This is a genomic window from Lysinibacillus sp. NPDC097231 (assembly GCF_044761885.1).
Classification (GTDB): Bacteria; Bacillota; Bacilli; order Bacillales_A; family Planococcaceae; genus Lysinibacillus.
The window spans coordinates 1-57,671 of sequence record NZ_JBIWDH010000003.1 but is presented as its reverse complement, the minus strand read 5'-3'; the positions used below and the strand labels follow the sequence as shown (position 1 = coordinate 57,671).

The 57,671-nt window shown below is 38.0% G+C and carries 53 protein-coding genes; 40 read left to right on the top strand and 13 right to left on the bottom strand.

The genetic code is table 11. The annotated features are described in order from the left end of the window. The first annotated feature begins 110 nt into the window (after positions 1-110). The 23 genes from citZ to ACIQXF_RS03475 all read left to right on the top strand — a co-directional run bounded on the left by citZ (position 111) and on the right by ACIQXF_RS03475 (position 24,290). The gene (citZ, locus tag ACIQXF_RS03585) at positions 111-1,226 is read left to right on the top strand and encodes a citrate synthase (protein WP_402779244.1); all 1,116 of its coding nucleotides are present in this window, start codon (positions 111-113) and stop codon (positions 1,224-1,226) included. Between the two features lie 80 nt (positions 1,227-1,306). Beyond that, positions 1,307-2,569: an NADP-dependent isocitrate dehydrogenase gene (gene icd, locus ACIQXF_RS03580; protein ID WP_402779241.1), complete on the top strand. Its 1,263-nt coding sequence runs from the start codon at positions 1,307-1,309 to the stop codon at positions 2,567-2,569. 190 nt (positions 2,570-2,759) lie between these two features. After that, entirely contained in the window at positions 2,760-3,698 is a 939-nt protein-coding gene (gene mdh / locus ACIQXF_RS03575) for a malate dehydrogenase (protein WP_402779238.1), read from the top strand. 239 nt (positions 3,699-3,937) lie between these two features. After that, positions 3,938-4,378 carry a MaoC/PaaZ C-terminal domain-containing protein gene (locus tag ACIQXF_RS03570; protein ID WP_402779235.1) on the top strand — a complete coding sequence of 147 codons (441 nt, stop codon included), beginning with the start codon at positions 3,938-3,940 and terminating at the stop codon, positions 4,376-4,378. A 52-nt stretch (positions 4,379-4,430) separates the two neighbouring features. Next, entirely contained in the window at positions 4,431-5,147 is a 717-nt protein-coding gene (locus ACIQXF_RS03565; protein WP_402779232.1) for a response regulator transcription factor, read from the top strand. Then, positions 5,144-6,679 (top strand): two-component system histidine kinase PnpS, encoded by a 1,536-nt coding sequence (gene pnpS / locus ACIQXF_RS03560; RefSeq protein ID WP_402779229.1) that lies wholly within the window; start codon positions 5,144-5,146, stop codon positions 6,677-6,679. The genes ACIQXF_RS03565 and pnpS overlap by 4 nt, the downstream gene beginning before the upstream one ends. Before the next feature lie 372 nt (positions 6,680-7,051). Further along, complete coding sequence (locus ACIQXF_RS03555; RefSeq protein ID WP_402779226.1) at positions 7,052-7,420, top strand: CidA/LrgA family holin-like protein; 369 nt, start codon at positions 7,052-7,054, stop codon at positions 7,418-7,420. Next, the gene (locus ACIQXF_RS03550) at positions 7,417-8,130 is read left to right on the top strand and encodes an LrgB family protein (RefSeq protein ID WP_402779224.1); all 714 of its coding nucleotides are present in this window, start codon (positions 7,417-7,419) and stop codon (positions 8,128-8,130) included. The genes ACIQXF_RS03555 and ACIQXF_RS03550 overlap by 4 nt, the downstream gene beginning before the upstream one ends. Before the next feature lie 129 nt (positions 8,131-8,259). Further along, entirely contained in the window at positions 8,260-9,237 is a 978-nt protein-coding gene (hflK, locus tag ACIQXF_RS03545; RefSeq protein WP_402779221.1) for an FtsH protease activity modulator HflK, read from the top strand. Further along, a complete protein-coding gene (gene hflC, locus ACIQXF_RS03540; RefSeq protein ID WP_402779218.1) occupies positions 9,237-10,247 on the top strand; it encodes a protease modulator HflC in 1,011 nt (336 codons plus the stop codon). The genes hflK and hflC overlap by 1 nt, the downstream gene beginning before the upstream one ends. Before the next feature lie 299 nt (positions 10,248-10,546). Then, complete coding sequence (locus ACIQXF_RS03535; protein WP_402779215.1) at positions 10,547-10,978, top strand: DNA polymerase I; 432 nt, start codon at positions 10,547-10,549, stop codon at positions 10,976-10,978. Positions 10,979-11,181: 203 nt separating this feature from the next. Further along, positions 11,182-13,809: a DNA polymerase I gene (gene polA / locus ACIQXF_RS03530; RefSeq protein WP_402779213.1), complete on the top strand. Its 2,628-nt coding sequence runs from the start codon at positions 11,182-11,184 to the stop codon at positions 13,807-13,809. A gap of 12 nt (positions 13,810-13,821) precedes the next feature. Further along, the gene (mutM, locus tag ACIQXF_RS03525; RefSeq protein WP_402779210.1) at positions 13,822-14,694 is read left to right on the top strand and encodes a bifunctional DNA-formamidopyrimidine glycosylase/DNA-(apurinic or apyrimidinic site) lyase; all 873 of its coding nucleotides are present in this window, start codon (positions 13,822-13,824) and stop codon (positions 14,692-14,694) included. 13 nt (positions 14,695-14,707) lie between these two features. Beyond that, positions 14,708-15,301 carry a dephospho-CoA kinase gene (gene coaE / locus ACIQXF_RS03520; RefSeq protein ID WP_402779207.1) on the top strand — a complete coding sequence of 198 codons (594 nt, stop codon included), beginning with the start codon at positions 14,708-14,710 and terminating at the stop codon, positions 15,299-15,301. 223 nt (positions 15,302-15,524) lie between these two features. Next, entirely contained in the window at positions 15,525-16,547 is a 1,023-nt protein-coding gene (locus tag ACIQXF_RS03515; RefSeq protein WP_402779204.1) for a glyceraldehyde-3-phosphate dehydrogenase, read from the top strand. 363 nt (positions 16,548-16,910) lie between these two features. After that, entirely contained in the window at positions 16,911-17,381 is a 471-nt protein-coding gene (gene nrdR / locus ACIQXF_RS03510) for a transcriptional regulator NrdR (RefSeq protein WP_402779201.1), read from the top strand. 32 nt (positions 17,382-17,413) lie between these two features. Beyond that, the gene (locus ACIQXF_RS03505) at positions 17,414-18,766 is read left to right on the top strand and encodes a replication initiation and membrane attachment family protein (RefSeq protein WP_402779198.1); all 1,353 of its coding nucleotides are present in this window, start codon (positions 17,414-17,416) and stop codon (positions 18,764-18,766) included. Positions 18,767-18,790: 24 nt separating this feature from the next. Then, the gene (gene dnaI / locus ACIQXF_RS03500; RefSeq protein WP_402779487.1) at positions 18,791-19,720 is read left to right on the top strand and encodes a primosomal protein DnaI; all 930 of its coding nucleotides are present in this window, start codon (positions 18,791-18,793) and stop codon (positions 19,718-19,720) included. A 447-nt stretch (positions 19,721-20,167) separates the two neighbouring features. Continuing rightward, positions 20,168-22,099 carry a threonine--tRNA ligase gene (gene thrS, locus ACIQXF_RS03495; protein WP_402779195.1) on the top strand — a complete coding sequence of 644 codons (1,932 nt, stop codon included), beginning with the start codon at positions 20,168-20,170 and terminating at the stop codon, positions 22,097-22,099. 641 nt (positions 22,100-22,740) lie between these two features. Further along, entirely contained in the window at positions 22,741-23,244 is a 504-nt protein-coding gene (gene infC / locus ACIQXF_RS03490; RefSeq protein WP_012295602.1) for a translation initiation factor IF-3, read from the top strand. A gap of 31 nt (positions 23,245-23,275) precedes the next feature. After that, positions 23,276-23,476: a 50S ribosomal protein L35 gene (gene rpmI, locus ACIQXF_RS03485; protein WP_004226312.1), complete on the top strand. Its 201-nt coding sequence runs from the start codon at positions 23,276-23,278 to the stop codon at positions 23,474-23,476. A gap of 54 nt (positions 23,477-23,530) precedes the next feature. After that, a complete protein-coding gene (gene rplT, locus ACIQXF_RS03480; RefSeq protein ID WP_004226314.1) occupies positions 23,531-23,890 on the top strand; it encodes a 50S ribosomal protein L20 in 360 nt (119 codons plus the stop codon). Between the two features lie 139 nt (positions 23,891-24,029). Then, a complete protein-coding gene (locus tag ACIQXF_RS03475; RefSeq protein WP_402779191.1) occupies positions 24,030-24,290 on the top strand; it encodes a DUF1294 domain-containing protein in 261 nt (86 codons plus the stop codon). Positions 24,291-24,334: 44 nt separating this feature from the next. Here the strand turns inward: ACIQXF_RS03475 and ACIQXF_RS03470 are convergent, their stop codons facing one another. Next, the gene (locus tag ACIQXF_RS03470) at positions 24,335-24,727 is read right to left on the bottom strand and encodes a sigma-w pathway protein ysdB (protein ID WP_402779188.1); all 393 of its coding nucleotides are present in this window, start codon (positions 24,725-24,727) and stop codon (positions 24,335-24,337) included. Positions 24,728-24,829: 102 nt separating this feature from the next. Here ACIQXF_RS03470 and ACIQXF_RS03465 point away from each other — a divergent pair, with 102 nt between their 5' ends. Then, positions 24,830-25,315 (top strand): dUTP diphosphatase, encoded by a 486-nt coding sequence (locus ACIQXF_RS03465; RefSeq protein ID WP_402779186.1) that lies wholly within the window; start codon positions 24,830-24,832, stop codon positions 25,313-25,315. 94 nt (positions 25,316-25,409) lie between these two features. Continuing rightward, positions 25,410-26,498, top strand: coding sequence for a M42 family metallopeptidase (locus ACIQXF_RS03460; protein ID WP_402779184.1), 1,089 nt, complete (start codon positions 25,410-25,412; stop codon positions 26,496-26,498). 272 nt (positions 26,499-26,770) lie between these two features. Here ACIQXF_RS03460 and ACIQXF_RS03455 read toward each other — a convergent pair whose 3' ends face one another. Both ACIQXF_RS03455 and ACIQXF_RS03450 read right to left on the bottom strand, forming a co-directional pair. Next, complete coding sequence (locus ACIQXF_RS03455; RefSeq protein WP_402779181.1) at positions 26,771-27,148, bottom strand: DUF3221 domain-containing protein; 378 nt, start codon at positions 27,146-27,148, stop codon at positions 26,771-26,773. 417 nt (positions 27,149-27,565) lie between these two features. Beyond that, entirely contained in the window at positions 27,566-28,561 is a 996-nt protein-coding gene (locus tag ACIQXF_RS03450; RefSeq protein WP_402779178.1) for a serine hydrolase domain-containing protein, read from the bottom strand. Positions 28,562-29,096: 535 nt separating this feature from the next. On the opposite strand from ACIQXF_RS03450, the gene argF reads away from it, so the two are divergent. Continuing rightward, complete coding sequence (gene argF / locus ACIQXF_RS03445; protein WP_402779175.1) at positions 29,097-30,062, top strand: ornithine carbamoyltransferase; 966 nt, start codon at positions 29,097-29,099, stop codon at positions 30,060-30,062. 454 nt (positions 30,063-30,516) lie between these two features. Here argF and ACIQXF_RS03440 read toward each other — a convergent pair whose 3' ends face one another. From ACIQXF_RS03440 to sspI, 4 genes are all read right to left on the bottom strand, one after another. Continuing rightward, entirely contained in the window at positions 30,517-30,963 is a 447-nt protein-coding gene (locus tag ACIQXF_RS03440; RefSeq protein ID WP_402779485.1) for a hypothetical protein, read from the bottom strand. Positions 30,964-31,208: 245 nt separating this feature from the next. Next, positions 31,209-31,343 (bottom strand): hypothetical protein, encoded by a 135-nt coding sequence (locus ACIQXF_RS03435; RefSeq protein ID WP_402779172.1) that lies wholly within the window; start codon positions 31,341-31,343, stop codon positions 31,209-31,211. A 257-nt stretch (positions 31,344-31,600) separates the two neighbouring features. Next, positions 31,601-32,992, bottom strand: a complete 1,392-nt coding sequence (locus ACIQXF_RS03430) for an FAD-binding oxidoreductase (protein ID WP_402779169.1) — start codon at positions 32,990-32,992, stop codon at positions 31,601-31,603. Positions 32,993-33,069: 77 nt separating this feature from the next. Then, positions 33,070-33,279 (bottom strand): small acid-soluble spore protein SspI, encoded by a 210-nt coding sequence (gene sspI, locus ACIQXF_RS03425; RefSeq protein WP_402779167.1) that lies wholly within the window; start codon positions 33,277-33,279, stop codon positions 33,070-33,072. A 236-nt stretch (positions 33,280-33,515) separates the two neighbouring features. Between sspI and ACIQXF_RS03420 the strand changes: the two genes are divergently transcribed. Both ACIQXF_RS03420 and ACIQXF_RS03415 read left to right on the top strand, forming a co-directional pair. Continuing rightward, entirely contained in the window at positions 33,516-34,031 is a 516-nt protein-coding gene (locus ACIQXF_RS03420) for a sigma-70 family RNA polymerase sigma factor (protein WP_402779164.1), read from the top strand. A gap of 305 nt (positions 34,032-34,336) precedes the next feature. Beyond that, positions 34,337-36,397 (top strand): bifunctional diguanylate cyclase/phosphodiesterase, encoded by a 2,061-nt coding sequence (locus ACIQXF_RS03415; protein WP_402779483.1) that lies wholly within the window; start codon positions 34,337-34,339, stop codon positions 36,395-36,397. A 104-nt stretch (positions 36,398-36,501) separates the two neighbouring features. On the opposite strand, the gene ACIQXF_RS03410 is transcribed toward ACIQXF_RS03415, so the two are convergent. The 3 genes from ACIQXF_RS03410 to ACIQXF_RS03400 all read right to left on the bottom strand — a co-directional run bounded on the left by ACIQXF_RS03410 (position 36,502) and on the right by ACIQXF_RS03400 (position 38,530). Continuing rightward, positions 36,502-36,693, bottom strand: coding sequence for an H-type small acid-soluble spore protein (locus tag ACIQXF_RS03410; RefSeq protein WP_402779161.1), 192 nt, complete (start codon positions 36,691-36,693; stop codon positions 36,502-36,504). Between the two features lie 12 nt (positions 36,694-36,705). Then, the gene (locus ACIQXF_RS03405; protein WP_402779158.1) at positions 36,706-36,867 is read right to left on the bottom strand and encodes a YfhD family protein; all 162 of its coding nucleotides are present in this window, start codon (positions 36,865-36,867) and stop codon (positions 36,706-36,708) included. A 247-nt stretch (positions 36,868-37,114) separates the two neighbouring features. Beyond that, positions 37,115-38,530 (bottom strand): glycoside hydrolase family 18 protein, encoded by a 1,416-nt coding sequence (locus tag ACIQXF_RS03400; protein WP_402779156.1) that lies wholly within the window; start codon positions 38,528-38,530, stop codon positions 37,115-37,117. A gap of 175 nt (positions 38,531-38,705) precedes the next feature. Here ACIQXF_RS03400 and ACIQXF_RS03395 point away from each other — a divergent pair, with 175 nt between their 5' ends. After that, positions 38,706-40,055: an FAD-binding oxidoreductase gene (locus tag ACIQXF_RS03395; RefSeq protein ID WP_402779153.1), complete on the top strand. Its 1,350-nt coding sequence runs from the start codon at positions 38,706-38,708 to the stop codon at positions 40,053-40,055. Positions 40,056-40,249: 194 nt separating this feature from the next. On the opposite strand, the gene ACIQXF_RS03390 is transcribed toward ACIQXF_RS03395, so the two are convergent. Further along, positions 40,250-40,645 carry a (deoxy)nucleoside triphosphate pyrophosphohydrolase gene (locus ACIQXF_RS03390; RefSeq protein ID WP_402779150.1) on the bottom strand — a complete coding sequence of 132 codons (396 nt, stop codon included), beginning with the start codon at positions 40,643-40,645 and terminating at the stop codon, positions 40,250-40,252. Positions 40,646-40,909: 264 nt separating this feature from the next. On the opposite strand from ACIQXF_RS03390, the gene ACIQXF_RS03385 reads away from it, so the two are divergent. The 6 genes from ACIQXF_RS03385 to ACIQXF_RS03360 all read left to right on the top strand — a co-directional run bounded on the left by ACIQXF_RS03385 (position 40,910) and on the right by ACIQXF_RS03360 (position 50,065). Beyond that, positions 40,910-41,392: a PTS sugar transporter subunit IIA gene (locus ACIQXF_RS03385; RefSeq protein WP_402779148.1), complete on the top strand. Its 483-nt coding sequence runs from the start codon at positions 40,910-40,912 to the stop codon at positions 41,390-41,392. 101 nt (positions 41,393-41,493) lie between these two features. After that, on the top strand, positions 41,494-42,927 hold the full coding sequence (gene nagE, locus ACIQXF_RS03380; protein ID WP_402779145.1) for an N-acetylglucosamine-specific PTS transporter subunit IIBC: 1,434 nt from the start codon (positions 41,494-41,496) through the stop codon (positions 42,925-42,927). Positions 42,928-43,058: 131 nt separating this feature from the next. Beyond that, on the top strand, positions 43,059-43,823 hold the full coding sequence (locus tag ACIQXF_RS03375; RefSeq protein ID WP_402779142.1) for a TrmH family RNA methyltransferase: 765 nt from the start codon (positions 43,059-43,061) through the stop codon (positions 43,821-43,823). A 599-nt stretch (positions 43,824-44,422) separates the two neighbouring features. Further along, positions 44,423-45,460 carry a phenylalanine--tRNA ligase subunit alpha gene (pheS, locus tag ACIQXF_RS03370; protein WP_402779139.1) on the top strand — a complete coding sequence of 346 codons (1,038 nt, stop codon included), beginning with the start codon at positions 44,423-44,425 and terminating at the stop codon, positions 45,458-45,460. Between the two features lie 12 nt (positions 45,461-45,472). Then, positions 45,473-47,890: a phenylalanine--tRNA ligase subunit beta gene (pheT, locus tag ACIQXF_RS03365; RefSeq protein ID WP_402779136.1), complete on the top strand. Its 2,418-nt coding sequence runs from the start codon at positions 45,473-45,475 to the stop codon at positions 47,888-47,890. A gap of 207 nt (positions 47,891-48,097) precedes the next feature. After that, positions 48,098-50,065, top strand: coding sequence for a methyl-accepting chemotaxis protein (locus tag ACIQXF_RS03360; protein ID WP_402779133.1), 1,968 nt, complete (start codon positions 48,098-48,100; stop codon positions 50,063-50,065). A 94-nt stretch (positions 50,066-50,159) separates the two neighbouring features. Here ACIQXF_RS03360 and rnhC read toward each other — a convergent pair whose 3' ends face one another. Continuing rightward, positions 50,160-51,086, bottom strand: a complete 927-nt coding sequence (gene rnhC, locus ACIQXF_RS03355) for a ribonuclease HIII (protein WP_402779130.1) — start codon at positions 51,084-51,086, stop codon at positions 50,160-50,162. Positions 51,087-51,276: 190 nt separating this feature from the next. Between rnhC and zapA the strand changes: the two genes are divergently transcribed. The 5 genes from zapA to ACIQXF_RS03330 are packed head-to-tail and all read left to right on the top strand — an operon-like array spanning position 51,277 to position 56,669. Further along, positions 51,277-51,537 (top strand): cell division protein ZapA, encoded by a 261-nt coding sequence (zapA, locus tag ACIQXF_RS03350; RefSeq protein WP_402779127.1) that lies wholly within the window; start codon positions 51,277-51,279, stop codon positions 51,535-51,537. A 5-nt stretch (positions 51,538-51,542) separates the two neighbouring features. Then, on the top strand, positions 51,543-52,082 hold the full coding sequence (locus tag ACIQXF_RS03345) for a CvpA family protein (protein ID WP_402779124.1): 540 nt from the start codon (positions 51,543-51,545) through the stop codon (positions 52,080-52,082). A gap of 57 nt (positions 52,083-52,139) precedes the next feature. Continuing rightward, positions 52,140-53,849, top strand: a complete 1,710-nt coding sequence (polX, locus tag ACIQXF_RS03340; protein ID WP_402779122.1) for a DNA polymerase/3'-5' exonuclease PolX — start codon at positions 52,140-52,142, stop codon at positions 53,847-53,849. Between the two features lie 18 nt (positions 53,850-53,867). Continuing rightward, the gene (locus tag ACIQXF_RS03335; protein WP_402779119.1) at positions 53,868-56,234 is read left to right on the top strand and encodes an endonuclease MutS2; all 2,367 of its coding nucleotides are present in this window, start codon (positions 53,868-53,870) and stop codon (positions 56,232-56,234) included. A 21-nt stretch (positions 56,235-56,255) separates the two neighbouring features. After that, complete coding sequence (locus tag ACIQXF_RS03330) at positions 56,256-56,669, top strand: DUF350 domain-containing protein (protein ID WP_370041571.1); 414 nt, start codon at positions 56,256-56,258, stop codon at positions 56,667-56,669. 114 nt (positions 56,670-56,783) lie between these two features. Here the strand turns inward: ACIQXF_RS03330 and ACIQXF_RS03325 are convergent. Then, the coding region (locus tag ACIQXF_RS03325) for a transposase (RefSeq protein ID WP_402779117.1) at positions 56,784-57,671 on the bottom strand (888 nt) is incomplete at its 5' end.

Sequence of the window (57,671 nt, the reverse complement as noted above, 5' to 3'; positions counted from 1 at the left end):
ATAGCAATGTAAGCGATTTAATTAATGGTTCATATGAGCAAAAAACGTAAATGCGACCTATAAAATGCATTTACACATCAAAAAATATAAATATGAGGGAGCGATAATTTATGTCAGCAACTAAAGGTTTAGAAGGTATCGTAGCAGCGGAATCTAAAATCAGTTCAATTATCGATGACACACTTACATATGTTGGTTACAACATTGATGATTTAGCAGAGAACGCGTCATTTGAAGAGGTAATTTATTTACTATGGCATACTCGTTTACCAAAAGAGGACGAGCTAGCTGAATTAAAACAACAATTAGCAGACAACATGTCTATTCCACAAGCAATTGTAGACCAATTCAAAACATACCCACTTTCAACTGTACATCCAATGGCTGCACTACGTACTGCAGTATCTTTACTAGGTGTATTCGATGAAGAAGCGGATGTTATGGATACAGAAGCTAACTATCGTAAAGCTATCCGTTTACAAGCTAAAATTGCTACAGTAGTTACTGCATTTGCACGTGTTCGTAAAGGTTTAGAGCCAGTTGCACCAAAACCAGAATTAGGATATGCAGCAAACTTCTTATACATGCTTAAAGGTGAAGAACCAGCAGCAATCGAAGTTGAAGCATTCGACAAAGCATTAGTATTACATGCTGACCACGAATTAAATGCATCTACATTCACAGCTCGTGTATGTGTAGCTACATTATCAGATGTTTATTCTGGTGTTACTGCAGCTATTGGTGCATTAAAAGGACCACTTCATGGTGGTGCGAATGAGCAAGTTATGAAAATGTTAACTGAAATTGGCTCACTTGATAATGTTGAATCTTACATTCAAAATAAATTAGACAACAAAGAAAAAATCATGGGCTTTGGTCACCGCGTATACCGCAAAGGCGACCCACGTGCACCACACTTACGTGTAATGTCACAAAAATTAACTGAGCTAACTGGTAAACCAGAGTTATATGAAATGTCAGTTAAAATCCATGACATGATCGTAGAGCAAAAGAAATTACCTGCAAACGTAGACTTCTTCTCTGCGTCAGTGTATGATTCTTTAGGTATTGATCATGACCTATTCACACCAATTTTCGCAGTATCACGTACTTCTGGTTGGGTAGCTCATATTCTAGAGCAATATGCTAATAACCGCCTAATCCGTCCACGTGCAGAGTATGTTGGACCAGGCATGCAAAAATATGTTCCAATCAGCGAGCGCTAATTCGGAAAATATGCTAGAATATTTGGGACTGTGTTACTGATAACACAGTCCTATGATTATGAATTTAGGAGGCAACAGCAATGTCAAACAAAATTGTAGTTGAAAATGGCGTACTTAATGTACCAAACAATCCAGTGATTCCATTCATCGAAGGTGATGGAATTGGTCCAGATATTTGGGATGCAGCATCACGTGTAATCGATGCAGCAGTAGAAAAAGCTTACAACGGTGAAAAGAAAATCGAATGGTTAGAAGTTTTAGCTGGTGAAAAAGCATTCAACCAAACTGGTGAATGGTTACCACAAGAAACTTTAGACAAAATTAACGAATACCTAATCGCAATTAAAGGTCCTCTTACTACTCCAATCGGTGGTGGTATCCGCTCTCTAAACGTAGCATTACGTCAACAGCTTGACCTATATGTGTGCTTACGTCCAGTACGTCACTTTGATGGAGTACCTTCTCCAGTTAAACGCCCAGAAGACGTTGATATGGTTATCTTCCGCGAAAACACAGAAGATATCTACGCTGGTATCGAATTCGAATCTGGTTCTGAACAAGCTCAAAAAATCATCAACTTCTTACAAACTGAATTTGGTGTTAACCAAATCCGCTTCCCAGAAACTTCTGGTATCGGTGTAAAACCTGTATCTAAAGAAGGTACTGAGCGTTTAGTACGTTCTGCTATCGAATACGCGATTAAACATAATCGTCCATCTGTTACTTTAGTACACAAAGGTAACATCATGAAATTCACTGAAGGTGGATTCAAAAAATGGGGTTATGAATTAGCTGAAAAAGAATTTGCTGATAAAACTTTCACTTGGAACCAATATGATGCTATCAAAGCTGAACAAGGTGAAGAAGCAGCAAACAAAGCACAAGCTGACGCTTTAGCAGCTGGTAAAATCTTAGTTAAAGATTCTATCGCTGATATCTTCTTACAACAAATCTTAACTCGTCCAACTGAGTTCGATGTAGTAGCTACAATGAACTTAAACGGTGACTATATTTCTGACGCATTAGCTGCACAAGTTGGTGGTATCGGTATCGCTCCAGGCGCAAACATTAACTATGTAACTGGACATGCGATCTTCGAAGCTACTCACGGTACAGCTCCAAAATATGCTGGTTTAGATAAAGTAAACCCATCTTCAGTATTACTTTCAGGTGTATTAATGCTTGAACACTTAGGATGGCAAGAAGCAGCTGACATGATTACTAAATCTGTAGAGAACACAATTTCTTCTAAAGTTGTAACTTACGACTTCGCTCGTTTAATGGACGGCGCTACAGAAGTGAAATGTTCAGAGTTCGCGAATGAACTAATCAAAAACCTATAATTTTCTATTCTAAAATAGAAATTAATCTTAAGCGGATGCATATTCTGCCGATATAGTTAGGGTACATGTAAATTTATATTGACTTTAGTTTAATAAAGTATTTACGATGAACTTGTTTAATCGAGGGAGTGAGATTTATTCTCCTCCCTCTTTTAAAATATATAACCCAATTTTAAAGGAGCGTATTCAAATGTCTCTGAAACGTAAAAAAATCTCAGTAATCGGTGGCGGTTTTACTGGCGCTACTGCAGCATTTTTAGCAGCTCAAAAAGAACTTGGTGATGTAGTGTTAGTGGACATCCCACAAGCTGAAAACCCAACAAAAGGTAAAGCTTTAGATATGTGGGAAGCTGCGCCAGTACAAGGTTTTGATTCCTATGTTAAAGGTACTTCTAACTACGCAGATACGGCAGATTCTGACGTTGTAATCATTACTGCTGGTGTTGCTCGTAAACCTGGTATGAGCCGTGACGATCTTGTTCAGATTAACCAAGGTGTTATGAAAGGTGTTTCTAAAGAAATTGCTAAGTATTCGCCAAACGCAACAATTCTCGTCCTTACAAACCCAGTGGATGCGATGACTTATACTGTATACAAAGAAACAGGTTTTCCTAAAAATCGCGTAATAGGTCAATCAGGTGTACTTGATACTGCTCGTTTCTGTGCGTTTGTTGCTGAAGAGCTTAATATCTCAGTAAAAGACATCACAGGTTTTGTTTTAGGTGGTCATGGTGATACAATGGTGCCGCTTACTCGTTATTCATTTGCTGGTGGTATTCCATTAGAATCATTAATCCCTGCTGAACGTCTTGAAGAGATAGTTGACCGTACACGTAACGGTGGTGCTGAAATCGTTAACCTCCTTGGTAATGGTTCTGCATACTATGCTCCATCTGCGGCACTTATTGAAATGGCGGAAGCTATCATTAAAGACCAAAAACGCATTCTTCCGTCAATTGCATACTTAGAAGGCGAATATGGCTACAATGATTTATATCTAGGTGTTCCAACGTTACTTGGTGCAAATGGTATCGAAAAAATCTTCGAGCTTGAATTAACAGACAATGAAAAAGCGGCTTTAGATAAATCGGCAGAAGCAGTCCGCAATGTGATGAAAGTTTTAGCTTAATAAAAGTTTATGAAAACGAGTAGGATTCATTCCTACTCGTTTTTTCGTTGTTAAAAATCAATTGCTTCAATTAAAATAAGGTGTCATAAAGTATGGATAAAGCGAGCTGTCGCTTGGCTATTGGTTACAAATAGAAAAATGCTAAATGAAGATAAAATGGTTATTCTGCTTTTCGTTGTACTTTTAGAGTAAAATTGATACTATGAAGGTAGTATGATAGAAAAGGGGTTGGCGTATCTTTGCTTCAAAAAAACAGTAAGCTTGGTCTCACTATTGATGAAATTACAGTTGGCGAGAAGATTCATATTACTGAAAAGATAGAGGATAAGGATTTACTGCTTTATTTAGGGCTTACGAATGATAGTAATCCGCTTTATATTCAACATGATTATGCTGTGAAAACGCCTTTCCAAAAGCCAATCGTACCAACGATTATGTTAAACGGCATTATAACATCAGCTGTCTCAAAATATATCCCTGGACCAGGAGCTCGAATTATTGAGCAACATTTAAAATATTTAGGACCTCTCTATCATTATGAATTATTTGATACGCTATTAGAAGTAACAGAAATAAATAAATTACAAAATACAATTACTGTATCTGTGCTTTCATATAATGAGCAAAAAGAGCTAGTGATTGAAGGTACCTTGCTGGTGACACCACCACTTGCATTATAGACGTCTTGAGATTTGAAATGGGGGTTTCAAATCACTAACGGAGGCATTATATATGACAAAAACAATTTTAGTAGTAGAAGATGAATTTTCTATTGCGACATTATTGAAATATAATTTAGAACAGGCTGGTTATATTGTAGAAACAGCTGCAGATGGTCAAGAGGGGCTAGATAAGGCCATTGACTTACAGCCAGATTTAATTTTATTGGATTTGATGCTTCCAAGGCTTGATGGTATGGAGGTATGTAAACAAATCCGCCAACAACGTATGAATACACCTGTTATTATGTTAACAGCAAAGGATGACGAGTTTGATAAGGTACTGGGTCTGGAGCTAGGGGCAGACGATTATATGACGAAGCCTTTTAGTCCCCGTGAAGTGTTGGCACGTGTGAAGGCAGTTTTAAGACGTTTTACACAAAATGTTGTAGCAGAAGATAAGGATCAATCTCGAGAGAAAATGTATGAATTTGGTCAATTGCGTGTATTTCCTGAGCGTTTTGAAGTATTTTTACAAGATGAGGTATTGGAATTTACACCGAAGGAATTTGAATTACTCATTTACTTACTTGAAAATAAAAACCGTGTTTTAACACGTGACCAGTTATTAAGTGCTGTATGGAAATATGATTTTGCTGGCGATACTCGAATTGTAGACGTACACATTAGCCACCTCCGCGATAAAATCGAGGAAAATAGTCGTAAGCCGACGTTTATCAAAACCATTCGTGGCCTTGGCTATAAATTTGAGGAGCCGAAGACAACATGAAATCAATGAGTAACCGCTTATTCTTGACATTCATGCTATTACTCGGAACAATATTAGCTGTCCTAATGATTGTTATAGGTCAGCTTTTTCCTGTTTATATAGATCAGTACAATGAACAGGCGAGTTCGCAGATGCAAGAATCGATCAATCAAGTACTAGACGAACGAAAGATTGAGCTATCAAAAGACGATAGGGAGGCTTTATACGCAGCTCAAAATTTAGAGGCACAGGACTCTCTGTTGTCGTATGTTCGTGCACGACTTTATGTAGTACTTGCAATTCTTTTTACAATAACGATTATTTTAATTGCTGTTGTAAGTCGCTCTATGATCCGAAATTTTACCGCTCCAATTGACAATGTTACGGAAACGGCGCTTGAGCTAGCAAAAGGGAATTATCGCGCTCGTGCCCATGAAAATGAACAACAACGCATGATGCCTCTTAGTCATTCTATCAATATTTTAGCGCGGAATTTACAGGATATTACAACGGTTCGTGAGGTAGAGGAGGAGAGATTGAAAACCTTAATAGAAAACATGGGAAGTTCGCTTATGATGATTGGACGCGAAGGGAATATATCCATTGTGAATCGAGTATTTCTAGAGCGTTTTGGAATGCAAATTGACGGTGTACAAGGAAAGGTCTTTCGTACAATAGGATTACCTAAATCACTTGAGCAATTTATCGACCATGTGTTTCTAACAGAAATGCCTTATCGACAACAAATTAAAATGGAAGTACAGCAGGAGCTATATAATAAGGAAGTATATGGAGCGCCTGTTATAGGAGATCATGGTCGCTGGCTTGGCGTTGTTATTGTTATGCACGATATTACGGAACTTGTACGTTTAGAGCAGATTCGTAAGGACTTTGTTGCAAATGTATCACATGAACTGCGCACGCCCATTACATCTATTAAAGGCTTTTCGGAAACGTTATTGGATGGTGCCTATAAAGACGAGAAAATGCTACTATCTTTTTTAGAGATCATTCATAAAGAAAGTAATCGTCTTCAAATGCTTATTCAGGATTTACTGGAGTTATCGAAAATTGAACAGCATGGATTTACTGTGAATATTATGCCGATGGGCTTGCAGGATGTACTTATACGCGGAGCAGAGCTAACAGGACCTCGTCTAGATGAGAAAAATATGAGCTTCCATGTTGATATTGAACGTGATGTTCAGGTAATGGGCGATGCGAATCGTATTATTCAGATTGTTACTAATTTAATTACCAATGCGATTACGTATTCTCCAGAAAATACAACCGTTGCGATTCGGTTAAAAGAAAATGAAAAATACGGCATTATCGAAATAGAGGATCAAGGTATTGGAATCGAAAAACATGAGATTGCTCGTGTCTTTGAACGATTTTATCGTGTGGATCGTGCACGGAGTAGGAATTCTGGAGGTACAGGCTTAGGGCTTGCTATTGTAAAGCATTTAGTAGAGGCGCATCATGGACGCATTCAGGTAGAAAGTGAAGTTGGCGTCGGTACTAAAATGATTGTCATGATTCCAAAAAATTAACGATTTCTTTACAATAGCAAAATTTAAGATTCACAATTGGGGTTTATACTTGTTACTAGAAACCCCCTATATAATTGATAAGACGATAATTGCCTTTTGAAATCTTTACATATGAAGATTCGATTGTGTGGCTTAGTTATCGCCAAAGTAGAATCTATTGCCAAAGTTTTTTGGCGGTAGATTCTTTTTCTGTTTTACACTTAGCGTAAATAGGTGTAAAGTATAGGAGCATAAAGTTCAATTAACCATCTTAATGTTTAGTTGAACCAATAAAATCGGGCTTTTACGGTCAGTTAATCGCCTAACTCTTCATTATTAGATAGGCGTTTTATTGATTCTAACCCAGGTTAATAAATTGAGAGAAGGATGACCATGAAAATCGTCAAAAGTATCGTGCAAATCGGCTATCTTTATGTACTATTATTTGTTGGGAATAGTATTGCACGGCTACTTCACTTGCCGATTCCAGGGAGCATAATTGGACTAGTCTTATTGTTTTTACTTTTGCAGTTTCATATTATTAAGCTTGAATGGATTGAGTTAGGCGCAGGATTATTATTAAGTGAATTATTACTATTTTTCATTCCGTCTGCTATCGGAATTATGGATTATGATGCACTATTTGGTATGCAGGGTGTGAAGGTTGTGCTTGTTATTGTAGTAAGTGCGATTGTTGTCATGTTTACAACAGGTTTCACAGCACAATGGTTAGAGCAGCGAAAGAAGGGTGATGCTGCATGAACTTTTTAACAGCTGTAGCAAGTTTATTTGGTACTATTGCCATTTTCTATTTGTGTAAAATGTTATATAAAAAGTATCAGAAGGAATGGCTAACGCCTATGCTGATTACACCTATAGTGATTATTTTAATTTTGCTTCTAACAGGAACAACCTACAAATCCTACAATGCAGGCGCAAATATATTAACAAATTTACTAGGTCCAGCAACAGTTGCATTTGCGGTACCTATTTATAAAAATTTTAACCTATTAAAAAAGCATGCTTTTGAAATCTTTCTAAGTATAGCAGTTGGATCAGTCGTTGCCATTACATCGTCATTTATGATTGCCTTAGTAGTTGGCTTAAATGATGAGCTAGTTCATAGCTTAGTACCACGTTCAGTTACTACACCAATCGCGATGGATATTTCTAATATGATAGGAGGCTCTCCTACCCTAACTGCTGTGTTTGTAATGACAACGGGTATTTTAGGGAGTTTGCTTGCACCGTTCGTTATTAAAGTATGTCGTTTTCATAGACCTTCCTCTAGAGGTTTAATGCTAGGAATGGGAGCACACGGAGCAGGTACCTCTAAAGCATTTGAGTTTGGTGAGCTAGAAGGTACTTTTTCAAGTCTTGCTATGATAGTAGCTGCATTAATTAGTATTGTTTTATCAACAACATTTTTTCCAGCATTTGAACATTTAGTTGTCAATATCCTGTTGCCTTAAAGGTAGCAGGATTTTTTATTTTCATTCAGGTAAGTCAAACTTCCTAAAACATTTGTTCATTAAAATATTTTGAAACTTTTTATCAAATATCTCGTAAACAATAGTACTAAGCATAAGGGAGGAACAAACATGAGTGTGAAAAGGACGCTAATGATGGTGGGACTTGGAATATTCGGCATTATTGCACTTATCGCTGTATTTACATCGTGGTACACAGTAGATGAATCGGAACAAGCGGTAGTGATAACATTCGGGCATGCCGATGATACAATAACTGAACCAGGTTTACACTTTAAATTGCCGTGGCCAGTTCAATCGGTAGAGGTTTTATCAAAGGAAACGTTTAGTTTACAGTTTGGTTATAAGCAAGATAAATCAGGAGAACTGCAAGCTTATGATGCTGAAACTAAAATGATAACAGGGGACGAACACATTGTATTAACAGACCTTGTTGTTCAATGGAAGATCACAGAACCAAATAAATTCTTATTCAATGCACAAAATCCAGAAGAAATTCTACATAGCGCTACATCGAGTGCCATTCGATCAATAATCGGAAGCTCTAAAATTGATGCAGCGTTAACAGATGGAAAAGCAGACATAGAAGCAAATACACGAACATTACTTGTTTCTCTTATTGAAAAATATGATATTGGAATAAGTATTTTGGGTGTGAAATTACAGGATGTTGAATTACCAAATGCTGAAGTACGTGCAGCATTTACAGCAGTTACAGATGCGCGTGAAATGAAAAATACGAAAATCAATCAAGCGGAAAAATACGAGAATCAGCGTACAAATGAGGCTGAAGGTGAAAAAGATGCTATTATCTCTAAGGCTCAAGGTGAAAAAACAGCCCGTATAGAGCAAGCTCAAGGGGATGTGGCTGTCTTTAATAAAATGTATGAGCAATATAAAGGTAATCAGCAAATTACACGAGAGCGTTTAATCTTAGAAACACTTGAAAATGTTTTACCTAAAGCACAAATTTATATTATGAACGATGATGGTAGTACAATGAAATACTTACCGCTCCAGGCTCTACAACCTGTAGAACAAAAGCAAGAGCAGAAACAAGATCAGAAAAAAGAAGGAGGCGGTAACTAATGGATCAAAAAAATAAGGATCTTGAAAAATTCCTAAATTTTTTATGGGGTAAATCCAAAAAGTCGACGCCAAAAGAGGGAAACGACGAGGACAATGTTATCAAAATGTCGAAAAAAGGTCCTATGAATCCTAAGAAATATATCTCTCTTGCGATAACCTTAACAGCTGTTTTTGCCATTGTTATTATATTATTTGCAAATATCTATATTGTAAAAGAATCTGAGTATGCTGTTGTTCGGCAGTTTGGGGAAGTAGTGAAATTCGAGCGTGAGCCTGGCTTGAAAATAAAAGTTCCGTTTATTCAAAATGTAACAAGATTACCAAAAAATCAAATGACTTATGAAATCTCAGAAGAAGAAATTAATACTAAGGATAAAAAGCGAATTATCATTGATAATTATGCAGTATGGCGCATTACAGATCCAAAGTTATTAATTTCAAATGCAGGTACTATTGAAAAAGTGGAGTCACGTATGGAAGAGTTTATCTATTCGGTTATTCGTTCGGAGCTTGGCCGAATTGAATATACTCAGATTATTAATGATGAAAATTCTTCTCGTGGGAGTATAAATGACCAAGTTACCGAACGTGTGAATGAATTGCTCGCAAAGGATAATTATGGAATAGAAGTTGTGGATGTTCGTATTCGTCGTATCGATTTGCCGACAGAGAATGAGCAATCTGTGTTTACGAATATGATTTCAGATCGTGAATCAATCGCTCAAAAATATCTATCGGAAGGTGATGCAGAGAAGCGTCGTATTGAAGCGCAAACGGATAAAAAGGTTCAAGAGATGCTGGCAACAGCTAAAAAGGATGCTGCATTAATACAAGCAGAGGGAGAAGCTGAGGCTGCGAAGATTTATAATAAGTCATTCTCACAAGATCCTGAATTCTATTCATTATATCGTACGTTAGAATCCTATAAGAAAACTGTTGGTGAAGATACGGTCATTATTTTGCCTGCCACTTCACCATATGCTAAAATATTATCCGGTTATATAAAGTAAAAGTAATACAGTTATCCTTGATGGGAATTAGTATATCAAGTCGTCTCGAACTCATTTGAGACGACTTTTTTGCATTTTCTATGAAACATTATGTTAATCAATTATGTTTAGTTTTAGGAATTTGTTTTCTTACAACCCATAGTGTTATTAATCCTATATTAATTTATATTGTTATAAAAATTTGTTAATTTATAATATTGTTCTATGAAAATAATAGAAATTTATAATTTTGTATTTCGAAGATTACTATTATCTGATAGAATAATAATGTTTAGAATTAATAAATGGGGGTAATCGTTGTGAAATTGCAAATTAGCAAGTGGCTCCAAGATTTAGGAATAGCCTGTAGTATTGCGTCGTTGTTTACACTTTTCTTCCGTCTATCTGATTTTGCATGGATAACTAAAAGTGTTTATCATATACCAGTTTTTTTTGTGATAGTGTTTTTATTAGGTTTAGTTATTGCTGAGGATGTACGAAAAATATTTAAAAAAGTATTTTTGTATGAAAAACGTAAGGTCAAGCGCCCGATATGGCAAGTTGGAGTTGGCTTCATTTTCTTCTTAGCACAAATTAGTGCTGTAATGGTATTTAATACAGAGCTTACACAACCACAGCTTGGTGGTATGCCGTTATTTTTAGTGTTTGCCTTTATGAATGCTTTTATGTTGACAGTTATATACGAAGAGATTTTCTACTGTAAAGAAAAAGCAAAGGAAGTCAATGAATAAGATGAGGGAAGTCAATTGTGATGAGCAATTGGCTTTTTTTGTGCAGCGCCGTGAAGCTAATATATAAATGTAGAAATTTTTCCGATTTTCATCGTTATGATTGGTAAAATAACCGTTTTCCCGATAAAGTAAAAGAAAGAGGCATTTTCAAACATACGTTTTCGTTTTACAATTAAAAAGACGACAACGCAGGAGGTTAAATCATGACAAAGGAAAAATTACTATTATTGGACGGTAATAGTTTAGCATATCGCGCGTTTTTTGCGTTGCCATTGTTAACGAATGATAGTGGAATTCATACAAATGCAGTGTACGGCTTTACAACAATGCTACAAAGAATATTAGAGGAAGAACAGCCAACTAAAATATTGGTTGCTTTTGATGCTGGGAAAACAACATTCCGTCATGAAACCTTTACGGAATATAAAGGTGGGCGACAAAAGACACCACCAGAATTATCGGAGCAGTTCCCTTATTTACGAAAGCTCATTGATGCTTATGGTATTAAGCAGTATGAGCAAGAACTGTACGAAGCGGACGATATAATAGGGACACTTGCCAAAGAAGCTTCATCACAGGATATGGATGTCATTATCGTTTCGGGAGATCGTGATTTAACACAGCTCGCTACTGAGCAGGTAACCGTCTACATTACAAAAAAAGGTATAACTGAAATTGAAAAAAATACACCAGCTTATATCGAAGAAAAATACGGCTTAACCCCTCTACAAATTATTGATATGAAAGGCTTAATGGGGGATGCTTCAGATAATATTCCAGGTGTACCTGGTGTCGGTGAGAAAACGGCTGTTAAATTGTTGAAAGAGCATGGTTCAGTGGAGTCGCTTTATGAGGCAATGGATACGTTGAAGGCTTCTAAAATGAAAGAAAAATTAGTAGCCAATGAACAGCAGGCGCTCATGAGTAAAAAGCTTGCGACTATTTTTACAGATGCACCAATAGGAGTAACACTTACTGATCTTGCTTATAAGGGTCCGAATGAGGAAGAATTAATGAATGTCTGGCGGGAGCTTGGCTTTAAATCATTGCTTGAAAAGAGTGATTTTACTGTCCAAGAAGAAGAACAGGCACCATTTGACTTTGATATTATGCATGAAGTAAATCAAGAACAGTTAAAAGATGTTATGGCGATGCATTTGGAGCTAGAGGACGAGCATTATCACACATGTCAGCAACTAGGTGTGGCACTAACAGATGGAGCGAAAACAATTTACGTACCGTTTGATATGGTGGCTAAATCAGATGTTCTTCGCCTCTGGTTAGAAGATGCTACAAAAATAAAGTATATGTCAGATTCAAAGGCAGCCCAGGCGGCGTTTAAACGTGCGGGGATTCGTTTAGCAGGTGTCGAGTTTGACTTATTGCTTGCTTCTTATATTAATAATCCTGGGCTAAGTGGGGATGATGTGGCAACACTTGCGAAGGATCTTGGCTACCGAGATGTGAAGGCAAATGAGACTGTTTATGGTAAGGGGGCAAAACGAGCTATACCAGCCATTGATGTACTTGCTGAGCATGCTAGTCGCAAAGCCTTTGCCGTGTGGTCATTACAGCCAAAGCTTGAGGCATTGTTAAAGGAAAACGAACAATTTGACTTATATAAAAACTTAGAACTTCCACTTGCTTCTATTCTAGGCGAAATGGAAAGTGAGGGTATTACGGTTAATCGTGCCACACTGGAGAAAATGGGACAGGAGCTTAATGACAAACTAGTAGTTATTGAGCAAGAAATATATGCGGAGGCAGGAGAAATCTTTAATATTAATTCGCCAAAGCAATTAGGTGTGATCCTATTCGATAAACTTGGTCTTCCGGTTATTAAAAAGACAAAAACAGGCTATTCCACTGCAGCGGATGTATTAGAGAAATTAAAGCCAGAGCATGCCATTATTGAGCATATACTTTTGTATCGTCAGCTAGGAAAATTACAATCAACATATATTGAAGGCTTGCTTAAGGAAATTCACGAAGAGGATGGGAAGGTGCATACCCGCTTCCAGCAAGCATTAACGGCTACAGGACGTCTAAGCTCAACTGATCCGAATTTACAAAACATCCCGATTCGTTTAGAAGAAGGACGAAAAATTCGTCAAGCGTTTGTCCCCTCGAAAGAAAATTGGATATTATTTTCTGCCGACTATTCACAGATCGAATTGCGAGTACTGGCTCACATGTCGGAAGATAAAAATCTAGTGGATGCATTCCGTAAAGGTATGGATGTTCATACACGTACAGCAATGGATGTTTTCCATGTCTCAGCAGATGATGTTGATAGTAATATGAGACGTGCTGCAAAAGCGGTAAACTTTGGTATTGTCTATGGTATTAGTGATTATGGTCTATCGCAAAATCTAGATATTACCCGTAAAGAAGCAGCTACATTTATCGAGAAATATTTTCAGAGCTTCCCAGGAGTTAAACAATATATGGATGATATCGTGCAGGAAGCAAAGTTTAATGGCTATGTCACTACGATTTTAAATAGACGTCGATATTTATCTGATATCACGAGCTCAAATTTCAATTTACGAAGCTTTGCAGAGCGTACTGCAATGAATACACCTATTCAGGGAAGTGCAGCTGATATTATTAAAAAAGCAATGATTGATATGGATGCTCGCTTGAAAAAAGAAAATATGCAGTCAAAACTTCTATTACAAGTGCATGATGAATTAATTTTTGAAGCACCTAAGGAAGAGATTGCATTGCTTGAAAAAATAGTTCCAGAGGTTATGGAAAATGCAATTGAGCTTGCAGTACCGTTAAAAGTGGACTTTAACTACGGTGCAACTTGGTACGAAGCAAAATAAGGAGGGGTTAAAATGCCTGAATTACCAGAGGTTGAAGGTGTCGTCCAGGCATTAAAACCTAAGATTGAAGGCCGCACCATTCATCAGGTTCAACTATCTGAAATAATCCGTGTTTCCTTTGGACAGGGGAAGCAATGTATCGTGAAGCAAGCAGAGCCTGATGCATTTGAAACGTCTTTGTCCCAAATGACGATTACAAAAATCGAACGCCGTGCAAAGTATATCTTTTTTCATTTGATGAAAGAGGATGTCCCTTATGTCCTTGTTAGTCATTTAGGCATGACAGGTGCTTGGTTTGTGGTAAATACACCAGAGGAAATCAATGAGGAGAAGTTTCAAAAGCATATTCATGCAACATTTCATATGGCAGATGGTGGCTATTTAATATACTCAGACATTCGTCGCTTTGGTGAATTACGTTTCTTAACAAAAATTGAGGATCATGCCCCTTTAACAAAAATGGCTCCAGAGCCGTTTGATGAAATAGCATGTGATTATTTTATAGCGAAATCAAAGCAACCGAAATATGAGAAAAAAGCAGTTAAGGAAGTAATTATGGATGGGCAAATTATTTCGGGCTGTGGCAATATTTATGCAACTGAGGCATTGTTTGCTCAGAAAATTCATCCAGCTCGTACAATGAACCGCATTAGTGAAAAGCGTAAACGTGCATTGTTCGAAGCGATTGTCGCTGTCTTACGTCAAAGCATTGATGCGGGAGGCTCAACGATTTCAGATTACCGAAATATTAATGGTGAGGCTGGAAGCATGCAGAATCGACTGCAAATGTATGGGAAGAAGATGTGTCCAGTGTGTGGAACGGCAACGAGCCAAATGACGATAGGTGGGCGCACATCAGTCTTTTGCCCAAATTGTCAACATTAAAGGGGATTTAACTATGATTATCGGACTAACAGGAAGTATTGCGAGCGGAAAAAGTACAGTAGCGAAAATGATGACAGCACTTGGTTTACCGATTGTCGATGCGGATATTGTAGCGCGTGATGTCGTAGAACCAGGAACAGAGACATTAAAGTTAATAGCTGAAAATTTCGGACAAGACATATTACTTGAAGACGGTAGTTTAAATCGCGCCAAGCTTGGCGATATTATTTTCCACGAACCTGCAAAGCGCAAAATATTAAATGATATTATGCATCCCGCTATTCGTAAGGAAATGCTTCGCCAGCGTGATGCTTATTTAGAGGCTGGACACAAGGATGTTGTGATGGATATTCCGCTGTTATTTGAAAGTAAGTTACAGCATTTTGTTGAGCGTATTATAGTGGTATCGGTTAGTGAAGAGGTACAACTACGTCGCTTAATGGAACGTAACAATTTATCAAAGGAAGATGCACTAGCTCGTATGCATTCTCAACTACCTATGTCAGTCAAAGAAAAAGGCGCACATGCAGTTATTTACAATAATGAAGATTTAGAACAAACAGAGAGCCAATTAAAAAAAATCCTGACATATTGGGATGTATTATAATTATGAATCTTTAAATATTCGATGCGTAGCAAGAACATTTTGCTGCGCATTTTTTTGTGGGCTTAAACCATAATAAGGACTAATTTAGGCGATTTTATTTTTCAGAAAATAAGAACTTTAATATTATGAGTATATAATGTTCATCTTTTTTAAAATTGTGTTATACTAATCGCATAAAGTATATAATTAATCTGAGTATGTAACTCACAGGAGGATTTTATAAATGACAGTATCAATTGCTATTAATGGTTTCGGACGTATCGGACGTATGGTTTTCCGCCAAGCGATCGTGCAAGAGGGGTTAAATATTGCTGCAATTAACGCTAGCTATCCAGCTGAAACGTTAGCACATTTGATTAAGTATGACACAAATCACGGAACTTTCGAAGGTACAGTTGAACCAGCAGGCGATGCTTTAATTGTAAATGGTAAACGTGTTCAAATTATTAGCGAACGTGACCCTTTAAAATTACCTTGGGCAACAATGGGTGTAGATATCGTTATTGAAGCAACTGGTAAATTTAATGATCGTGAAAAAGCAGCGATGCATTTAGAAGCTGGCGCAAAGAAAGTTATCTTAACAGCACCTGGTAAAAACGAGGACGTAACAATTGTTTTAGGTGTAAATGATGAAAAACTGGATATTGCAAAACATGATGTAATTTCAAATGCTTCTTGTACAACAAACTGCCTGGCACCAGTTGCAAAAGTATTAAACGACACATTTGGCATTGAAAATGGATTAATGACTACTGTTCACGCTTATACAAATGACCAAAAGAACCTAGACAATCCACATAAAGATTTACGTCGTGCACGTGGATGCGCACAATCCATCATTCCAACATCAACAGGTGCTGCAAAGGCATTGAAATTGGTGTTACCAGAGTTAGAAGGCAAAATTCATGGTATGTCACTTCGTGTTCCAACACCAAACGTATCATTAGTTGACCTTGTGGTAGATTTAAATACAGACGTAACAGTAGATTCTGTCAATGCTGCATTTGTGAAAGCTGCTACTGAAGGTCCAATGAAAGGGATCTTAAACTTCTCTGTTGAGCCTCTAGTATCTTCTGATTACAATACAACTACTTACTCTTCAACAGTAGATGGTCTTTCTACAATGGTAATGGGTAATCGCAAAGTGAAAGTACTTGCTTGGTATGACAATGAGTGGGGCTACTCTGCACGTGTTGTAGATCTTGTGAAAAAAGTGGCAAAAGCTTTAGAAACAGTTAACGCATAATAATTTTACAAAGCACATTGAAATCCAAGTGGTTTCGGTGTGCTTTTTTTGTTGTTAAGAAAATTATCGATAAGTTGTCGTCCAGGCAAAAACGTTACATTCATGGGTCACATCGATCTCTTTGGCAAAAGTGTGGAGTGTTTACTTTTGCGTCGTGCTCTCCAGCGCATTTGTTTTTCGGTTATTGCATAGGAAATCAAGAGTTTGTTGCCATATCTTTGGATAAATTATTGACATCTATACTTGTACTTTCTCCTTACAAGGTTTATCATGAGCACACTAGCGTCAATGCGCTTTTCTTACATGTAGGAAATTTGTTATAATAGAAATACTAAATTGTTGTGAAATCAGGAGAGTAATTATATGAGATGTCCATCTTGCCAATTTAACGGAACGCGTGTAGTGGATTCGAGGCCAGTAGATGATAATAAAGAAATTCGTAGACGTCGTGAATGTGAGTCATGTGGCTTCCGCTTTACAACGTTTGAAAAAATTGAAGAGACACCTTTAATCGTAGTGAAAAAAGAAGGTTCACGAGAAGAGTTTAGCCGTGAAAAGGTGCTTCGTGGACTTATTCGTGCTTGTGAAAAACGCCCAGTTGCTCTTGAAGTACTTGAGGGACTTGTATTGTCTATTGAAAAAGATCTTCGTCGTATCGGGAATTCTGAAGTACGATCTGAGGATGTTGGGGAAATGGTAATGGATCGCTTAGCGAAAATCGATGAGGTTGCCTATGTACGCTTTGCATCGGTTTACCGTCAATTTAAGGACATCAATGTCTTTATTGAAGAAATTAAAGAGATTATTCAACGTCAGACAGAGCAGAAATCATAGGGAAACAGAGAGGGTGAATGTCGTTGATTCATTTGTATAAGGAATTGCAGCCTGCCGATCCTTTTGACATTCGTCTACCTCATGCACTTTCTACACAGGAACGTCAATTAGTTACGCTATTTTATCAACCTTTAACCGGAGCGGAGCCAATCAGCCTTTATTTAACGCTATGGGCAGAAGCAGAGCAAATGCCAAATATGCAAATGACACATTATTATTTAATGAATGTATTAGGGCTTCCAATTGGAAAAATATTCGAAGCACGTATTGCGCTTGAAGCAATTGGCTTATTACGCACATGGAAAAGAGAAAATGGTGGACAGCGAAGCTTTTTATATGAGCTTATGCGTCCACTAGATGCAGATAGCTTTATGAAAGATCCACTGTTATCGATGTTTTTGTTTAGTAAAATTGGGGAGCAAGCTTATCGGAAGCTGCGTCAGCGTTTTATTTCTCCTACAAGAGATGCAGAGTTTAAAGATGTATCACGTGCTTTCATAGACGTTTTTAAACCTATTAATTTAAATATTCCAGTTGATTTACAGGCTGATACTAATCGTAAGGATAAACAGCAAAGAATCTATCCGTTTTATTTCGAGCAGTTTGACTTTGAATTACTTCAGGCGGGGTTATCAGAGCAATTAGTACCAGCCAGTCTGCTAACGCTTGAAGTACGTGAAAATATAGCGAAACTAGCATTCTTATATCACTTAACTGCACTGGATATGCAAAAAGTAGTGATTCTTGCTTTAGATGATGATTTAGGCATTTCACAGGAACGATTGCGTAAGGCCGCTGCAGATTTTTATAAGCTAACAGTATCAAAAGAACCGCCAAAGTTAGCTAGAGTCACTGAGCCATTACCTCTTGAAGAAGCAGGACAAAAAACTAAGGATTCTGAGCTTCAGCGCTATTTAGAAACGACTCCACCAGTGCAAGTTTTACGAGATATAAATAATGGTAAAGAACCTCTACAGACTTCCGTGCAGCTTGCTGAAAGTCTAATTGTTCAACATGGAATGCCAGTTGGCGTTGTTAACGCTCTTTTGGAATATGTTATGCTCACAACTGATATGAAGCTACCTAAAAAATATGTGGAAACGATTGCTGATCATTGGGTACGTAAAAATATACAAACAGCAAAGGAAGCAATGGAGCTAGCACGTCAGGAGCATGATAAATATACGACCTGGAAAAATAAACCACAAACACCGAATAAAAGTAATCAGAATGCCAAAGGGCGTTCAGGAAATCAACGTGAAAAGGTACCTGAATGGTTTTACAAACGAAACGAGCAGCAAGAAGAAGAAAACACTTCAAGCTCGATTGATTTTGAAAAAGAGCGTCAAAAAATATTAGAAATGCTAGGGAAAAGTGATAAGTAAGGAGGGTGAACGACAATCGAACCAATTAATGGACCATTAAAAAGAGCAGTTAATGTACCATCATTTCAAGAGCGGTATGAAGCGATGCGTCGAGAAATTTTAGAAAACCCTCGTGTGCAAAAATTTTTAGCAGAGCATGCAAATGAGTTAAACTATGACACAATTGAGCGTAATTTACCGAAGCTTCACGAGTTCATTAGTCAATCTACTGTTTGCTGTGGCTGCGATAATACAGATAATTGTACAAACTATTTAAAAGGTTTTTTACCGACTTTACGTGTAGTGCGAAATACTGTTGAAATGGATTATGTGCGATGTGAGCAAAAGATACGTGAGGATGAGCGTCGTGATGTAGCCAATATGATTGCGAGTATGCATATGCCAAAGGATGTGCTTCAAGCAACAATTCAAGATTTACTGATTGATGATGAGTCTCGAGTGATGATTGCTCAAAAAGCGGCTTTATTTGTGAAGACAACCGAGCAAACAGGAAAACTTCCTGCAAAGGGCTTTTATTTATATGGAAAGTTTGGTGTAGGGAAATCCTTTGTACTTGGTGCACTTGCGAATGAATTAGCCTCTGTCAAAATTCGTTCAGTAGTTGTTTTTGTGCCTGAATTTTTACGAGAAATGAAAAATGCAATTGGCGACAATACATTGAATGAAAAAATAGACTATGTGAAAAAGGCACCAGTTTTGATGCTTGATGACTTAGGAGCAGAAACAATGACTGCTTGGACACGAGATGAAATTTTAGGGACTATTTTCCATTACCGTATGGCCGAGCAATTGCCAACATTCATTACATCTAACTTTAATTATGATGAACTAGAGCATCATTTAGCACAGTCACAAAAAGGTGATATAGAGGTCGTGAAAGCTGGACGTATAATGGAACGTGTTAAAGCCTTGACAGAGCCGATTGAAATGCGCGGCAAAAATCGCCGTATGTAATATTGACTGTTGCATTTTGCGACAATCGAGCGTATACTGTCACATATATTAAATATCAAAATGCATGGATGAGGACATGAGTTTTGTGTATCGGCTTTTAGAGAGGGAAGTCATTGGCTGTAAGCTTCCTAGTTTGAGCACACTATTTACTACCTGCTGAGCAGCGAAAGGGATAATCTTTCGCCGGTCCCTAGCCCGTTAGCTAGCCTTGAGCTTCGTCTGACTATAAAAAGTCGGAAGGAAGAAGGGTGGAACCACGAGCATACGCTTCGTCCCTTTCGTAGGGGCGGGGCTTTTTTTATTTTCGTTTAGAAAATAATGGTGAAATGAATACGGATGTAGTTCCTTTTTAATGGGTGTCCAAACACCTACTGAAATAGGATAAATTCCGGGGATTCTTGGACTTCAATCATGCATCACAACAAAACTATAAGGAGTGCAAACAAAATGTCAGATATGATTAAATTAACTTTCCCAGATGGCGCTGTAAAGGAATTTGCAAAGGGTACATCTACTGATGACGTAGCATTATCAATTAGCCCAGGACTTCGTAAAAAAGCATATGCAGGTAAAGTAAATGGTGTCTTGGTGGATTTAAAAACACCGATTGAAGAGGACTCAACAATCTCAATCATTACTCAAGATGATGAGGAAGCATTGGAAATCTTACGTCACTCTACTGCACACTTAACAGCACAAGCGATTAAACGATTATTCCCAGATGTTAAACTTGGTATTGGTCCAGTTATTGAAGGTGGATTCTACTACGATATTGATGCACCAACTCCAATCACTGCTGAAGATCTACCAGCAATCGAAAAAGAAATGAAAAAAATTATCGCTGAAAACCTAGAGATCGAGCGTAAAAATGTTAGCCGTGCAGATGCACAAGCGATCTATGAAAAAATTGGCGATGAATACAAATTAGAATTACTTGAAGCAATTCCAGCGGATGAGCAAGTTTCTATTTACTATCAAGGTGAATTTTTCGACCTTTGCCGTGGTATCCATGCACCATCAACTGGTAAGCTTCGTGAGTTCAAACTTCTTTCATTAGCAGGTGCTTACTGGAGAGGTAACTCAGATAACAAAATGCTACAACGTATTTATGGTACAGCATTCTTTAAAAAGGAAGAATTAAAACATCACCTACAAATGCTTGAAGAGGCAAAAGAACGTGATCACCGTAAAATCGGTAAGGAATTAGAATTATTTACAACTTCTCAAAAAGTTGGTCAAGGCTTACCGTTATGGCTACCAAACGGTGCAACAATCCGTCGTGTTATTGAACGCTATATTGTAGATAAAGAATTATCTCTTGGCTATAAGCATGTTTATACACCAGTACTTGGCTCTAAAGAGCTGTACCAAACTTCTGGTCACTGGGATCATTACCAAGATTCTATTTTCCCACCAATGGAAATGGACAATGAAACATTAATTATGCGTCCGATGAACTGTCCTCACCATATGATGGTGTACAAAAACAGCATGCATTCTTATCGTAACCTACCATTACGTATTGCGGAGCTTGGTACTATGCACCGTTACGAAATGTCAGGCGCTGTTTCAGGCTTACAACGTGTACGTGGGATGACTTTAAACGATGCACATATCTTCGTTCGTCCAGACCAAATTAAAGTGGAATTCCAAAAAGTAGTTCAGCTAATATTAGAAGTTTACAAAGACTTCGATTTAAATGATTACTCATTCCGTTTATCTTACCGTGACCCAGCAGATACTGAGAAATACTTCGACGACGATGCAATGTGGGAAAAAGCACAAAGTATGTTAAAAGAGGCAATGGATGAGCTTGGCTTAGATTACTTCGAAGCTGAAGGTGAAGCTGCATTCTACGGTCCTAAACTTGACGTACAAGTAAAAACTGCAATTGGTAAAGAAGAAACTTTATCAACAGTTCAGCTTGACTTCTTATTACCAGAGCGCTTTGACTTAACTTATGTAGGGGAAGATGGTAAACCACATCGTCCAGTTGTTATTCACCGTGGTGTCGTATCGACTATGGAACGTTTCGTTGCCTTCTTAATCGAAGAGTACAAAGGTGCATTCCCAACATGGTTAGCGCCAGTACAAGTTGAAGTTATCCCAGTTTCAAATGAAGCTCATTTCGATTATGCAAAACAAATCGAAGAGCAATTAACTGCAGCGGGCTTACGTGTTGAAATGGATGACCGTGAAGAAAAACTAGGTTACAAAATCCGTGAAGCACAAATGAAAAAAATCCCGTATATGCTTGTTATCGGAGACAAAGAAGTAGAGGCTGGTGGCGTAAATGTACGTCGCTACGGCTCAAAAGATTCAGAAACAATCAGCTTTGAGGACTTCCTAGCGAACATTAAAGCAGAAATTACAAAATAATTTCTATTTATATAAGTTGATTGAAGTGGAGACTAGGAAACTCCTTGGGGATCAGCGATAGAGGAACGAAGGCTAAAAGCATCAAGTCCTGTGATAACGCCTTCGTGACCAACATCGTGCTGTTGCTGTCGCTACGCTTTCGCACAGACAAAACCATTTTGCTGTCGCTTCGTTAGCACTATGCTTTCGCGCAAAAGACATCTGTTGGCCCGAGACCCTGCAGCGGCGCAACGAAGCAACTCATCGAACGCCCCCAAGTAGTGCCATGTTGGAACGAAAATCAACGATAATGGTTTAGATTAAAAAATTTTAGGCTACTTTATTAATAATAAGCTAAAAAACATTTGACAGCTTATAAGAGTACATGCTAATATAAATAAGGTTAATGAATACAAAGTTTGTGGTTGAAGTAGAGGCTGCCCGCTTCTCACCTGATACAACGCTTAGGCTGTGAACAGGTATGACACGTTGAATTGTTTTGCGCAGACTTGCGCATGCACATATAGCGGGCGGACATCTTCAAAGTGTCCGTCCTTTTTTTATGGACATGACAAGAGGATGTACCGTTCAACCGGGCAAGGCTTTGCCCAAACCATGTATTCGCGACAACTACTTGGAGGTGGATTACTATTAGCAAAGACATGTATGTAAACGAAGGCATTCGCGCACGTGAACTTCGATTAATCGATCACAATGGTGACCAGCTTGGTGTAAAGACACGTAATGAAGCGCTAGAAATCGCCGCTCGTGTAAACTTGGATCTTGTCCTTGTGGCCCCTCAAGCCAAGCCGCCAGTCGCTCGTATCATGGACTATGGTAAATTTAAGTTTGAACAGCAAAAGAAAGACCGTGAAATTCGTAAAAATCAAAAGGTCATCGTAATGAAAGAGGTTCGTCTGAGCCCAACAATCGATGAGCATGATTTCCAAACGAAGCTACGTAATGCGATTAAATTTCTTGAAAAAGGCGATAAAGTAAAATGTAGCCTACGTTTCAAAGGTCGTGCGATTACACACAAAGACATTGGTCAACGTGTGTTAGATCGTTTTGCTGAAGCTTGTGCTGAAGTATCAACGGTTGAACAAAAACCGAAGATGGAAGGCCGAAGCATGTTCTTAGTTCTTCAACCAAAGAACGAGAAATAATATTAGACGAACAGTTTAGGAGGAATTCGACATGCCAAAAATGAAAACTCACCGTGGAGCTGCGAAACGTTTCAAAAAAACGGGTTCAGGTAAATTAAAATACGACCGTGCTTATGGAAGCCACTTATTCGCAAACAAATCTACGAAACAAAAACGTCACCTACGTAAAGCAAACATCGTTTCATCTGGTGACTTCAAACGCATCAAATCTTTACTTGTTTACATGAAATAATTGACTAAAAAATACTAACATTCATTTTTAAATGAAAAGCAGGAGGTAATTCATATGCCACGCGTAAAAGGCGGAACAGTGACGCGCAAACGTCGTAAAAAAGTATTAAAATTAGCTAAAGGTTACTATGGTTCAAAACATACATTATACAAAGTTGCAAACCAAGCAGTAATGAAGTCAGGTCAATATGCATACCGTGACCGTCGTCAGAAAAAACGTGATTTCCGTAAATTATGGATCACTCGTATCAACGCAGCTGCTCGCATGAACGGCCTTTCATACAGCCGCTTAATGCACGGTTTAAAAGTTGCTGGTATCGAAGTTAACCGTAAAATGTTAGCTGACCTAGCTGTAACTGATGCAGCAGCATTCACTCAATTAGCAGACGCTGCTAAAAAAGCAGTAGCTAAATAATTTTTGACTTAGTTAAAAATTATTTCTGCACCGAAAGCGAAGCGACAGGTGCAAAATTTTTCACAAGACTGATGGATTTATCCGTCAGTCTTTTTTGTGTTAAATTAAAAGTAAATAGAAAAGTATAAAGGAGTATTCAATGGGGCAAGCATTATTAGCATATATGGCAGTTGTTTCTATAGTCCTGCTCATTATGATGGGCATGGATAAATCACGCGCGAAAAAGCATGAATGGCGCATTGCAGAACGTACATTGTTTACATTAGCTATAGCAGGGGGCGCAGTAGGCGGCGTGTTAGGAATGTATTTATTCCGACATAAAACACGTCATAATAGTTTTGCATTCGGCTTCCCTCTACTAGCAGCCACTCAAGTTTTTATCATTGCACAATTATGGTGATTAATCATAGCATGTTACGATAAATAAAAAACAACACATCCTCATTATGAGGATGTGTTACGCATAAGCTGTTCAATGGGTTGCTTCCAATTTATCTTTGCGTTTGGATAATTCAATAATATTTCTTGTTGTAAATATTCAAAGTCGTTTTTTTTGAAGCCTTGCAATGTGGCGGCATCACGGGCACCGACAAAAATCGTAACAACCTCGAAGGCATCTTCTGTTGTACCCAGGTATTTTTCACCTTCGAAAAGAGCACCCTTATAGGAGATGAAGAAATTTTTTCGGACATTTTTAACATCATCATAAAAATAATATTGGCCTTTTTCATAGGCTTCATCAAGTTTTCGCTTAGGATCGGTTATATAACGAATCGCTTTGTAAAATACATAGATTATAAGCGCAATAACAGCAAGACGAATAAGTAACGGCAACATTTTTAATTTCCCCCTTGAAGAAAGGTTATTCCTTCCTATACGATTGGAGGGGCGAATAGTTTCACTTTTTATAAATATTTTTTAGAAATTTAGGAGAAAAAAATGAACTTACAACAATTATTTAAAATGCAGAAAGAGCTCGATGCTTTCATCGAGAAAACACAAAATATTGAACGTGATGTATTTAAAGAAAAAGGTTTAGCATTAATGGTTGAGCTATCTGAACTTGCAAATGAAACACGCTGTTTTAAATTTTGGAGTACAAAAGGACCCTCAGAGCGTGGTGTGATTTTAGAGGAATATGTGGATTCTATTCACTTTATATTATCACTTGGTTTATTGAAGGGTTACACAGCGATAGAAAAATGGCCGGTAATTGAAGAAAAGAGAGATTTAACCGAGACATTTTTAATGACACAGAACTATATTTTAGACTTTATTAGTCAGCCAACTGAGGATAGATATTTAGCTATCTGGCAATGCTATGGTTTACTTGCGTATAATTTAGGAATTACGTTTGAGGACGTTGTTGCGGCTTATATAGAAAAAAATGAAGAAAATTATAATCGCCAACGTTCAGGTTATTAATGTTTGAAATACATTAATTTTCAGACACTTAAGCTAGGAATATTTCGGTAAACGAAGTATAATAGAGAAGATACGAGAAGTAGGAGGCCAAAGGATGACACAACTAGATCCAACATTACAAATGTTTAAAGAGTTAACAGACGCGAATGGTATTGCAGGTAATGAACGTGCACCACGTGAGGTCATGAAAAAGTATATTGGGCCATATGCAGATACAGTGGAAACAGATAACTTAGGCAGCGTCATTGCAAAAAAAGTGGGCGATGCTAATGGTCCTAAAATCATGGTAGCAGGCCATTTAGATGAAGTCGGCTTTATGATTACTCAAATCGATGACAAAGGGTTTATCAAGTTCCAAACTGTAGGCGGCTGGTGGAGCCAGGTTATGCTTGCACAGCGTGTAACAATTACGACACGTAAAGGTGATGAAATTATCGGGGTTATTGGGTCAAAACCACCTCATATTTTACCGGCAGATGTACGTAACAAAGTTGTAGACATTAAAGACATGTTTATCGATATTGGTGCAGCTTCAAAAGAAGAGGTGCTGGAATGGGGCGTACGTCCTGGCGATATGGTAACACCTTACTTTGAATTTAATGTCATGAAAAACGAAAAGTATTTATTAGCGAAGGCATGGGATAACCGCATTGGTTGTGCAATTGCCATTGATGTTATGAAAGCACTAAAAAATGAAAAACATCCTAACATCCTATATTCTGTAGGGAACGTACAAGAGGAAGTAGGCCTTCGTGGTGCGAAAACTGCTACATTTAAGATTCAACCAGACATCGGCTTTGCTGTCGATGTAGGCGTAGCAGGAGATACACCGGGGGTTACTGCAAAGGAATCTACTAGTAAAATGGGCGCTGGTCCACAAATTGTTGTCTATGATGCATCAATGGTATCACACCGTGGCCTACGTGAATTTGTTTTAGATGTAGCAGATGAGCACAATATTCCATATCAATTCGAGGCAATGGCTGGTGGCGGTACAGACGCTGGTTCTATCCACGTAACAGCAAATGGTATACCAGCACTATCAATCGGTATTGCTACACGCTACATCCACTCACATGCAGGTATTTTACATCGTGATGATTATGATAATGCTGTAAAATTAATGGTGGAAGTTATTAAAAAATTAGACCGTGATGCAGTAAATAAAATTATTTTTGATTAATGCAGGGAAAAATTATCTGTCCCATAAGTCCTTTTTGGAGTAAAATTACATGAAATTGAAGAGGCAGAAACGTTGTTAAATCAACTTTTCTGCCTTTCACTTTTTAGTCATTTTTGCTTAAAAATCTCTTTTCGGACAGCCCCATGTAAATTTGCTAAGTTCCTGTTATTGTTACTGCAAAGCTTGAGATACAAAATTGAATATATTTGAATTCATCTTCGGTCCGCCATTCATAGTGTTACCATTAACAATATACGACCCCTATCTTTTGGTCACAGTTTTTCTATACGAATAACTTTGATTTTTGCTGGATTTGACTCCAAAATTTCAGAATACCAAATCCTCACTTTATCTCCACTTTTAATCCCTTTCATAGACAGTTTCAATTCATTATTTAAAATTGAAACTGATTCAAATTTATTTGAGTACATGAGATTTTCACTAGAGAAACTCTCTATATCTGATTGTTGAACGTCCTTTCCTTGAATAAAATAGACTATTCCTTCATGCAATACTATATAACCAATTTCTCTTTCGATATTTTCTTTACTAGATAATAGATGGCTAACATCACCTATAAACCATAAAACAACAAGAAAAAGTAATAATAAGACCATGTTGATAATAGGTTTGGAGATTCTGTTCGTCATTCAAATACCGCCTTATAAATTTAATTATTTTCATATTTAAAGTTTTTAAATGTACATAATATACCAAATACTGTGCTCACCTCTATTCTACAATACAAAACAATGCTTCACTTGTACTACTTCACAAAGAAGGGACAGACATGGCAATAGTTTTAGCTACTTTATATTAGGGAACAACGATTTATGTAAATGTTTTAAATACACACAAGCCCTAGATTGATACTAAATAATAGCCCATTATTTCAAGGGAGAATTTATCTTCATTCAGCCAATGTTGTGCGACAGCGGCAGATCAGATGATTCTCGCCTCTATAGGTGGTGAGATGAATATAATTTTGATTACTTTTTCAGTGGGTGTCGGAAACACCTGCTGAAAAGAATTAAAGAGCAGCTTTTTTTGAAAATTCAACGGCATATCTAAGACTTTTGTAAAAGCTGTAAAATATCCTTACCAATATGAACAGGGTTTGTAGCCAATATAGGGGAGCGATAATTTGATAGTACAACGACACCCATTTGCTGTGTTTTATCAAACCCTAGATAACTAGAGAAGCCTTTCGTGGATCCGTTATGCCAAATAATATTATCTTCAAGAAGCCAACCTAGTCCGATGCTCAAATCTTTTGAAATGTTTTTTGTAGCTTGGTATGTTAATGTATACCCCAAATTTTCATCGCTTAAATGTACTTTCATAAATTTTAACAGATCATTAACAGTCGAACGGATTGCCCCTGCTGCCATAAATTCATTCATTTGGAGCGGCTGTTTTTTATGTCCACGGATATTGTATCCCTGTATTATCGATTCTTCTTTACCAGAAGGGATAGTAATAAATGTATTTGATAATTCTAATGGATCTATTATTCGACATTTGATGGCTGTTTCAAAATCAGTATGAAGCTGATCTGCTAAAATATATCCTAGGAGCCCCATGCCTACATTGGAGTATCTGAACTTCGCTTTGGGCTCGTTTGTGTGCATTTTAAAATAGTGGATAGTCTCGTTCAGTGAATATTGACAAAATGGATCACGCGGTGTTTGACGATCAAAAAGATTATAAATGTTCTTAAGTACACCTATTCCTGGTAGCCCAGATGTATGATTAGCAAGACGTTTGAGTGTAACAGGGTGATTATCAGGTAGTGCAGAAAAATATTTGCCAATGGAATCTTCTACATTCACTATTCCTTCCAAAAGCATTTCCCCAAGTAGTGATGTTGTCAAAACTTTAGAAATCGACCCAATTTCATAGATATAAGGTTTTTCGTCCAGCGTAAAATTTGAACCACCGAAAGTAAAAGTAGCTTCTTGATTTTGGTAGATAATACCAATTGATAAAGCAACATTTGGACGAGTTTTTATATAGGGATATACGATTTTAAATATGTCCTTTTTTAAATTATGTAAATCCACAATAGTACCTCCGTTTACGAACGCTTATTTTTTTATGCTCTGAAATGATTGAACTTTTAGGTGTATTAAATCCTTATTAAATGTTTTTTTGAAAAAACGATGTCTCGCTCATATAACTCTAAAATGAACTCTCGTCGATCGATTTATTCATTGCTCTTTTAATATAACCCTCTTCTAGTTTATTTACTAATTGACTATCAGCTCTAGCAGAAATTTTATCATTCTTCAGTTAACAATAAATTGGTTTTATATTCAACTTGATGAATTTCTTTAACAAAATGTGCTAGCTCATAATTTTACCACCTAAATAATTAATGTATATTACTTATAAATTTGTATAAACAATAATGCAATTGTTTTGCTATAAGATTGGAAGTTGAATTATCGAAATATGCATAAATATTCAAAGAGACGCATTTTAGTCACAATTAATAAATAAATTATAATTTTCTAAAATAAACATAAAAATTCGGTTGATTTTATATTTATGCATGTTATACTTAACTCAACAGCAACGGAACAAGGAGCGAAGGTTATGAAATTACTTGAGGAAGTACAGTTAAAGTTAGTGTCTAGTTTAAAGGGTAAAGACCTACTAACTTTGTTAGATTATACAAGTGAAGAGGTTCAGCAGTTAGTTGAATTAGCAACACAACTGAAAACAATTACAAAAGAAGGAAAATGTCCGAAGCTACTAGAAGGTAAGACGCTCGGCATGATATTTGAAAAACATTCAACTCGTACTCGTATTTCATTTGAAGTAGGTATGAATCAATTAGGTGGAAAAGGTATGTTTATGCATGCGCGTGATCTACAGATTGGTCGCGGTGAATCGATTTATGATACAGCACATGTGTTATCAGGATATTTAGATGGCATTATGATTCGTGCCAACTCTCATGCTATGGTGAAGGAGCTTGCAGAGCATGCATCTATACCAGTTATTAATGGACTAACGGATATCTACCATCCATGCCAAGCTTTAGCGGATTTAGAAACAATTGCTGAAAATAAAGGTGCACTAAAAGGGCTTAAAATTGCATATGTTGGAGATGGCAACAACGTGGCGCACTCATTAGTAGTCGCTTCAGCACATGTAGGGATGAACGTGGCAGTGGCAACGCCAGTTGGCTATGAATGTGATGTAGAGGTTATCGCAAAAGCACAAGCTATCGCAGCAGCAAATGGTAGTACGATTACAATCACGAATGATCCTGTAGAGGCGGTTATAAACGCTGATGTTGTATACGCAGATGTTTGGACGTCAATGGGACAAGAAGAGGAAACTGCAAAACGTCTACAAGACTTTGAAGGCTACCAAATTAATGATGAGCTTGTGGCATTTGCAAAGCCAAATTATATGTTCCTACACTGTTTACCAGCGCATCGTGAAGAAGAAGTAGCGACATCGGTTATTGACGGTCCGAATTCTTACATCTTTGAGCAAGCAGAAAACAGATTACATGCACAAAAAGCAGTACTTGCATCTATTTTAGCTTAATGTTAGACATATGCTTCTCGGGTTGGGAAGCACTATAAATAAAGTTCACATTGGCAACAGGGGGTGTCAATGCGAATAACATAACAGTGGTTTGCAGACAGAGGGATGTAAGCCACGCGCGATGTACGTTGTCAAGGTGGATGACCACATCGCTACATAGGGAAGTAACCTGGGAGACGCTGGGTTACTTTTTTTGTGTTTTCATGGGTATTCTTTAGGCAATCACTGATATTGTATTCGTTTCAATGGTGTAAATAAATCATTCGAGGACAGTTTTAGATGAACAATTTACGCAGGCTCTATCAACTTTTTTATCATGGGCTTCGTAAGAGATGATATAGGGATTTTTTTATAAGGGTAATAAATAATGAAAGTTTCCGTTAGCATCCTATTATAGCCATAGGAAAAGAAGAATTTTTCGCCTTTTCCTATGGTATTTATATTGAATTAGAGTTTAAGAAAGTTTTCCATAGGCCAAGTAAGGGAAAAAGCCTTCAAAGAATCGCTCAGTGGCAGGCATAAAGTAAGAACCAAAATGAAAATCGGGATCTAGCGTTGTAATGATCCATGTTCCAGGGGTAGAAACTGTATCAATGTATAGAACAGCCCCACCATCCTCCGTTGCGATTAAAACCTCTGCATTTTCAGGTGGCCAAAAAACGCCATGCTGGTGCCATGTACAGTCAGCAAGTGATAAATAACCGTTAAACAGAGGATGTGTTGTTTTTTGTAATACTAAGCCGCTTGATGCATCCTTTTCAAGCCACCACCAAAAATTTGTTGGTCGCTCCTCCCAATGTTGTTCGGGTAACCAATTCCATGGCTGTGGTCCGAATGCCACTACAATGCCTCCTCTTTCAGCAAATGAATGTATTTTTGTGACGCTTGCAGAGCTCCTTATATTAGTACATTAGCTCAGCCATCTACTAAGGATTTAACGGCAGCTCATAAAGCATTGGAGACAGTTGACATTTTGCATCTTGCCAAGAAATCATGCAATGAAATTAGTGGTGGTGAACTGCAATTAGCGCTGATTGCCAGACCATTTATAAATTTACTTTATGTCAAAAGTGAACTTATGACTATAAATGGGCGGAATAGAATTAAACATTGATGCGATTATACGTCTATTGTTACTGCTATGGTTTAGCTTATAAAAGCATTAGTTGTTGTTGCTGTTGCTTTCACACGTAAATCATTTGCTTCAAACGTTTCATTTGCACACAAAACATCTATTGTTGCTGCCGCTACGTTTGCACTACGCTTTCGCACAGAAAACATTTATTGTGAGCTATCAATTTATCACCATAAATTAATGCAGATGCAAGAAGATACACGCTAGGTGCAATAGTTGATTGGAGTGGAGACTGGTCGACTCCTTGGGGATTAGCGTCACAGATGAGACCCTGGAGCGAGCAACGCGAGTGAAGCGGCTCATCGGACGCCCCCAGGAAAGCGACCAGTCGGAACGGAAATCAACCTCTATTTTTGCTTAAAAGGCATATTTTATTTAACAGGTCACTTTAATTTCATTGACATTATAGTTTTTCAACAACGTTAAAAATTTTCCCAGGGTTCATAATGTTATGTGGGTCAAGTGCTGCTTTAATGCTCTTCATGATTAATAGTGATGTTCCGTGTTCCATAGATTGATATTTCATTTTTCCAATACCTACACCATGTTCACCTGTACAAGTCCCGCCACGAAGTAAAGCATATTGAACAATATGCTCATTGAAGCGGTCTGCTTTCGCCTGTTCTTTAGCATCGCTTGGATCTAACATTAACAGCGCATGGAAGTTACCGTCCCCTACATGACCTACAATTCCGCCAGCAAGCCCAACTTCCTCAAGCTGCTCACGAGCATATAAAATTGTTTCAGCTAGCATCGAGATCGGTACACAAGCATCAGTCGACATTAGTTTTTTTCCTGGGTAAGCATGGATGTATGCATAAGCCAATGAATGACGTGCCTCCCAGAGCTTATTACGAGCAGCATTGTCTTGTTCAAATTCAACAGAAATGCAGTCGAAGTCCTCAAATATTTCTGTAGCAAATTTTATATCAGCATGCATACCTGCTTCATTTCCGTGGAATTCTAAAAACAATGTTGGTTTTTCTTCATAGGAAGTTTCATTATAAATATTTGCTTGTTTGATAGAGGCTTCATCGACCAGTTCGACACGACCAATTGAAATGCCCGCCTGCAATAATGCGGTTACTGCCCCAACAGCATCGCCAACTGTTGCAAAAACTGCACGACCCGCCGTTACAAATTCGGGTATTCCATAGACTTGTAAAGTTAGCTCGGTAAAGCAACCTAGTGTACCTTCAGAACCTACGAATAGGCCATTCAAATGATAACCAGAAGAAGATTTTGCTGCTAAGCTACCAGTATGAATAACTGTACCGTCTGCAAGTACAACCTCTAAATCACGGACTTGGTCACGCATGACACCATAGCGCACTGCGGTTGTTCCGCTGGCATTAGTTGCTGCCATTCCACCGAGTGTAGCATCAGCACCAGGATCTACTGTAAAATGAAGTCCATGTTTTTTCAATTCTTTATTCAATTGAGTACGTGTTACACCTGGCTGCACTTTTACCAATAGGTCATCTGGTCGAATTTCTAAAATAGCATTCATTTCAGAGAAATCGATAGAAATGCCATTTGCAATAGGAATTGCATTTCCTTCCAGGCTTGAGCCAACACCAAAAGGTACGACTGGTATACGTTCCGCATGCGCAATTTTCAAGATGGCACTGACATCGGCTGTGGATCGAGGAAAGACAACGATATCTGGTAAGCTCATTGCATGATGAGATTCGTCTCTTCCATGTAGCTGACGCACCGTTTCGTTTGTTGACACCTGTTCTTCTAATAAAACCTTTTTTAGTTGATTTACTATTAATTCTACAGCAACAGTCATTCCAATCCCTCCAAATTTTCTGATAAATAGAATTTATCATGCATTTACCGGAAATGGAATGAACTGTTTATAAATAATTAGTGAGCAAATGCTTTTTCTAGTTTTTGAACAAATGCATCCTGCTCAGCAGGACTAGATTGCTGCCACCATTTTTCAAAAAACACACCAAGCCCCGGAAGTAAATGCTCCTCACCACGGCTAATTGCATCCTCGACAATATCCTTAAATTCGGTCGCTGATTGACCGTGCACATTTGTCGTAATCGCATCTCTTATTTGAAAATTCATCTATTTCGCCTCCTTAGTGATAATTTGTCCAGTCATTTAAGAAATATGTATAGAATGACAGATAAAACATATTGTTTTTTTTATATCCCACTGTAATTATGTACAAATATTAGGAAGGATTCATACAAACTTTCTAATCATATCGACAAAAGGGTTGTTCGACATCCAGATCATGTAATTACTAAGATAGAGGCACCTAGGAATAATGGATCGTGCACGGTCGTCAGGAAATTAGAATGTCAATTCAGCAAAAGCTATCACCTGAACAACCATTTGAGGAAGTATTAGAATTAGTTCAACCAATGATAACGTCGATTTTTTTAAAGTGCCATATTTATAAAGATTTTGAGTATTATCGTCATATAGCATCTATAGCTGTATGGGAAGCTTGGCGAAAAGCAGATACTTCAAAAGGGCAGCTTTCTTCATATATTTATACAACTGTTAAAGGAGAAATTATAAAAGAACTTTCGAAGGAAAGGAAATTTGAAGAGATGTTTACCCCTATGGATGATGAAACCATGAATTATGTTCGAGACCATAATATAAGCCAAATCCATTCCTGTCCTATAGAATACATTTTGTCCCAATTAAAAATTGATGAAAGAAAAATACTACTACTTTATTATGTAGAAGGTTATAGCTACTCGGAAATAGCTAAAGAATTATGTATATCTGTGGATGCAGTTAAAAAAAGACGCACAAGAATCATGACGAAGGTGCGTGAACTGTTATCTACAAAAGAAGAATAGGGAGATAAAACCATCAAAAGTATGCTAATATCAAAATAAAGTGAATATTGGCATACTTTTAATATTTGCATACAAATTCCAATGTAAATGCTATGATTTGTAAGAAGTCAAAAAAAAATACAAATTTTAAACTTACTTTTTCATTAGATAGTTAAAACGGCCTATCTAATTGATAAGTTAGGTATTAGTATGGAGGGTTTGTATTGGAGAAATGGTTGAATCAATTAGAAATAGAGAAGAAGGAGGTCTGGTTTATAGTATTACCATTATTGCTAGTCATACCATTATTGGGTTTTAGTAATCAAATGTATGACATTTTTAAAGAAGCAAACTACATATATTTGAATTTGATTGTTCAAATACTAATTATTGTTTTTACAATGGCAATTGCTATTCAATCTTGGCTTGTTTATTCACATTTATTAACAAACCAAACACTATACATAGGTAATTTATTTTTTATTATTGCGTTGTTGAAAATAGCAAGTTTAGTTATCACTCAACATCCTATGATTGAAACAAAATATATGGAAATATATTTACATATTATAATACGATTGTGTTTATCAATCGGTTTTCTATTTATAATTTTAAAGCCCATAAAGCGTTTAACGATGTATTATCGTCCCTATACATATGGTAGTTCCTTATTATTCGTGTTATTGAGTCTTTTTCTAGTGTATTTAGCATCAAGGTATTCATGGCTTGAAGAGGATTGGTTATTTAGAGCTAAAGATAGTATCTATCTACTGTCTGCAGCCTTATTAGGTGTAACGATAGTATTATTAAGTAAGCATATTAAAAAGATACCTAAACGAGTAACTTGGCTTGTTAGTGCTGCAGTTTATTTAATTATAAGTAATATTTTCTATTTTATCAGTAAAGATTCGGAATCGCTTTGGGGCTTTTCAGCTCTTATTTATCAATTTTTTGCATTTTACTTTTTTCTAAAAGCAATCTATTATACAACGGTTGAAAAACCCTATCAGCAACTATTAAAAATAAAGCAGGATCTTGAGCATTCTCAGCAAGAACTTCATTTTCAAGCCTATCATGATGATATTACACAGCTTCCAAATGAACATTTATTATTAAAAACCTTAAAAGAGGATTTACATATAAATAGCCATCAAAAAGCGATTATTGCCATTGAGATTGATCGACTTGCTGCAATCCGATCATCTATAGGCATTAGCCATTCCAATAAAATGATGAAGCTAGTGGCTGAAAGAATTCAAGCTATATTGCCTCCTCATTATTTTGCAACAAAGCTTCGCGAGGGGCAGTATATTATTTATGTCAATCATGTAAAAACAAGAGAAGAGCTATTACAATTTTGTTTTAACGTAAAGAGTACAATGAATAAGCCTTTACAAGTACAACTATTTTCACTTAATGGGAATCTTAATATTGGAATTGCCATGCATGAAGATAATTGCACAGGTGAGGAGCTTTTAATGCATGCTCAGTTAGCGATGCGCGAAGCGAGACAAATACCTCAAAGGTTTCTTTTTTATAAGCCGTATATGTCAAGTGATATTGCGGATCGCATTGTCCTTGAGCAAGAGTTACATAATGCACTGGCCAATCAGGAATTTTATTTGGAATTTCAGCCTCAAATAAACTTGAAAACTGGCAAGATTGAATCAGTGGAAGCACTAGCGCGCTGGCGTCATCCAACGCGAGGATTTGTTTCACCAGGGGTGTTTATCCCAATAGCAGAAGAATCTGGATTGATTATTCCATTAGGGAAATGGATTTTAGAAACAGCATGTGCTCAAGCAAAGGCATGGGAGGAACAAGGTTTACCACCAATGAAGGTAGCTGTTAATTTATCACTTGGACAATTATTTCAACAGGATTTAGTGCAAATGGTACAAGAAATTTTACAACGTACAAACTTAGAACCGAAATATTTACAATTAGAAATTACGGAAAGTATGTCGATGAATATCGATCAAATGACACAGCTACTTTATGAATTAAAGGCACTAGGTATCCAAATAGCTGTCGATGATTTTGGGACAGGGTATTCTTCACTTTCATATTTAAAAGATTTTCCGATTGATTGTCTTAAAATTGACCGGGCATTTGTTCGCAATATTCAGCATAATCAGAATGACGAAGCGCTCGTTTCCATGATTCTATCAATGGCAAAGCATTTGCGATTGAAGGTCGTTGCTGAGGGTATTGAAGAAATCGAGCAACTTGCTTTTCTTATTGAAGGTGATTGTGATTATATCCAGGGGTATTTATTTAGTAAGCCGATTTCTGCTGATCAAATATTCGAGAACTTTAAAGAGTTACATAATCGAGCATCTGATATTTTAACGCATTTTAAATATGCAGAGGATTACTACATATGAGAAATTGAAATGGTTTGAATATGCTTATCAAAAGAGAAGGATCTGCTTACTTCAGCTGGAAAGTAAGCAGATCCATATTTTGATGATAAAAATTGAAGGTCGTTCTAATGTACAAGATACTCTTCCTTAAGTTCTCCTACGTCCACCTCAGATCGTTCCTCTAAAGAACGACGTAAATGAACAGTTGCTGTTTTACCATCCTCATGAAGCTTGTCAATCCAGATAGATACGCCATTATAGCTTACTTCATATTCTTTGGGTGAGGCGACAATTTCTTGTGCACGTTGATAATCCACTTGAAGGCCCCCTTATTTTTTTGTCTTGCCTTCTTTAGTGACTGTATTAATCATGTTCATAAACTCTTGAGAAAATTCTTCACTTACTTTGTTTGGCGCTATCTTTTGGTTTTTTGGCGTTTGAGGCAATGAACCTTTGTTTGCGCTTTGACCTTGCTTATTGTCTCTTCCCATGTTTAGTTTCTCCTTTCGTTTTGATATTTCTTAATATGGCTTTGAATTGATTTTTTTATCATGGGAAAAACTAGGGAAAGGTAAGAATATATTGTAGAAATGTTTAGAACTTTTTGGGGTTAATAGTACATCCTTAGATGCGCATACTAAGCTAATAAGGTGTTAAATTTCAAAAAAGTTATCAGTCGCCCAACAGGAAAGCACTTGTCGGAACAGAAATCACCCCACGTTAATGGTTAGTCTTTCCTTACAATGAAACCTTTTTGATGGAAAAATCATTATTTAATAGCACCCAGTTTTGTGGAAAAGGAAAACCTAATGCCCAATAGCTAATACCTCGAAGATTATATTCCTTCGTCATAGCAAACTTAGCTTGTGCACTTCTAGCATCTTCAAACCATACCTCATGATTTCTACCTTGATCATCGACGTAACGGAAATATGGTGATTGAGCAGTTCTATCATATTGAATGGTTGCGCCATGTTTTACTGCTCTGTTAATAGCTTCTTGAGAGCTAAATGTTTCTGCCTCTTGGCCTTTAACATGTGGTAGTAGCCAGTCCCGAGCATAAATTTGAAAGCCTAAAAAAATTTTTTCAGCAGGCATTACTGATAAAGCATATTCCACAACTTTTCTCATTTCGTTAATGGGTGAAATGGCTTGTGGAGGACCAAGGCGATAACCCCATTCGTATGTCATCAATACTACAAAATCTGCAATCCTTCCATGTGCCTCATAATCATGTGCTTCATATAATGTTCCTGCTTGGGTTGCGCTAGTTTTTGGCGCAAGTGCTGTTGATACTAGAAATCCTTTTGGATGAAGGCGATCAACGGCTAGTTGGAGAAATGTATTGTAATTGTCCCGATCTGCTGGAAGAACGTTTTCAAAATCAACATTTAAAACTTTATAGCCCTTCTCCTGCATTACTTGTAGCGCATTACTTATGACCTTTTCTCGTAATTCTGCACTAGATAAAATAACATGTGAGAGATTGGAGCCCGCTTCTGTGGAAGAGAAGTTCGTTAGGGTTAGCATTGGTGTAATGTTTTTGGCAATAGCTGCATCAATCATTTTTTGGTCATTTATAGGCTGTAATGATCCGTCCTCCTTTATCATATAAGCAAAAGGACTAAAATAAGTAAGAAGATGGCCTATAGCGTTAATCGAATGAACAGCTTCTTCAGGCTCTTGATAAGTATATGCATTTACTTCAATGGAAGGCCTTGTTCTCGGAATAATCAAACGCGTGCCAACATAAATCATATTTGGATTAGAAATACCATTTTCTGAAACGATTGCTTGAACGGTCGTACCATATTGATTGGCAATATGCGACAGAGTTTCTCCTGGTTGTACAATATGTGTAATGGGTGGGATAACTAGTTGAGTTCCAGGTGTCAAAACATCTGGATTCGTTAGATGATTTTCTGTGACGATTGATTGAATAGGAACCTTATATTGTTCGGCAATTGACCATAAAGTTTCACCCCTTTTGACAATATGGGTTGTATACGGAGAGGGAATAACAAGTGATTGTCCGATTACTAATTGATCTGGATTAGATAATGCGTTTAACTGGATAATGGAATTGATAGGAACGGAATAGTGGTTTGCAATTTGCCAAAGTGTTTCACCAGCGCTCACCACATGAATAATCATAAGTGCACCTCCTGTGTGATCTCAATATTGCATCATATGTATCAATGAAGTAAATGAGCATTTTATCTTGAATTTTACTTTATATAAAATTCAAATTTCATAATTCATATTCTTTCCAAGTGATCTGCATAGGATAGAACATATGCATTTTATCATTTTAGGAAGGAGCTGTATTTTGAAGAAAGTAAAGCTCACAGGAAGAATTGTTACCCCTGATAATCCGGAATATGAACAAGCAAGGACAAATAATAACTTAAATAATCCGCAATTTCCAAGCATCATTGTCTTTTGTCAACATACAAAAGATGTGATAAACGCTTTAAGATGGGCGAGAGAAAATAATGAACGATTTCGAATCAGAAGCGGAAGGCATAGCTATGAAAATTATTCATTATTAGATAAGGGACTTGTCATTGATGTTAGTGAAATGAATAATATAACAATCAATCTTCAAGATATGACTGCGAAAATTGAAGCAGGTGCTAATCTCGGAAACGTATATCGTAAATTATGGGAAAATGGTGTGACAATCCCGGCAGGAACTGAAAGCGGTGTTGGGATTGTTGGCTTGACGCTTGGTGGAGGTATTGGTATGTTGTCACGGCCATTTGGGCTAACTTGCGACAATTTGATTGAAATTGAAATGGTTGGCGCAGATGGACATGAAGGAGCAGAATTAATACAAGCAAACAGGCAGAAAAATAGTGATTTATGGTGGGCTAGCTGTGGTGGTGGCGGTGGGAATTTTGGCATCATTACAGCACTTACATTTAAACTGCATCCTATTTCTGATGTTGCCCTTTTTTCCATCACATGGGGTTGGGATGATTTTGAACAGGCCTTTGATGCATGGCAAAAGTGGGCACCTTTTACAGATGAACGCTTGACCTCACAGATTGAGCTTAAATCGAAGGAAATTGGCGAAGTTGTTGCTCAAGGTGAATTTATAGGCACAGCTTCTGAGTTAAAAAAGCTTCTACGCCCTTTAAGAAAAACTGGTTCGCCAACGAATGTATGGATAAAAGAAGTACCTTACATTAAGGCTGTAGAATTTTTTGACCTTCCGAGCGGTAATCGACCAGCACTTCGTAAAAGGTCTGGGTCTTTTATTGAAAGGCCATTTCCTCATGCGGCGATTGTACAAATGAAAGAATTCTTAACCAACGCTCCAAATAGAAATACAACTATTTGGCAGCAATCCCTCAGAGGTGCTGTAAGTCAAATTGCGCCTAATCGAACAGCTTATTTTTATAGAAATGCTTTAATGGTCCAAGAATACAATACGTCATGGAAAAAGTCTAAAGAAGAAGAAAAAAATATTCAGTGGATGGAAAATGTAAGGCGTTCTTTATCACCTTACACTGCTGGTGATTACGTAAATTTCCCCGACCGTTTTATAAAGGATTGGTCAACTGCCTATTATGGTCGTAATTTTTCAAGGCTTAGAGAAGTAAAAACCAAATATGATCCGTATAATGTTTTTAATTTTCCTCAAAGTATACCACCAAACAGAAAATGGATTTAGTTAAGGATGCTTGCAGCCATAGAGGATAGTGAAGCGACAATTTTAAATAAAGCTGATAAAGCTCTATACGCCTCTAAAGAGAATGGCCGAAACAGAGTTACACATTGTATAGATGTAAATAGCGAAGTAATCTAAAGACCAAAGATGACAATTAAGATATTTTCTAATTGTCATCTTTTTTAAATGGATATAAATTATTTTTCAGCTAGTATTTTTTTTATTGCTGGAATATCGGCAGGAGCAAAATGAAGGTCTAGTAGCTGATTTCGAGGGACCCATCTTATTTCGGCGTGTTCCAGCGCAATTGGCTCACCCTTTAAGATAGAAGCCTTATATGTTTCTAAGCGTACAATAAATTTTTCGTATTCGTGAATGGTATCCTCTACTTTTTCACCAACTAGTATAGAACAATTAAATTCCTCTAATATTTCGCGGGATAGAGCTTGCTCAGGTGATTCCCCCTCTTCGATTTTACCACCAGGAAATTCCCAGTAGTTTGCTAGTACCATATTTGGATTTCTTAATGCACAAAAAAATTCTTGCTTGTCATTTTCAATAATAGCCCCTACTACATGTACATTTTTTTTCATTTATTCTCACCTAATTATTTAGTTATATATCCCTATATTAAACAATTTAATGATTTAGTTAAAGATAATGATAAATAATTGATTACCAAATATTTCGTCTTTAGGTTATATGAATTAATCAACGATATAAGCTGTGAAACAAGTCGTACAGAATTTTCCTACTTCCCATCCTTTTCCTGTTCTGCATCATCTGACAGAAAAATATAGTGGAGTATACATTTTTTTGATTCCTTCTTCATGATATATGCAAAGGAGGTCGTACCAATGTTGTCAAAATTATTCGCTAAACGTAGGCTACACATATATGCGCCCGTCAATGGTGAGGTCGTGCCGCTTAGTCAAGTGCCTGATCCTGTCTTTAGTGAAAAGATGCTTGGTGAAGGGCTGGCAATTATGCCAAGTCAGGGGGCTGTTCATGCTCCGATTGATGGGACAGTAATGCTTGTTGCAGCAACAAAGCATGCTATTGGTTTCCGTGCATTGGATGGAACAGAGATACTAATTCATATCGGTCTAGAAACGGTTTCATTAAAGGGGCAAGGTTTCCATGTACTTGTTCAAGAAGGGGATGCCGTTTCACTTGGGCAAAGAGTGATAGAGGTAGATTGGGACTATATTCGAAAAAATACAAAGAGTATTATAACACCAATACTTATTACCAATAGAACAGATCACCAAGTACAATACGAAGGGGCAAAGGAAGGTATTGTGGGTAAAACATTGCTGATGACGGTCTCTCCAAAGTAATTGGAAGGAGGTATTACTAAAGGCTAAGGGAACAGAAAGTGCGCACATTTCATACTGTTTAAGGACTTCACCTTATTACATTGAAAAGGGGAGCATTTCGTATGAAGAAATATCTACAAAGATTAGGTCGCTCTTTGATGTTACCAGTTGCTGTATTGCCAGCAGCAGCTATTTTGATGGGGATTGGGTATTGGATTGACCCTTCTGGCTGGGGTTCGGACAGTGTGTTAGCAGCATTTTTAATAAAGGCGGGAGCCTCTATTATCGACCACATCCCGATTTTGTTTGCAGTTGGGGTTGCATTTGGAATGGCCAAGGATAAGGATGGCTCGGCTGCAATTAGTGGTTTAGTTGCGTTCTTAGTCGTGACGACCATGTTGTCTACGAATACGGTTGCACTTTTACTAGGTATAGATGTAGAAAGTGTTGATGCTGCGTTTGGTAAGATTGATAATGCATTTATTGGTATTCTTTCAGGTTTGATTGCAGCAGCCATGTATAATCGATTTAGTCAAGTTAAGCTTCCGGATTTCTTAGCGTTCTTTAGTGGTAAGCGGCTTGTACCCATCATGTCAGCAGTGGCGATGCTTGTAGCTTCTGCGCTGCTATTTTATATTTGGCCGATTGTTTTTGGCGCACTGGTGTCCTTTGGTGAAAGCATAAGTGCTTTAGGAGCCTTTGGTGCTGGATTGTACGGATTCTTTAACCGTTTGTTAATTCCAACAGGACTCCATCATGCCTTAAACACGGTATTTTGGTTTGATACGGTTGGTATTAATGATATCGGTAAGTTCTGGGATGGTTCGGGTGTTAAAGGAGTAACGGGCATGTATCAGGCTGGATTCTTCCCAATTATGATGTTCGGTTTACCAGCAGCAGGTCTTGCCATGTACCATACGGCGAAAACTAAACGTAAAAAGCAAGTTGCATCATTGGTGTTGGCAGCAGGCTTCACGTCATTCTTTACTGGTGTGACAGAGCCATTAGAGTTTTCATTCATGTTCTTAGCACCAGTTCTCTACGTGGTACATGCGATTTTAACTGGACTTTCTTTATTCATCGCGGCCGCCTTTCATTGGACTGCAGGGTTTGGCTTTAGTGCAGGGTTTGTCGATTATATTTTAAGTATGCGTTTACCTATGGCCAATGTACCGTTAATGCTTGTCGTGCAGGGATTAGTGTTTGCTGTCGTTTACTATTTCGTGTTCAGGTTTTTAATTGTGAAATTTGATATGAAAACGTTAGGTAGAGAAGATGAGGATGAAGAAGTGGCTACAACTTCATCAGATACATCGTTTGCAAAATTAGCTACTGAAATTTATGCCGGCTTAGGCGGCGCTTCGAATGTCAGCTCCATTAATTATTGTGCCACTCGCTTACGTGTAGAAGTAGAAGATATAAAGAATGTGGATCAACAACGTATTAAAAATACAGGAGTGTATGGCATTAATATCGTTGGTCCGAACAGTCTACAAGTAATTGTTGGGGCGAATGTACAATTTGTCGCGGATGAAATCGGTAAGCTACGAAAATAATTTTAGGAATAACGAGCTGTTTAGCGAGGATAAAACCTTGATAAACAGCTTTTTATGTGCGATTGTGAAAAATGCCGTTTTCTGCGGTATAATAAGGAGCAATAAATAGGAAAAAGGCGGTAAGATGTGTAATGAAAAGAATTGAATCTACGCAAAATGCGTTAGTGAAATATTGGAAGAAGCTAGCGACAACACGTAAAGAGCGTGAACGATCTGGAGAATTTATAGTAGAAGGGTTCCATTTAGTGGAGGAAGCACTGAAAAATAATGAGCAGGTACTTCAGCTAATTGTACGTGAGGGTGTAGATTTACCAATGCTTTGGCCGATTGATAATGTATCCATCGTTGAAGTAACTGCGGCTGTTGCAAAGGAGTTTGCTGAAACGGAGACATCTCAAGGTGTATTTGCAGTTTGTAAGCAGCCTTTGTTAGCAGAAGATGTAGTGGCTTCCTGGCGCAAGGTGTTATTGATTGATGCTGTACAAGATCCAGGGAATATTGGAACGATGATTCGTACAGCGGATGCTGCCGGTTTAGATGCAGTAATTCTCGGTAAAGGCTGTGCAGATTTATATAATCCTAAAACACTTCGTTCCGCACAGGGCTCACATTTCCATATTCCTGTTCTTCGTGGTGATTTAGAGGGCTGGATTGAACAGCTACAGGAAAATAATGTACCAGTATTTGGAACAGCCTTAGATGAAGATGCAGTTGTCTATAGCGATATTGACCATACAGGTGCGTTTGCAATAATGATGGGCAATGAAGGAAGTGGCATTCATCCGCAGCTACTTGCCATGACAGATCAAAATATTATTATCCCGATTTTTGGACAGGCTGAATCTTTAAATGTAGCCGTGGCAACAGGCATAGTTTTATATGGATTTGTTAAGTAGTTAATCAAAGCAATTTCTACTATGGTTAAAAGTATTTGATAAAATTGTTAAAAGTAGTATCATTACCAAAAGTTGAAGAAGACATTTTTAAAAATACATGCCCTGTGTATTATAGTTGATTGGAATGGAGACTGGGTTACTCCTTGGGGGATTAACGTGCCCAGTCAGAACGGAAGTTAACCACATGCTATGGTGATAAGCTAAAAAATTGCCGATAAAAGCCATCAATATCGCTGGTAATGGACACATGGCTCTTGATTTGAAATGGTATTGTATTGTATAATCACTGTTAAAATGAAATCTTGAATACTAAAATGCTTTGACCGGGGAGTAGTAAAGAGTGTGAATGGGCGACAGGGAGCGTAGGCCGGAGATTGAGAGCCAGCGCCGTACCAATGCAGTTTTGAATTCATCCCGCGAGCAGCTACCGGGACCAGCGAAATGCTGTAAAGGTATGCCGGCTTTAATCTAGTCGTTATGTCAATGAAGTGATTGCAAGGAATTTGCCTTGCAATAACTAGGGTGGTACCGCGAATATGTCCTCGTCCCTTTTTTAGGGGCGAGTTTTTTTATGCCATCAAAACAAGGAGGATTTATACATGGAAGAGCAATTAAAGCAGTTAGAGCAAGAAGCACTTGCTAAAATTGAAGCAGCAGCAAATTTAAAAGAGTTAAATGATGTTCGAGTAGCGTATTTAGGGAAAAAAGGACCTATCACAGATTTATTAAAAGGGATGGGGAAATTATCAGCTGAGGAACGCCCGAAAATGGGTGCCTTAGTCAATAAGGTTCGTGAAAATGTAACTGCAGTATTAGAGGAAAAAGTAACAGTACTTGAGGAAGCGGCCATTGCAGAAAAATTAGCAAGTGAGTCGATTGATGTCACTTTACCAGGTCGTGAAATTAAAGTAGGAAATCGTCATCCATTGACACGCGTTATTGAAGAAATTGAAGATTTATTTATCGGTATGGGCTATGAAATTGCAGAGGGTCCTGAAGTGGAGAAGGATTACTATAACTTTGAAGCATTAAACTTACCAAAAGGACACCCTGCTCGTGATATGCAGGATTCGTTCTATATTTCCGAGGAAATATTATTACGTACGCATACATCTCCAGTGCAAGCTCGCACAATGGAAGAGAAAAAAGGTGAATCTATTCGCATTATTTGCCCAGGGAAAGTGTTCCGTCGCGACAACGATGATGCTACACACTCTCACCAATTTATGCAAATTGAAGGGCTAGTTATTGGCGAAAATATTCGTATGAGTGATCTTAAAGGTACTTTAGATTCTCTAGCGAAGAAAATGTTTGGTGCTGATCGTGAAATTCGATTACGTCCGAGCTTTTTCCCATTCACAGAGCCGTCTGTTGAAATGGATATTTCTTGCTTCAAATGTGGTGGTTCAGGCTGTAACGTATGTAAAGGTACAGGCTGGATTGAAATTTTAGGTGCAGGAATGGTACATCCAAATGTACTTGAAATGGCTGGCTATGATCCGAAAAAAGTTTCAGGCTTTGCATTCGGTATCGGTGCAGAACGTATCGCAATGTTGAAATATGGTGTCGACGATATTCGTCATTTCTATACAAGTGACACACGTTTCTTATCACAATTCGAGCGAACAGAGGCGTAAGGGGGATAAAAAATGTTAGTATCATTAGAATGGTTAAAAGATTATGTAAGTACGCAGGACTTAGCGCCTGAACAGTTGGCTGAAAAAATTACGCGCTCTGGAATTGAGGTAGATGCAGTAATTGATCGAGCTAATGGGATGGATAAAATTGTTGTCGGCTATGTCGTATCAAAAGAGAAACATCCTGAGGCAGATAAATTAAATATTTGCCAAGTAGATGTTGGTGAAGCTGAACCACAACAAATTATTTGTGGTGCTCCTAACGTCGATGCTGGCCAAAAAGTTATTGTTGCTCGTCCCGGTGCACATCTACCAGGTGGCATTAAAATAAAAAAAGCAAAGCTTCGCGGACATGAATCAAACGGTATGATTTGTTCATTACAAGAGCTAGGAATCGAAGGGAAACTTGTTCCTAAAGCATATTCTGAAGGTATTTATGTACTTCCTGCTGATGCTGAAGTCGGTTCGGATGTCCTTGCTATTTTAGGTCTGCGTGACACAGTACTAGAGCTAGGTTTAACACCAAATCGCTCAGATGCACTGTCAATGCTGGGTGTGGCGTACGAAGTCGGCGCAATTCTTTCTGAGGAAGTAAAGTATCCAGAAATCGCCTACAACACATCCTCTGAGAAAGCGGAAGACGTGTTAAAACTTCGAGTAGAAGATTTACAAGCAAACCCGATGTATGTTGCTAAAGTTGTAAAAAATGTAAAAATTGCTGAATCACCAATGTGGTTACAAAATCGTTTAATGGCAGCAGGCGTACGTCCACATAATAATGTTGTCGATGTAACGAACTACATTTTAATGGAATACGGCCAACCGCTTCATGCCTTTGACTACGATAGCCTTGCAACAGGTGAAATTGTTGTGCGTAAAGCAGCAGAAGGCGAAAAAATTACAACATTAGATGACCAAGAACGTACATTAAAAGCAACAGATTTAGTCATTACAAATGGCAAGGAGCCAGTAGCAATCGCAGGTGTAATGGGTGGTGCAAACTCTGAAGTAACAGAGTCTACAACTACAGTTGTTATTGAATCTGCTTACTTCGATGGCTTAACTGTACGCCAAACATCACGTCACCTTGGGCTTCGTTCAGATGCTTCTGCTCGTTTTGAAAAGGGTGTTGACCCTAACCGAGTATTACCTGCGGCTGAACGTGCTGCGGCATTACTAGCTGAATTAGCTGGCGGCGAAGTATTAGAAGGTACATGTCTTGTCGATGAACTAGATAAATCACCAGCGCGTGTTGTTGTGTCTCCAGACTTCATCAATGAACGTTTAGGTATGAAAATTTCATTAGAAGATATGCTGTCAATTTTAGAACGTCTGAAATTTGGCGTAGAGGCAGCAAATGGCCTATTGATTATTGATGCACCAACGCGTCGTCAAGACATTAAAATAGAAGAAGATATCGTAGAGGAGATTGCTCGACTTTACGGCTATGATGAAATTCCAATGACATTACCAGAGGGAGCTAACCAGGTTGGCCGTTTAACACCTTACCAAGCGAATCGTCGCGTAGTGCGCAATTTCATGGAGGGTGCTGGCCTTTACCAAGCTGTTACGTACTCATTGACGTCTGAGGCATTATCACAACGTTTTGCATTGAAGACAGAGCCAGTAACCCGTTTACTAATGCCTATGAGTGAAGAACGTTCAACATTACGTCAAAGCCTTATTCCACATTTAATTGAAGCAGCTACTTATAATGTTGCACGTCAAGCTGACAGTGTGACATTGTATGAAATCGGTTCAGTGTTCCTTGGCCAATCAAATGAGGGGCTACCATTTGAGGAAGAGCATGTGGCAGCAGTATTAACAGGAAAATGGCTTGAGCATGCTTGGCAGGGTGAGAAAAAAGAAGTAGACTTCTTCGTTTTAAAAGGAATTGTAGAAGGTGTTATCGGTAAGCTTGGTTTAGAGGATCGCATTTCATTTATGAAAGTACAAGTAGATGGCTTACACCCTGGACGCACGGCTAGCATTCTTTTAGATGGTGAACAAGTCGGCATTATCGGCGGCTTACATCCTGCAGAGCAAAAAGCATGGGGTGTCAAAGACACATATGTAATGGAAATGAATCTAGTAGCATTATTAAATGCCACTGCACAGGAAGCGCCACTTGCCTATACGCCAGTGCCACGTTTCCCAGCAACGTCTCGGGATATCGCACTTATTATGGATCGTTCAACAACAGCTGGAGAAGTCATTACGGTTATTCGCTCGGCTGGCGTGAAATTATTGAAAGATGTGCGTGTCTTTGACGTATATGAAGGTGAGAAAATGGAAGCTGGTAAGAAATCAGTTGCATTCTCATTAACATACTTTGATCCAGAGTATACATTAACAGACGAAGAGATTGTTGCAGCACATAACAAAGTGCTAAAAGCAATTGCTTCAATCGAAGGTACAGAAGTACGCTAAATTAAATAACTATTCTAAGCTGTCTCGTAATCGAGGCAGCTTTTTTATGTTTAGTGGACAGGATGGTCACATCAGGATTTAGTACATACTATTCGCATATTTCGGTGTTTTAATAATATTTCGAAATAATAAAAAATAAATCTTTAGTATTTATTATGTGTATAGTAGAAACTGGATAGAAAAAAATAGTAAGAGGAGATATTAATCTTGAAAGATTATCGAAAACGAAAAAGCTTATCCGTGCGTGCTCGATTAATTTGGGCGTTTACATTGACACTCTTAATTCCAAGTATAGCGATTGGTACGTTTTCATACATGAAATCGGATAATCTATATTATAACGAGTTAAGTGATAGCTCACGAGAGAATGTCGATTTAATAAATACTTTAGTGACAAAAGAAATTACTCCAATCATAAGTGATGCAGAATATTTGGCATCTTTTTTTAATAAGGATTGGCAAGATGCAGATGCATTAAAGGAATTAGATAAATATAATGCTTTACATAATAGTGTTTCGGTAGTTGCTTTAACACTAGAAGGACATGGGTTTTTACGTAATCCGTCTCATGAAATGCCGTCTGATTATAATCCATTTTTGCGTCCGTGGTATTTAAAGGCTATGGAGTTGCCGGGTAAAGGGGTCATGATAGACCCATATAAATCAAATATTTCAGGCGATCTAACTCTAACTGTATCAGCAGGATTACGTGACAAATCGGGAGTTGTTTCCATAGACTTGAACCTTGCTGAAATTGCGGAGCTCGTGAATACAGTGCAAATTGGAAAAAATGGTTATACATCATTAGTTAATGCCAATAATCTTACAATAGCAGATCCATTTGTAAAAGTGGGAACCAAGCTGCAGGATTCGTATATAGAAAAGATGCAGGGCAAGGAAGCAGGGAGCTTTAAAATTGAGGAAGATGGCAAGCAGCTTCAAGTATTTTTCACTACCAATAAACTTACAGGGTGGAAAATTATCGGTACGATGGACTTAACAGATGTTACAGATATCACAACTCCAATTTTAAAATCGACAGTAGGAGTCATTGCTATTGCTTTAATTATCTGTGGGATAATTGGTGGCATGATAATCGCCTCAATCACTCGTCCACTGAAACAGCTCTCTACTGTGGCTGAACAAGTAGGTGAAGGCGATTTACGCAAACTTATCGATATAAAAACAAATGATGAAATTGGCAAATTGTCTACTATTTTTAATAAAATGATTTTATCTTTACGTGAGGTAGTTGGTAATATTGGCGAGAAATCAAATTTATTAGCCGCTTCTTCTGAGCAATTAACAGCAAGCACTACAGAAAATAAACGAGCTACAACACAAATCGTTGATTCCATTCAAACTTTTGCTGAGACAGTTGATCTGCAGGCAGATACGATGAATGACAGTACTAGTGCGGTACTTGAAATGTCTTCATCTATTCAACGTATTTCAGCAAAGGCAGATGCTGTTAATGAGATGTCTAACAAAGCAATGGATGCTGTTATGATAGGTGATGAAACGATACATTCAGCTGTTCAACAAATGACGATGATTCAAAATACGGTACAAGCCCTCGAAAATACAGTGCAAACATTAGGCAAGCGTTCTCATGAAATTGGCCGCATTGTAGAGGCTATAACCCAAATTGCTGATCAAACGAACCTATTAGCTTTAAATGCAGCAATTGAAGCCGCTCGTGCAGGTGAGCAAGGAAAAGGATTTGCAATCGTTGCTGATGAAGTAAGAAAACTAGCTGAGCAATCTGCACAATCAACATTGCAAATTAAGGACATTATTTCATATATTCAAGAAGATACAAAGCTAGCGATTGAATCAATGGCGGCTGGTTCAGCAGAGGTCATGAAAGGTATTGATGTAACGAATATGGCAGGAAAGTCATTTGAAGAGATTCGTACTAATGTGCAGAACGTTACACATGAAATAGGGCAAATTTCAGAATCATCTAAAGTTATATCTCAGCGTTCCAATCAAGTGGTAATGGGAATTGAGACCGTGCTTGAGCGTACAAATGAAAATACAGCAAGTGCACAAAATATTTCCGCTGCGACAGAAGAACAGCTTGCTTCTATGGAAGAAATTGCAGCATCCGCCGAAGCACTTGCTGAAATGTCAGAAAATCTTCAACGAACGATTCAACAATTCAAATATTGAGCTAAGAATAAATAAAAAATTTCGCTAACTACAGGCGAGAGGCAAGTCGTGTAGACTTGTATTCTGCCTGAGGATAGCGAAATTTTTTTGCAATTTATATCCTTTTTCTTGCCTTTTCTGTATTAGCAAAATGCCATTTCGTAATAGACCGTAAAAACTCTTCACCTTGTCCACGCCAAATACGTGCTGCTAATGCATCTACTTTTGCTGAAGCACCTTTCAATAACTCAATACCAGCAAGCTCACTTAGTCGATCCATCTCCTTTAAAAATGCTGCACGAGCTAAAATAGATGCGGTTGCTACTGAAACATGTAATTGCTCGGCTTTCGTAGAAAACAGTACATCGTCTCGAACAATTTCTCGCTCATTTTTTAAGTAATTGTAATATACACCCCGTTCAGCAAACTGATCTATCAAAATATGCTCAGGTCTTTCTGGTGCCATTTTTGATAGTGTATGAATGAGTGCTTTATTGTGCATCATGGCCTTCATTTTACCTTGTGAGTAACCACGTGATTGTAATTGGTTGTATTTCTCATTACGTAGTACAAGCACACTATGGATACAAGCTGCTCGCAAATCCGGCGCTATTTTACGCATATAATCATCCGTTAACATTTTCGAATCTTTAACGCCTAGTTCGTTTAAAAGCTCAATTTTTGAAGAAGGTACATAGACCGCCGCAACTGTAATTGGTCCGAAATAATCACCAGTGCCAGTTTCATCCGAGCCTAACACCGACATCGTAGCAAAGTCATTTGGAAGTACATCGCCCTTTGCTCCAATTGGAGAAGCTTTCTGAGTATTAGTTGTGTCGATGTTCCCCCAGCGAGAAGCTTCGCGTTCGGCTCCTCCTCCTTGGAACATTAATTTACCTGATTTGTACATCGTAATTGCCGTGTCTGGGAGCTTTGCAGCAAAGATAACACCAGGTGCTTTTCGTTCCACAAAATGGCTTGCATAGTAGGCCATCACCTCTTTTTGTATATTTGTTGATATGGAAAGTACAATATTTGACATTAAATCGTTCCTTTCTGTCCTCGTTGTTCACAATTTTATACCTTTCATGGTATGATAATAAATAGCTTTTTTGTGTGTTGTTGCTCGAAATCGTAAAAATCGTGAGCACAAAGATTTTATCTTCATTCAGCGGAAGACTTCCACCTTTATAGGTGTGAGATGAATGCGAATTTGATAGGAGGGTGCGACTATGGAAAATCAAGATAAGAATAAAATTTCTGTGGAAATATACGGTCATACATATAAAATGGTCGGCTCTGAATCCATTGGACATATGCGGCTTGTGGCTTCGATTGTTGATGACCGTATGCGCGAAATGAATGTACATAATCCCTCACTTGATAGCACAAAGCTTGCCGTTCTTACAGCAGTAAATACCGTTCACGATTATTTACTATTAAAAGAACAAATGGAGCAACTAGAAGAAGAATTGAAAAAATTAAAGGGTTGAAGTGAATGTTAGATTTAATCATATTAGTGGTACTATTAGCTGGGATCGTCGTTGGTGCAAAACGTGGTTTTATCGTACAGATGATGCATATTGTTAGCTTTGTAGTTGCCCTAATTGTTGCGTATATTTATTATAAGCCATTAGCACAGAAATTTGTGTTCTGGATTCCATATCCAGGTGTAACGGATTCAGGTAGTCTTGGAGTCATGATTGATAGCTTGGATTTAGACCGCACATTTTACCGTGTCATTGCCTTTGCCGTTATTTTCTTTGCGGTGAAAATTTCGTTGCAAATTGTGGCATCGATTTTTGATTTTATAGCGTATTTACCAGTGTTACACACAGTGAATCGTTGGCTTGGAGCATTATTTGGCATGATTGAAAATTATTTAATTATGTTTATTTTGCTTTACATTCTTGCTTTATTGCCAGTGGATTTCATTCAAAGTTTAATGTCGAAATCGTTGTTAAGTGGTCTCATTCTGGAGCATACACCGATCATTACAAAGATGTTCCAAAACTGGTGGTATATTTATATGCAATAACAACTTGGCACTTCTCTCGGTTTTGAGGGAAGTGTTTTTACGATAGGGAGAATTTCGATGAACAAAAAAACAATTATTCGCACACTAGAAAAAATTGCATTATATATGGAATTACAAGGGGAGAATTCATTCAAAGTGTCTGCCTTTCGAAAAGCTGCTGCGGCACTTGAGGGAGATGAGCGTTCTTTAAGTGAGATAGAAGATGTAACAAAGCTTAAAGGGATTGGTAAGGGAACAGCAGCTGTTATTGAAGATTTAATGACAACGGGGGAATCGAGCTTATTAAAAGAATTAGAAGAAATTGTACCAAAAGGGTTGCTCCCATTATTAAAACTTCCAGGCTTAGGTGGTAAAAAAATAGCCAAGCTTCATCAAGAGCTAGGAATTGACTCTGTGGAAAGCTTAAAGGCTGCCTGCGAAGCATGTAAAGTTCGTGAGCTAGCAGGCTTTGCAGCAAAAACAGAAGAAAAAATTTTAAAAGAACTTGCCAATTTAGCAAATCGTTCAGAGCGTTTACCGATTTGGTATCTCGAGCCTGTCGTTTTACAAATCGAGGCGCTTCTAGGTAGTATGGAAGAAGTGGAACGTTTTTCTGTTGCAGGAAGCTTTCGTCGCGCAGCAGAAACAAGTAAAGATATTGATTTTATCGTAGTAACTGAAGAAGTTGAAGCGGTGCGTGAGAAATTATTGAATGGGCTTTCTATTCAAGAGGTAGTGGCGGCTGGCGATACGAAAATTTCAGTTATTTTAGATCTTGATGAGCCAGTAAGTGTAGATTTTCGATTAGTGAAAGATGCTGAATATGCAACTGCTCTACATCATTTCACAGGCTCAAAAGATCATAATGTTCGCATGCGTCAAATTGCAAAAGCACGTGGTGAGAAGATTAGTGAATATGGCGTAGAGCAGGCAGATGGCACTGTGTTGACATTTAAGGGTGAAGAGGAGTTTTTTGCCCACTTTGATTTACCATTTATCCCACCTAGCTTACGTACAGGTGCAACAGAGTTTGACAAAACGGCTGACATTAAAAATTTAGTAACACTAGATGATATCAATGCAGATTTGCATATGCATACGACGTGGTCTGATGGAGCATACTCTGTTGCGGAAATGGGCGAGGCATTAATAGCACATGGCTATCAATATAGCGTTATTACGGATCATTCACAATTCTTAAAAGTAGCGAACGGTTTAACGCCTGAGCGTTTAGTAAAACAGCGTGCTGAAATAGACGCATTTAACGAAGCACATCCAGAATTTCAGTTATATGCAGGGACGGAAATGGATATTTTGCCAGATGGTTCACTCGATTTTGCAGATGAAGTCCTAAGAGAATTAGATTTTGTAATTGCCTCTATTCACTCTAGCTTTACACAATCACAGGAAAAAATAATGGCACGTTTACTTACAGCAATGCAAAATCCGTATGTTCATATGATTGCACATCCAACTGGGCGCATTATAGAGGATCGTAATGGCTATAATCCTGATATGGAGCAATTAATTGCTTGGGCGAAGGAATATGGTAAAATTTTAGAGTTAAATGCAAATCCATATCGCCTTGATTTATGTGTGAAGCATTTAGAAATGGCTTTGGCAGCAGGTGTGCCTGTTGCAATAAATACGGATGCCCATGATATTGCTCATTTACGCTTTATGGATATTGGAGTACGTTATGCAAACAGAGCATGGTTGAAAAAGGATATGATTGTGAATACATGGACGCATGAACAATTTGAAGCGTTCATTCGACGAAATAAATAGGTTGAGGAGGTGTTCTCAGTGATTGCAGAACGCGCATTGAAAACACTAGAATATGATAAAGTACGTGAGCAAGTGGCTACATACTGTACTTCTTCAATCGGTAAAACAGCCATTGATGAGCTTGTACCACAAACAGATTACGAGAAAGTTGTACAATTATTAGAAGAAATGGATGAAGGACTATCTATTTTACGTGTTAAAGGCAATGTGCCGATGGGTGGAATTTTTGATGTTCGACCTGCCGCAAGGCGTGCACAAATAGGTGGCATGCTTTCAGCGATGGAATTAATGGAAGTTTCAAGTACGATTCGAGCAAGTAGAATTCTTCGCAATTTCATTGAAGATTTACAAGCAGAGGAAGTGATTGACATTCCTCATTTCATCGCTAAAAAGGAAGCAATGCCCGCTTTAACAGGCTTGCAGCATGAAATTAATAACTGCATCGATGACAACGGAACAGTGCTAGACTCTGCAAGTCAAACTTTGCGCTCCATTCGCCAATCTTTGCGTGCTGAAGAGGCTAAAGTACGTTCAAAGCTTGAAAGTCTTATTCGTGGGAGTAATGCTTCAAAAATGCTCTCAGATGCACTTGTAACGATTCGTAATGATCGCTTTGTTATTCCAGTTAAGCAGGAGTATCGTCATCATTATGGTGGGATTGTTCATGACCAATCTTCTTCTGGTCAAACATTATTTATCGAGCCAGATTCGGTCGTGCAAGCGAATAATGAAATTCATCGACTAAAAATGAAGGAGCAGGCTGAAATTGAACGCATCTTACTTGCTTTAAGTGCCATGGTAGAGGAAGTAGCTCCTGATTTATTTAACTTAGTAAAAGTACTAGGTGAAATAGATGTCATTTTAGCAAAGGGTAAGTACGGACAAGCAAATAAATGTACAATGCCTAAAATGAATAACGATGGTTATATTCGACTTGTGCGTGCACGTCATCCACTTTTACCGATCGAAACGGCAGTCGCCAATGATATTGAATTTGGGAAAGACATTACGGCAATTGTTATTACAGGACCAAACACAGGTGGTAAAACGGTAACCTTAAAAACAGTTGGACTATGTACAATGATGGCACAGGCTGGGTTACCCGTACCCGCTCTTGATGGTTCAGAGTTAGCCGTTTTCAAGCAGCTATTTGCAGATATTGGCGATGAACAGTCAATCGAACAGTCATTGTCAACATTCTCATCTCATATGGTCAACATTGTAGATATTTTACAAAAGTTTGATTCCGAATCACTCGTACTATTTGATGAATTAGGTGCTGGGACAGATCCACAGGAAGGGGCAGCTCTTGCCATCTCCATTTTAGATGAAGTACACGGTCGGGGTGCCCGAGTTATGGCAACGACGCACTATCCTGAGCTAAAGGCATACGGCTATAATCGCCCAGGAGTTGCCAATGCAAGTGTAGAGTTTGATATAGAGACATTGAGTCCAACATATCGTCTACTTATTGGTGTTCCTGGTCGCTCCAATGCATTTGAAATCTCAAATCGCCTTGGCTTGCCAGAATCGATTATAGATAGAGCAAAAAGCTTTACTGGTACAGATCGCCATGAGGTAGAGTCAATGATTGCTTCACTTGAAGAGACTCGTCGCCAATCAGAAGATGATGCAGAGCGTTCTCATGCATTACTGATGGAATCAGAGGTCCTAAGGAAAGAGCTGCAAGAAAAACTGCAAGCTTACGAGGAGCGTAAAGAGGCACTCGATAAAAAAGCGAAGGAAAAGGCTCGCAAAATTGTTGATGAAGCAAAGACAGAAGCCGAATCAATTATTGCGGAGCTTCGTGAAATGCGTAAAAATGCAGACCAAGTTGTTAAAGAGCATGAGCTTATCGAAGCCCGCAAACGGCTAGAAGAAGCAACACCTCTTGAAAACAATAAAGTGCTGAAAAAAGCAGCTCAAGTAAAGGAACGTGCACAAAACCTAGTTGTCGGGGACGAGGTAAAGGTGTTAAGCTATGGTCAACGAGGTACATTGCTTGAAAAAGTGTCAAATTCAGAATGGATTGTTCAAATGGGCATTTTGAAAATGAAAATCTCAGATAGTGATCTTGAGTACATTAAGCCAGAGAAAGAACCTGTGCAACGTATTTCTGGTGTAAAAAATCGCAATAGCCATGTAAAATTAGAATTAGATTTACGCGGGGAGCGATTTGAAGACGCCATTCTTCGTACTGAAAAATATATTGATGATGCTCTGCTTGCCAATTATGGGCGTGTGTCGATTATTCATGGTGTTGGTACAGGTGCATTACGCCAAGGAATTCAAAACTATTTGAAGAAGCACAAGCGTGTAAAATCCTTCCGTTTTGGTGAAGCCGGTGAAGGGGGCTTTGGCGTCACAGTTGTGGAATTGAAATAAGCTGTAAAGGGGACGGAGAAAATGCTGAATTCTAGCTTTTGGCGATACCCAATTATCGAAACGGCAGGATATTTTAGTGTTGTTGTGTTATGTTTAGTCGTCTCGATGGCATTATTCGAAGTCGTTACGAAATATAAAAATTGGGAAGAAATTAAAAATGGTAATGTCGCTGTGGCACTTGCAACAGGTGGGAAAATACTTGGGATCTGTAATATTTTCCGCTTTTCTATTGCGCGCCATAGTACATTAAGTGAAATGATTGGCTGGGGCCTTTTTGGTTTTACATTACTAATTGTGGCGTATTTCTTGTTTGAATTTATGACACCGCGTTTTAATGTAGATCAAGAAATCGCAAATGATAATCGCTCAGTCGGCTTCATTTCCTTTACTATTTCACTCGGACTATCGTTTGTAATTGGGGCAAGTATTGCATAGGAGTGTAATGACATGGAAAAATTAGCGAAAATACTAATCGTTGTTTGCATCGCATTTTTGGCAGTCGGTGTCTATTATATGATGACCGTTTAAACAAAAGAGGCTGGGACAAAACTAGCTGATATTCAAGAAAAAAGGGAAATCGATGTTATTCGATTTCCCTTTTTTCTTGTTTGACCCTATTTCTCGGTTAATGGCAGTGTATTTCCGAAGATTCACTGCCATTAATGCAAAGCCTATTTCGTTTTCAACCTTTGATTTTCCACGGACAGAAAATCGAGTGAAACGCAAATTAGCCTTCAAGAATCCAAAAACTGGTTCTACATCGATTTTTCGCTGTCGATAGATGGCACCGGTTTTTTCTTCTGAAAGCTTTGTTCTTACATATTCTTTTTGTTCTTCCCACGTTTCATTGATCATGACTGTCCTGTTATTTCCTTCTTTTGCTTTTGTACAGGATGAACGGAATGGACAATCTGTACAATCCTCACTTTCATAGATATTCAATGTACGTGTAAAACCATAATTATCTGTACGCTTGGAGACATATTGAAACGTCACTTTTTGTTCATTCGGGCAAATGAAAGTATCGTCTTCCTGATGATATGCCCAGTTGTCAGGTTTAAAAGGGTCCTCTTTATATTTTTTCTTTTGTTCTTTTATATAATTGTTATACGTAATGAGTGGAATGCGTTCTCGATTCGAAAGAATATCATCATAATTTTGTTCACTACCATAGCCCGCATCTGCGACAATATGTGTTGGTAATTCAAAAAACTGCTCTTCAATTCGGTCAAGGAAAGGAATCAACGTACGCGTATCGGTTGGGTTCGGAAAAATATCGTAAGCAAGTGCGAACTGCCCTTCAGAGGCGACTTGAAGATTGTAGCCAGCCTTTAATTGGCCATTTTTCATATAGTCATCCTTCATTCGCATAAATGTCGCGTCAATATCTGTTTTCGAATAACTATTACGCGTACCAAAAATCTTCATGTCTTCCTG

Coding starts and splice junctions, on each gene's coding strand:
- ACIQXF_RS03515 (WP_402779204.1), top strand. CDS start 15,525: ATGACAGTATCAATTGCTATTAATGGTTTCGGACGTATCGGACGTATG.
- coaE (WP_402779207.1), top strand. CDS start 14,708: ATGATTATCGGACTAACAGGAAGTATTGCGAGCGGAAAAAGTACAGTA.
- rpmI (WP_004226312.1), top strand. CDS start 23,276: ATGCCAAAAATGAAAACTCACCGTGGAGCTGCGAAACGTTTCAAAAAA.
- icd (WP_402779241.1), top strand. CDS start 1,307: ATGTCAAACAAAATTGTAGTTGAAAATGGCGTACTTAATGTACCAAAC.
- rnhC (WP_402779130.1), bottom strand. CDS start 51,086: ATGTCAAATATTGTACTTTCCATATCAACAAATATACAAAAAGAGGTG.
- mdh (WP_402779238.1), top strand. CDS start 2,760: ATGTCTCTGAAACGTAAAAAAATCTCAGTAATCGGTGGCGGTTTTACT.
- pheS (WP_402779139.1), top strand. CDS start 44,423: ATGGAAGAGCAATTAAAGCAGTTAGAGCAAGAAGCACTTGCTAAAATT.
- sspI (WP_402779167.1), bottom strand. CDS start 33,279: ATGAATTTTCAAATAAGAGATGCGATTACGACAAATGTGCACGGTCAA.
- ACIQXF_RS03400 (WP_402779156.1), bottom strand. CDS start 38,530: ATGATTATTCATGTGGTGAGCGCTGGTGAAACACTTTGGCAAATTGCA.
- thrS (WP_402779195.1), top strand. CDS start 20,168: ATGTCAGATATGATTAAATTAACTTTCCCAGATGGCGCTGTAAAGGAA.
- hflK (WP_402779221.1), top strand. CDS start 8,260: ATGAGTGTGAAAAGGACGCTAATGATGGTGGGACTTGGAATATTCGGC.
- infC (WP_012295602.1), top strand. CDS start 22,741: ATGTATGTAAACGAAGGCATTCGCGCACGTGAACTTCGATTAATCGAT.
- ACIQXF_RS03345 (WP_402779124.1), top strand. CDS start 51,543: ATGTTAGATTTAATCATATTAGTGGTACTATTAGCTGGGATCGTCGTT.
- nrdR (WP_402779201.1), top strand. CDS start 16,911: ATGAGATGTCCATCTTGCCAATTTAACGGAACGCGTGTAGTGGATTCG.
- hflC (WP_402779218.1), top strand. CDS start 9,237: ATGGATCAAAAAAATAAGGATCTTGAAAAATTCCTAAATTTTTTATGG.
- mutM (WP_402779210.1), top strand. CDS start 13,822: ATGCCTGAATTACCAGAGGTTGAAGGTGTCGTCCAGGCATTAAAACCT.
- polA (WP_402779213.1), top strand. CDS start 11,182: ATGACAAAGGAAAAATTACTATTATTGGACGGTAATAGTTTAGCATAT.
- ACIQXF_RS03390 (WP_402779150.1), bottom strand. CDS start 40,645: ATGAAAAAAAATGTACATGTAGTAGGGGCTATTATTGAAAATGACAAG.
- ACIQXF_RS03435 (WP_402779172.1), bottom strand. CDS start 31,343: ATGTTTTCTGTGCGAAAGCGTAGTGCAAACGTAGCGGCAGCAACAATA.
- ACIQXF_RS03455 (WP_402779181.1), bottom strand. CDS start 27,148: ATGACGAACAGAATCTCCAAACCTATTATCAACATGGTCTTATTATTA.
- ACIQXF_RS03375 (WP_402779142.1), top strand. CDS start 43,059: ATGAAAAGAATTGAATCTACGCAAAATGCGTTAGTGAAATATTGGAAG.
- rplT (WP_004226314.1), top strand. CDS start 23,531: ATGCCACGCGTAAAAGGCGGAACAGTGACGCGCAAACGTCGTAAAAAA.
- ACIQXF_RS03330 (WP_370041571.1), top strand. CDS start 56,256: ATGCTGAATTCTAGCTTTTGGCGATACCCAATTATCGAAACGGCAGGA.
- ACIQXF_RS03475 (WP_402779191.1), top strand. CDS start 24,030: ATGGGGCAAGCATTATTAGCATATATGGCAGTTGTTTCTATAGTCCTG.
- ACIQXF_RS03420 (WP_402779164.1), top strand. CDS start 33,516: ATGTCAATTCAGCAAAAGCTATCACCTGAACAACCATTTGAGGAAGTA.
- zapA (WP_402779127.1), top strand. CDS start 51,277: ATGGAAAATCAAGATAAGAATAAAATTTCTGTGGAAATATACGGTCAT.
- nagE (WP_402779145.1), top strand. CDS start 41,494: ATGAAGAAATATCTACAAAGATTAGGTCGCTCTTTGATGTTACCAGTT.
- ACIQXF_RS03465 (WP_402779186.1), top strand. CDS start 24,830: ATGAACTTACAACAATTATTTAAAATGCAGAAAGAGCTCGATGCTTTC.
- ACIQXF_RS03405 (WP_402779158.1), bottom strand. CDS start 36,867: ATGGGAAGAGACAATAAGCAAGGTCAAAGCGCAAACAAAGGTTCATTG.
- ACIQXF_RS03430 (WP_402779169.1), bottom strand. CDS start 32,992: ATGACTGTTGCTGTAGAATTAATAGTAAATCAACTAAAAAAGGTTTTA.
- argF (WP_402779175.1), top strand. CDS start 29,097: ATGAAATTACTTGAGGAAGTACAGTTAAAGTTAGTGTCTAGTTTAAAG.
- ACIQXF_RS03550 (WP_402779224.1), top strand. CDS start 7,417: ATGAACTTTTTAACAGCTGTAGCAAGTTTATTTGGTACTATTGCCATT.
- pnpS (WP_402779229.1), top strand. CDS start 5,144: ATGAAATCAATGAGTAACCGCTTATTCTTGACATTCATGCTATTACTC.
- ACIQXF_RS03565 (WP_402779232.1), top strand. CDS start 4,431: ATGACAAAAACAATTTTAGTAGTAGAAGATGAATTTTCTATTGCGACA.
- ACIQXF_RS03460 (WP_402779184.1), top strand. CDS start 25,410: ATGACACAACTAGATCCAACATTACAAATGTTTAAAGAGTTAACAGAC.
- citZ (WP_402779244.1), top strand. CDS start 111: ATGTCAGCAACTAAAGGTTTAGAAGGTATCGTAGCAGCGGAATCTAAA.
- polX (WP_402779122.1), top strand. CDS start 52,140: ATGAACAAAAAAACAATTATTCGCACACTAGAAAAAATTGCATTATAT.
- ACIQXF_RS03470 (WP_402779188.1), bottom strand. CDS start 24,727: ATGTTGCCGTTACTTATTCGTCTTGCTGTTATTGCGCTTATAATCTAT.
- ACIQXF_RS03415 (WP_402779483.1), top strand. CDS start 34,337: ATGTATGACATTTTTAAAGAAGCAAACTACATATATTTGAATTTGATT.
- ACIQXF_RS03555 (WP_402779226.1), top strand. CDS start 7,052: ATGAAAATCGTCAAAAGTATCGTGCAAATCGGCTATCTTTATGTACTA.
- ACIQXF_RS03385 (WP_402779148.1), top strand. CDS start 40,910: ATGTTGTCAAAATTATTCGCTAAACGTAGGCTACACATATATGCGCCC.
- pheT (WP_402779136.1), top strand. CDS start 45,473: ATGTTAGTATCATTAGAATGGTTAAAAGATTATGTAAGTACGCAGGAC.